This is a genomic window from Legionella qingyii (genome assembly GCF_003184185.1).
Genome location: NZ_QHJG01000014.1, coordinates 57166 through 114836, shown reverse-complemented (window position 1 = coordinate 114836; position 57671 = coordinate 57166). Strand labels below are relative to the sequence as shown.

The following is a 57671-nucleotide window of genomic DNA, read 5'->3' as shown; positions in this document are numbered from 1 at the left end:
TGGGCTTCTGAGGGGATTGAGGTGGAATCCAGGACTAAAGTATTCATCCAGGCCGAGACAAACCCTGTTCCGTTTCGCTTTACTCTGGCTACGATTATGACTATCTTAATCCAGATGATGCATGAGCGTGATGAAGCGATTTTTTTATTGTTATTCTTAGGTTAAGATGGAGTTCTATCTTGTTTGAATTCGCTATTAAAAAAGAGGATTTACTTTCTCCGCTACTTACAGTTGCAGGTGCTGTTGATAAAAAGCAAAGTTTAGCTATTTTGTCGAATTTTTATCTTAAATTATCAGATAATTCGTTAAATATTACGGCTACGGATTTGGAAATTGAGATTGCTGCTCAAGTACCCTGTAATTCTGGCGAACAGTCTGGAAGTATTACTGTCCCTGCAAAAAAATTTATTGATATTATTCGTTCTTTAGATGATGACCCCAATCCCAAAGTGATTGTTGATAATGCTCTATTAACTATTAAACAAGGACGTAGTTCGTTCAAATTGACAACGTTACCCGCTGATGGCTATCCCTTAAGCGAAGATGAATGCAACGAGGTTGAATTGACTATTCCTCGTTTGGTTTTATTAAAGCTGTTGCAGTCCACTCATTTTGCTATGGCACAACAAGATGTGCGAGTCTTTCTAAATGGATTGTTTCTTGATTTTGAACCGAACCTCATTTCTGCTGTTGCTACAGATGGACATCGAATGGCGATTTGTCGTCATCAATGTTCTAATACCAATGAGAAAAAACTGTTGATACCAAAAAAGGGAATTCAAGAGTTGTTACGTCTTCTAAATAGTATTGAAGATGAAGAGGTATTATTGGCTGCTGGAAAATCTCATTTTAAATTGGTATCCCGTCAATTTATGTTTTTATCAAAATTGATTGAAGCGCGTTTTCCTCCTTATACTAAAGCTATTCCTAAAAATCAGGACAAGCAGATCATTATTGATTGCGCTGTTTTTAAGCGCTCATTATCACGTATTGTCATTTTGGCTCATGAAAAGTCAAAGGCGGTTATGCTTCATTTACAACCTGGCATGTTAACTTTAATTGCCAACAATAATGAACAAGAAGAAGCCGTTGAATCTTTAATCGCTGAAACACAGGGCGATGAGTTAAAGATTGGCTTGAATGCTACCTATTTGCTCGATGTGCTTTCACATTTTGGTGAAGGACAAATTCGTTTGTCTCTATCGAATACGGATAGTAGTATTTTAATTGAGTCTATAGATGATGATAATTACCAATATATAATTATGCCTATGAAAATATGATCCTTTCTGAATTAAGAATTCATAACTTACGAAATATTTCATCGACACAACTTGGCTTAAGTCCCAGATTTAATTTTATATATGGTCCAAATGGCAGTGGCAAAACTTCTGTCCTTGAAGGACTTTATTTATTAAGCTGTGGACATTCTTTTCGTTCCCGTGAAATATCGCCAATTATTTCTTATGATTACCCATCTTTAACCGTATTTGCTCGAGCACAACAACAAGAAACGATTAGTATTCAAAAATCTTATTCTGAACCCACCCAGATTAAATTGAATAATCAATTTTGCTCCACAACCAGTCAATTGGCTTACGCGTTACCCTGTCAGATCTTTTATTCCGACCTTTTTCAAATTATCGATGCAGGTCCTTCTGTTCGTCGTAGTTTATTGGACTGGGGATTGTTTCACGTGAAACATAACTATCTTCCTTTATGGAAGGAATATAAAAGAGTACTAAAGCAGCGCAATGCGCTTTTAAAACAACATGCCCCTTTAAAGCATTTTGTTCCATGGGATAAACAGCTAAGTCAATTTGCCTACCAACTTCATGTGCTTCGTGAAGAGTATTTTGCGCAATGGGAACGTGCGTTTGTCGCTGCACTAAAAGAATTGAGTCATCTCGATTGTAAGCTTAGCTATTATAAAGGTTGGGACAAAAAAAACTCTGGAAAAGAACTGGAACAAATATTAGCTGAGAATTTTGCTTCTGATAATCAAAAGACTTATACACAATTTGGCGCTCATCAAGCTGATATTTTAATAGAAGTTAATCAAAATAAAGCGAAACAAGTTTTATCCCGTGGGCAACAAAAAATAATTTTAATTGCTTTGCGCTTAGCTCAAGCGAATCTTTTACAACAGGAATGCTTGCATTTAATTGACGATTTACCTGCTGAACTCGATGAAACACATCAAATGAAACTTATGGAGTATCTTGCTCAACGAGCGGGACAATACGTAATCACTTCTACAACTCATCCAGAAAAGCTCATTTCAGTAATATCGACCCAAGAACATTTAATTTATCAAATCAGTGAAGGCGTGTTACAGCAGAAATAATGTTTCACGTGAAACAAATCGTAGTCTCCAAACCTATTTACCATCAATGAAAATAAAAGAGGGAATAGTCTATATTCCATTATTGAGTGGCTTTAAGGAGGGCGTTATCGATTGTATGTAAAGTTCCTGGATGACATATAAACGTGGCGCAAAATATGCTATTATAGGGTATTTAGAACACCACCAATAGGGTAAGAGGACCACCTAATGAGCGTTGATGCCAGTTACGATTCAAATAATATTAAAGTCCTAAAGGGTTTAGATGCAGTAAGAAAAAGACCCGGGATGTATATCGGTGATACGGATGATGGTACAGGTCTGCACCACATGGTTTTTGAAGTTGTTGATAACTCTATAGATGAAGCACTGGCAGGATACTGCAAAGAGATTTTTGTTACTATTCATTCCGATGAGTCAATTTCTGTTAAAGATGATGGACGTGGTATCCCTGTTGATATTCATAAAGAAGAAGGGCGCTCTGCTGCAGAAGTGATCATGACAGTACTTCACGCAGGAGGTAAGTTTGATGATAACTCCTATAAAGTATCAGGTGGTTTGCATGGCGTTGGTGTTTCAGTAGTTAATGCCTTATCAGAAGAATTGCATTTGACAGTGCGTCGACATGGTAAAATTCACGAACAACATTACCGCAATGGCGTTCCAGAAGCGCCCATGGCAGAAACAGGCGATGCAACAACGACTGGAACTCAAATTTGGTTTAAACCGAGTGCTGAAACATTCTCTAATATTGAATTTCACTACGATATTTTAGCAAAAAGACTAAGAGAATTATCCTACTTAAATTCTGGCGTCTGCATCCATTTGTTTGATGAGCGCAGTCAAAGACAAGATACATTCCATTATGAGGGTGGGATAAAGGCGTTTGTCGAGCACCTTAATAAAAATAAAAACGTCATTATACCTACAGTGTTTTCTATGAGCGCTGAAAAAGATAATATTGTTGTTGAACTCTCTATGCAGTGGAATGATTCTTATCAAGAAACCCTTTATTGCTTTACAAACAATATTCCACAGCGTGATGGTGGTACTCACATGGCTGGATTCAGGGCTGCATTAACCAGAACTTTAAATAATTATATCGAAAGTGAAGGTTATGCCAAAAAGGCCAAAGTATCGCCAACAGGCGATGATGCTCGTGAGGGATTAACAGCGGTTCTTTCCGTTAAAGTTCCCGATCCCAAATTTTCGTCTCAAACAAAGGATAAGCTTGTATCTTCAGAAGTAAAATCAGTTGTTGAATCGAGTGTTGCCGAAAAATTCAATGATTTCCTCTTAGAAAATCCAGCCTGTGCAAAAGCAATTGTTGCCAAAATTATAGATGCTGCACGTGCAAGAGAAGCTGCGCGACGTGCTCGCGAAATGACTCGTCGCAAAGGTGCATTGGATATCGCTGGGTTGCCCGGAAAACTGGCTGATTGTCAAGAAAAAGACCCTGCCTTATCAGAGCTTTATCTGGTAGAGGGAGATTCTGCGGGCGGTTCGGCGAAACAAGGGCGGGATAGAAAGTTCCAAGCGATTTTACCGCTCAAAGGAAAGATATTAAATGTCGAAAAAGCACGTTTTGATAAGATGCTTTCATCGCAAGAAGTGGCTACACTGATCACAGCCTTGGGATGTGGTATAGGACCCGATGAATATGATCCCGATAAAGTCCGTTATCATCGTATTATTATCATGACCGACGCCGACGTCGATGGCTCGCACATCAGAACCTTATTACTAACCTTTTTCTATAGACAGACTCCAGAATTGCTAGAGCGTGGCTACATCTACATTGCTCAGCCCCCGCTATATAAAGTGAAGCGCGGAAAACAAGAGCAATATGTAAAAGATGATGAAGCATTATTTGAATATTTAACACAAAGTGCTTTAGATGGAGCAGCATTCTACCCAGCAAAAGACGCTCCTCCAATTGCTGCTACCGCATTAGAAGATTTGGTACAACAATATCGGCGGGCTGAAAAAATTATCAAACGTTATAAAAGAAGATATCCGACAGATATCCTAAAACGGGTAGCATATTTGCCCATGTTGCACAATGAAGATTTTAACCAGCAAGAAAAAATAGCAAATTGGTGTAAACAGTTGCATTTGAGTTTGCAACAACTAGGTAGTAAGACGGAGCAGTATCAGGTCGAGACACATGCTCTGGAAGATACAAACCAATTTATTCCACGAATCATAGTTACCCAGCATGGAATGGATAATTACATCCCTATGAATGTCGAATTTTTCAACTCTAAAGACTATAAAGAATTAGCTAATCTAGGTTCCAAATTAGCAAGTTTAGTAGAGGAAGGAGCGTATGTTAAACGGGGTGACAAGGAGTTGATGGTAGAAAGCTTTGAACAAGCCTTAAACTGGCTTATGGAAGAAGCCAAAAGAGGTCAGGCTATTCAACGCTATAAAGGTCTGGGAGAAATGAATCCAGATCAGCTGTGGGAGACAACTATGGATCCCGCTGTACGCCGTATGCTGCAAGTTAGCATTGAGGATGCAGTTGCTGCAGATGCGATTTTCACGACATTGATGGGAGACAATGTTGAACCCAGACGTGAGTTTATCGAAAGTAACGCATTAGAAGCTGAAAATATAGACGTATAAAGTGTTGCGTGTGAATATTCAATTAGAAAACTAATCAACATAGCCTGGGTGAAGGCGTGAGCTAGAACCCAGGAACTCTTTGCAAGTATGAAGTGTTCCCTTTGCAAGTAAGCCAATTATTCCGGTTGTTCCTAATTTAAAGTAATAGCATTGGTACGTATGATGGAGATAAAGGATTTAATTACATCGATATAAGGAAATACAATGAAATTGAAACTAAATGGCTTCCCATTTAAATGGCTTGTTACACCAATTGTACTCGGTTTATTGAGTGTGCAGGCTTATGCATTAGCAAAAGCACCAGGGGTAGCGCATCATCCAATCCATTATAAACCAAATACACCTCATTTTATCCCCACAGGATTAACACCAAGCCAGGTACGAGTAGCTTATGGATTTAATTCAGTCAACTCGCAAGGAAAGGGACAGGTTATTGCGATTGTAGATGCTTATGACGATCCAAAAATTGAAGCAGATCTAGGCGTGTTCTCGAAACATTTCGGATTACCTGCGTGTACAACAGCAAATGGCTGTTTTAAGAAGATCTATGCAAGCGGTAAAAAGCCAAAAACAGATGCTGGATGGGCCGGAGAAATTGCTTTGGATGTCGAGTGGGTACATGCTGTGGCGCCTGCAGCAAAAATAATTTTAGTAGAGGCTGCAGATGATAGCATAGATAATTTATTTAAAGCCGTGCAAGTTGCCGTAAAAAACGGAGCTACCGTTGTCTCCATGAGCTGGGGTGGAGATGAGTTTCCTGAAGAAACTTCCTATGATGCACTATTTAATAATCCAAAGGTCACTTTTGTAGCCTCATCCGGTGATAGCGGCAAGGGAACCCTCTATCCTGCATCATCACCTTATGTTTTGGCGGTCGGCGGAACTACGTTACTTGTTGATAACTATGGAAATTATCAAGGAGAGGAGGCATGGTCAGGAAGTGGTGGCGGAGTGAGCATTGTAGAACCATGGCCTGAGAATCAAAAAAAATTACCTATTCCAAAATCCAATAATAAGCGGGGGGGTCCAGATGTAGCTTATAATGCGGATCCAGAAACAGGATTTTCAGTTTATAACTCTGTTCCAAGTAGCGATGGTATAGGTTGGGCCGTTGTCGGTGGTACAAGCGCAGGTGCACCGCAGTGGGCAGGAATCGCGGCAATTACAAATTCACTCTATTCTAAAGTATATGGCACTCATTTTATTAGTGCTATCTATGCGGCCGCAAACCCCAGCACTGGAAAATACCATTACAATTTTAATGATATTACCACAGGAACTAATGGAACATGTGGATATTACTGTGCTGCACAAAAAGGATATGATTATGTGACTGGATTAGGTACTCCAGAACTTGGCAGTTTAATTCATGACTTAGTAAATTATAAATAGAGATTAGGTCGATTTTGCCGAGCACATTCTGACTCTTGATCCGGTCTTCTGATTAAGAGTCAGTCTCATTTGAAAAAATTCATTGAGTTAACATCGATTTTGTTGCAAAAAACATGCAACTCATTAACGTTAGCGTAAGAGCTCATAGATAAAAGAATAATGCATGTCTAACCGCATTATTATCCAAAAAATATATAAAAATCAGTAAAATACATAATTGTTTTGTTTGAGTAATCATAAGCACGCATGTATAATCTTTCGTCTTTGTGAATCTAAATTCAACATCTCTTTGGGGTGCATATGATTTTTATAATTATTGGAGGAGCGTCTGGCTCCGGGAAGACAGGACTCTCCTTGCATTTACTGGAAAAGCTAAAGCTCAATGGAGTAAGTGCACAAATACTTAATATGGATGATTATTATCGTGAGTGTCCTGAAGAAGTTAATCTTGAAGAATATCGTAGAGATACAAATTTTGATACACCGGAGATGCTTCATTTAGATTTATTAAAAGAACATATTGCTTTGCTTCACAATGGCAAGTCAGTGACCAAACCAATTTTTGATTTTAAGACAAACCGGCGTGTAGACGAAGAGCAGGTTCATCCATCCGATGTCATTATTATAGAAGGCATATTTGCGCAGTATTTTTATAAAAAATATTGGTCATTCAAGGTGACAGTGGTTACAGCGAATGTTGCAACCGACAGTTATGCAGACATTATTGAGCGTCGTATCAGTCGTGATATAGAGCATCGCGGACGAGTTCGTAAAGACTGTCTGCAGCAGGAACGAAAATATGTTGGTCCTGGCTTCCTAAAATACACCGCGAGCAGTTCTATGGGTGCAGATACCTATGTTACCAATGATCATCGTGATGGGTTAGATGGTCAAAATGTAATTTTGGATGCTGCAGCCGATGAAATTATTGCCACAATAAATAAAAAAATGGAAGAGCAACAGCTGGATGGAAAGCAGGAGACTGGCGAAGATATCGGAGCTAAAAATACTTCACCAAATGTTCGAGAATTGGTAGCTAAAAGTCATTTACTAGCGGGAACTTTATTTCAAACTCGTAAATTTGAAGGACATTTTAACGGCGTTTTCGGTGATTTTAAAGGAACGTTCGTTAAGGAGTTTACCGAAAAAGAGGAAGAAGAAATCATTGCTCAATATAAGTCATGAAGTTATAGAGCATGTGGGCGGCTTACTGTGAGGTGCACTTGAAGATCCCATAACCCTCAAGATAAAAACAGTCTCTCTTCTTATCAGAAATAGATGAAAGAGAGACATTTTCTTACGGAGAAATAAGATATATTAAACGTTTAGTGTGCTGCATCCTTGCAGCGGAGTACATCCCATGTACTGGTCCCTGTAGTTTGACTTCCTGTCAGACAATTCCGTGTCGTCCTTTATAGTTAGAGTATAGTCTTTTGGTTGCCGTTGTCATTGCGTGGATAGAGCAACAGAGCGTAAGAAATATCTCAAAGAGGAACACGTGTTATCTTGGGTTCCTGCTGGGTAATGCAATGAATTCCACCACCTCCTGCAAATACATCCAGTGCATCAATTTGGGTAATATGATAACCCGGATATAATTGAGTAAATAACTGGTAAGCTGCCTTATCCTGTTGTTCATAGCCAAAAGCAGGCATAACAATCCCTTTATTCGCTAAATAAAAGTTGATATAGGATAAGGTTAATCGCTCGCCATCAAGGTACGTTGCTGGTGGTTGCTCCACAGTATAAACTTCTAACTTTCGACCTTTTGCATCAGTTGTTGATTTAAGAATTTCCAGATTTTCGTGTAAAGCAGCATAGTTCGGATCTTCTTTATCATGGGTAATAAGACATAAGACTTTTCCAGGAGCGATAAAACAGGAAATCTCATCGACATGACCATCAGTTTCGTCACCTAATAATCCTTTGTTTAACCAGATAATTTTTTGAGAACCAAGAAAATCATACAGGTAAGTTTCAATCTCTTGTTGACTGAGCTGGGGATTTCGATTGGCATTGAGCAGGCATTCACGAGTAGTTAAAACAGTTCCTTCACCATCTACATGGAATGAACCGCCTTCCATAACCAGAGGTGCTGCAAAGGATAAAGCATGGGTTTGTTTAATGATTGCTGCGGCAATTTGGTTATCCAGCGCACAATCTTGATAGTTACCACCCCAAGCATTATGAATCCAATCGACACCGGCTAATTGATGGTTTTGGTTTAACAAAAAGGTCGGTCCGGTATCCCTTGTCCATGAGTCATTGATGGGAAGGGTAAATAAGGTAATTCCATCACCACATAAGCTTTGCGCCGAGTCTTCATCACCTGGATTGACTAACATAGTCACGGGTTCATATTGAGCGATGGCTTGCGCAACCCGGGCATAAGCTGCCCGGGCTTTTTGCAGACCTATTTTAGACCAGGTTTCAAGATGACAAGGCCATGCCATCCAGCAGCGCTCATGCGGATGCCACTCAGCGGGCATGAAAAATCCACTTTGTTTTGGTGTCATCTTATCTTCTCCGAATGTTTTCGTCTAAATAGGTTAATTGAGAAAAAATGCTTCTTAATTCATTTAAATATAAAAGCGTTGTTTCTTTAGGTAGCTCTGCTTGAATTAGCTGCTTTTCATAGGATTGAACGAGTTTTTTTGTATCAAAATGAGCAAGATTCAAGACATTGGTTACGGTGTCACCATAAACCAAATCATTGAGCTCAAACTGTCCATCATCAAAGAGTTTGACATCCAGTGAGTTAGTATCCCCAAATAAATTATGCAAATTACCCAATATTTCCTGGTATGCACCAACCAGGAAAAAACCCAGAGAGTAAGGATTGTTGCTATCATAGGGGGGTAACATTAATGTTGAGTTCACACAAGAACTGCCAAGATATTCTTTAATGGTGCCATCCGAGTCACAGGTTAAATCTTGTAACACACTGTGCATGACGGGTGGTTCTGTCAGTTGTGAAATGGGGGCAATTGGAAAGATTTGTCCGATAGCCCAAGCATCCGGAATCGATTGGAAAAACGATATATTGCAAAAAACCTTAACGGCCATGTCTTCATTGATTTTTGCCAATAAAGCTTCTTCTGTAGGATTCTCTACATTGAGCCGCGTTTTAAGTTCCAGGCATATATTAGTATAAAAAGCCTCTACTTTAGCTTTTTCTTGTAAGCTAATAACCCCATGCTTAAACAAGGAATGGGCTTCATTCAACGAATGTTCTGCATAGTTATAGATTTCAATGGGTGAGCTTGCAGTAATTGAATGATAGGTATCATAAATATCGCGAATCACATGCGAGTCTTCATTAGTAATTTCCGGAAGAGAGGGAGACTTACTCATTATTTCTATATCGCTAATATCAGAAATTAAAACGGCATGATGGGCTGTTAAGGCTCTACCTGATTCTGAAATAATGTTTGGTTCTGGAACATTTGCTTCCTGACATAAATATTGAATGGCGAGGAGAATATGGGTGGCATATTCGCGCAAGCTGTAGTTCATGGAACAACCCTGATTCGAATGGGTCCCTTCATAATCCACGCTAAGTCCACCACCCACATCAATAGTATCTATTGGTGCATTGAGTTGGCGTAACTCGACATAGTAACGCGAGACTTCTTGCATGCAGTGGCGAATGTCATGAATATTGGCTATTTGCGAACCCAAATGACAATGCATCAACTGCAGGCAATCAAGCATGTCATGAGCTTTTAATTGATTCACTAACTCGAGGACTTGCTTTGCAGTAAGGCCAAATTTGGATTTAACCCCGCCGGTATGTTCCCATTTTCCTGCGCTTTTAGTAATTAAACGAATGCGAACACCAAGTGATGGTTTTATTTTCAGGCGAGCAGATTCTTTTAAAATAATATCCAACTCAGAGATTTTTTCAATAACAATAAAGACTTTATGTCCCATTTGTTGGGCGATTAACGCGGTACGAATATAATAGCTGTCCTTATACCCGTTACAAACTATGGTGCTGTTTTGTTGATTGCCCAGCATGCCAATGACCGCCATGAGTTCGGGCTTTGAGCCTGCTTCCAGTCCTATAGAGTGGTTTGGTGATTTCAACAATTCGCGAACAACGCTTTGCTCTTGGTTTACTTTAATAGGATAAACCAGTTTGTAGTGCCCTGTATATTCGTTCTCTTCTATGGCCTGAGAAAATGCTTCATAAATGCGATGCACACGGTCATGTAAGATATCAGAGCAGCGAATTAGCAGCGGTAAATGCAATCCAGCCCTACTCGCAGCATTAACAATTGCCTGCAACTCGACACCAGGTTTTCCTGGTGCCTTACTCATTGCAATATTCCCTTCGGCATTAATACTGAAGTATCCCTCACCCCAGTTGTTGATGTTATATAAATTTTCTTCAGATGGTGCACTGATGTTCATAATATCGATATTCCAAAGGGATTAACGTGATGTTACAAGTTCATGGTAAGTTGAAGGTTCTCGCTGCTGTGCAAAAGGAAACAATCTTCCCCACAATGCACGTTGACTAAAGTCTAATTCTGCTACGAGTACTGCCGGTTTGTCGCGAGATGCTTGCGCCAAAATTTCACCCATAGGTGTACTAATGAAACTGCTACCATAAAATTCCAATCCATCTTCACAACCAATTCTATTGGCGGCAATGATAAAGGTATTACTCATGATTCCCTGTGCAACCATAACCTTTTGCCACATCGGTTGCGTATCTATTTCCGGAGCAGTAGGTTCACCACCTATCGCGGTTGGATAAACCAAAATTTCTGCACCCTTCAAACCATAAATTCGTGACAACTCTGGAAACCATTGATCATAACAGGTTGGTAATCCCCATTTATGTCCTGCGATTTGATGAACGGGGTAATTGGAGTCCCCTGGTTTAAAGTAGAAGTTTTCATGGTATTTTTCGCCGCTGGGGATATGTTGCTTTCTAGTTATTGCAATAAGCTCTCCCTTATTATTGTATGCCACAGCAGTGTTATAACCTGCTTTTTCAAATAGGGATGCTGTAATGCATAAATTATAAGCCTTTGCCATTTTACTGACGAACTGGGCAGTAGGGCCGGTATGAATATCCTCCATAAAAGGAGTAGGATCTACATCTGAACGCGTGCAGAAATAAGGGCTTAGGGTGAGTTCTTGCAAACAAACTACAGCAGCTCCTTGTTGTGCTGCGGAATGGATTCCGGAAGTCAGTTTGTCTTGATGTTCCTTAGGGTTTTCGTGCCATTTTTCTTGTACTAATGCGACAGTCAGTTTTTCTTGCGTCATTAACTTACCTCTCTTGAAATTAAGGATCAAAAAAAAGCGCCCTTACTTTGTAAGGGCAGATGTATTTAAAACCAAGTGTTAGTGGGAGAACCATCGTGTGCGTCTTCCTCTTCGTTAAAGTAAGAGAGTTCTTTTTCATCAGCATCACTACTTGATTCAAGTTCTTCCTTGTTTTGTATTGTTCTGCTCGACATGTTGAGCGAGCTCTTAAACAAGCTATTGGGATTGGTGGCTTGAGATTTATTTTTCTCATGCTCCGTGCTTTCTTTTGCACTCATGGAATCAGCAATGAGCTTGAACGGATTGGTTTCATCAAATGCTTCAGTGTGCAACAATTCCAAGTTACGCTTGATTGATGCTTGAGCCTGAGACTCGAGAGCACCTAATTTTTCTCCAATTGTTGCTTCATGCCCATTCAATAAAGTGCGAAACATATTAACGAACATTTTGCAGGTTTCTTTATTAAAATCGCGACTTGTAAAAAATTTCTCTGGATTGTTTCCTAATAACAATCGTTCAATATTTCGACGCAGCATGAATGCAATTTGAGTTTTTACTTCAAGAATATGTTTGGGGAACGCGATGCTTATGTTATGGGCGATTTGACTTCGTTCGTGTTCTGGGGCACATAAGGCGACTCGTTCCGCAATTGCTGATTCATTACTTTCCAATACTTGCTCGGCGAGGGTACTAAAACGATGAAAAGAAGCTGGATTAAATTCCTTTCCTGAAAATAACGTGTGTGGTGCTTTATTTCGAGGGTCAAGTAATGATGTGATACGCTGTCTGACTTGATAGGCTTCAGTAATTACGGAGTGAAATGTTTCTTCACTTGTAGCCAAGCTTTCCAACGATTTAATTTGATGGCCATATTGTTTGAACTTTGAGTCAGGGCAGGCTGCAATGATCTTGGTAGCAAGAGAGACTTGTTCTTTGGCGCTTAATGCATTGAGCTCCTTAGCATTCTTTGCCAATGCGTCACCATCGCTCAGATGCTCGTAGGGATTTTTGAGTGCTGTTAAGTCGATACGAGTAAATGCCATTTAATCCTCCTTAATGAAGATGAGAAAGTGTAATGAACAATTATACAAAGGAGTTTCTCCAGCAAAAATGATAAATGTTATCTCCTTTGTTCTCTTCCGGCATGAGTAACCGAAATTCCTTGTTGAGTAGAATTCAGAGTTAAATTTGCAAACTATAGTAACGGATTAAAATCGAGCTGTCATGAAATTAATCTAAAGTTTTATCAAAAAATGTCGAATAAGTGATCAGATGCATGTTTTGCCTTTAATAAATACAATAACAACAAGGAGTGGGCAATGTCTAAAACTCATTTACTACAAGACCCCTTTTTAAATGAATTACGTAAAGAAAAGGTGCCTGTATCTATCTTTCTGGTAAACGGAATCAAATTACACGGTATCGTGGATTCTTTTGATCAATATGTAGTCATGCTGAAAAACTCGATCACCCAAATGGTTTACAAGCATGCAATTTCTACAGTAGTTCCTTCACGCGCAATAAAAATGCCTGCTGATGAGGAAAACTCTGGAAGCGAAGGAGCGGAGGAAGGCTAGGAACTTTAGTATGCCATATCCTTTACTGCCATTAAGCAAGGTCCATATGTGCGAAAAGTTGTCATCCCCGCGAAGGCGGGGATCCATGCTTAAAAGAAGCGCACTGCTATTTGTAGAAATAGATTACCGCCTTCGCGGGAATGACAAAGGTTTTTAATTTAACGGTAGCTGCAGTAAGCCTTGAGAGTTGATTCGCCAAGCTAATCTCCAAGTTTACTTCATTTCATTAGTAATGACCTATGGCGTATTTTAAACATAGCTTATTACAGAATAATCCAGCTCTTCTTGTTTTTCCGGGACTTGGCTGTGTACATTCTCAACAGCAGTTCTAAATGCAGTCAGTTTTGCATTTAGTGATTTCCCATGATCTTCGCCTTCTTTGCTTCTTGGCGAGAAATTTTTAAGGCCTATGTCGATCTTCTCAAGCAATTGCGAATGTGTGCTATTCACTTCCTCGACGTTATCAATTGGCGCCTTTTGATAGGCTTGCAATGCTGCTTGCAGCTCCTCGAGGTATTCTTCTCTTTTTTGTGACTCTGTTTTATAACCAAAGCACCCTAATACTAAAGCTGCAGCAGAGCTGAAAAAATCTCTGAAGGCGAAGGTGCTCTTTCGTTCTTTTAGATAATTGTCAAAAATAGATTCTTCCCCAAAGTATCTTGTTTTCAAATCAGCTCGAGCTTGTCCAAATTGTTCTGTGCTCGTAGTTGCCTTCTCAATCGCCTTATTAATTGCTTGCTTAGTTCCTATCTCATCATAAGCCATTTTAAAAGTATTGAGTTTAGCCTTTAATTCTGCTAGGCGTTCTATTTTTGCCTGGATCTCAGGCTCTCTAGTCTCACGCTCACTGATATAGTTCAGAAGGGTCACGAGTTCGCTTTCCTCAAATTCTTTAATGTCGGAGAAAAGCTTTTGTCTTGCTTGCGCTGCATTTGGAGACAATTTTGTTTCCCTTTCTTTAAATCCTTCATATCCAGCAATAACATGATCTAAGTGCTCTAAAATACTGTCCTTATCTTTTTGGTCCTCTTCGGCTTCTAAATCTGCAAAAAGGGTCGGAAGAGAGTGTCCTCCGTTTAACGTTATCAACGTATAAATCTCTTCTCCAGTAAGCTTTAATGGATCCGTATTTCGTTGTTTTTTAATCATTTCGAGATTTTCTTGAAATAGGTCCGGATCATTGATCTTTACTGGCTCAGATTTTCCATATGATATGTAATAAAGTTGACTAGCCTCTTTGCTATAGATATAGCATTTTTTATATGTTCCAAGTTTATCGTTATCAAACTCCTCCTTAGTAGGTAAGTCATCCAGCAAATGGAGGTCACACCCTTCTTTAGGAGAAGGCTTATAGAGCATTTTAAAATAACCAATTTTGTAATGCATTTGGAGCACTGGTTCACGTTCTTTTTTCACAGCAGGATTGTTATTTATACGAATTCTAGTTAAAGAAATTCCCAAGTCACTTTGTTCAAAGAGCTCAATCTCTTTTAGTAATTTTCTTCGAGCTAACACCATGTTTGGTTCACATGCATCGACCCTCCTATCCAATTCAGCATAGACGAAATTAATTTTTGGTAAGTGCTCCAAATCCTCAATACTATTTTTTACTTGGATAAGTCCTTCAAGCATTTTCTTTGTTGCATCAACTTTCTTCTTCACAAGCTCATTGGAGTTCTCCATAATGACCGTCAATTGCGGTTCAATTTCGTTTTCGAAATGTTTAATTTGCTCGTACAGCTCACCTCTTTCGTCTGGGCTCATTTGTTCTAACAAACTAGCCTTTTGTAATAACTCGGTGCTTTTTATTTGAGTGACGGCAAGTTCTTTGAGTTGTAACAGTGCGTTTTGTTTCTCAGCAATTTTAATGCTCAGCGTAGCATAGGTATTCTCGATTCCTTTATCCTCCAAAGAGGCGGTAAGCTGTTTTTTAAGATCTTGGAACTCAGAAGCCAATTCAGGACTAGGAGGTACCTGTTTCCATTTTTTTTCTAATGAGTTGATAGTTTCTTGTACTTGCTTAATCAATTCTGCAACTGATTTTTCCCAATATGTTTTCCTCTCAGTTAAAGGACGACAAATCGTATTTAGTTGTTCCTCAAGATCAGCTGATTGGGCCAATAATTCTTCATTAGCAAGATTGGCAAGATTTTGAAATAATTGATCGAAATTAGCTACGCTTTCCCCAATATCAGCAAGTGCATATTCAAGTTTGAGCATATCTGATGCCAAGATTGCTTGCTGATTACTAAATTCATCATGTTGCATAGTCAAGTCGGCTTGTTTAACTTTTTGTTCTAATTCTGATTTTCCTTGGTTCAAAATATCTAATAGTTCATTTGTTTCTTTTTGCTCTTTGTGTAATTGTTCTTGTTGGGTTTTTAGTAAATCTAATCGTAGTTCGCCTTCTTTTTTTTGATGAGTGGCCTTTTGATAGGACTTTTGTAGACTCCAAAGGTTTTCTTCGGCAATCGATTCACTCTCCGGTTGTTCATCCTGACCTTCAAGTTTAATCTTTAATTCCTTATCGATAAGTTCAATTTTGGCTTCGATGTCCTTAGAAACCTTTTGGAAATCTGATTCATGTTGCCTTGATCCTAAAAGATAACTCGCCCAATCAATTCCATAAGTTATATTTGCACCATAGTACGCGTTACCGTTTTGCGCTCTTTGATACAAGTTGTCATAAAATTCATTTGAGCCACACTCCAAATATTTTATTAACTCCGCTTGTGGGATTTTATCCGCGGGGATGTAGAAGCCCTGGTGCTTACTCAAATCTTCCTTAAATTGTGTTAATTTTTCCTTGGTTTCTAATAAAAATAGCTCACGATGCTTTCTCTTAATTTGGAGCTTTTTGATAGAATCTCTTTGCTGTTTGATTGCTTCTTCAGTTGTGCTAATCTTACTTGCTACTTCTGTTAGTTGAGACTTATGAGCTTGCTTAGAAGATAAAGCTCTTTCATATCTAATTTGGGTTCTATGGTAGTCATAATTAACGTAACTTGAATATTTTTTAGAGTCTTCTTTTTTTTGAAATGTTTCTTGAATACGGCTAGAGGCTTGCTTGGTGGCCCCGTCTCGGTTGAATTTTATTAATTCACGATTAATGCGGCTTTTCTCCAATGTTGCTGTTTGTATTAATTTATTAACGGCGTTGATTTGACTTTCCATTTCTGTGAGCAGCTGTTTTTGCTTCTCACTACGAGCTTTTTTAAAGATATCTTGATAGGGAAATTCTTCAGGCCATGCTGGCAAAGCATCATTTAAATCTGTAGATGCCAACTTTTCCTTTCCTTTAACCAGTTTATCGTGGTAGTCATTAAGTTCCTTTAAAGCCTTATCATAAGCGTCTCTATTAGCCGTTAATTTCACGCTATTGTCTGCATCTGTCGATAAAACAACGTTCAAGCTTATCTCAGGAAACTCACCGGTGACACAAGGAGGTTTGGGGATAGGAAGTCGAGATAATGCTGTATCCTTATCAATATAATCTCTTAATGAAGTAACATCTGCAATATGTAAATCAATAAATCCTTGGTCCTTAATTAGGCTTGAAATCATTATCTCAGTTACCGAGAAGGCTTTGTCTACAATAGATTGACCTTGCTCATAAGTGTCTTCCAGAGCCGTCGCAATTCGCTCTTCGCGCAGTTCATCTGCTACAAATTCTTCAGCGACCAATCGGGTCCACTCTTTTATTATCAATTGTGATTTTAGAACAGAGTTGGATATCTCAGTATTCAATGCCCGAATAAATGGTGATGATATAATTTCTTTAGGCAGGTTTCTTTCATCATTTTCTTTTTTCCATCTCTCATTAAACTCAGCAAATTTTTGCATTTCTATTTTTATTTCTTCATATTTTTGCTTCAAATCTATGAGGTGTGTTTGCACATTCTCGAGATGAGTTTGCAATGCTGTCGTTTCAGTAGGTGGCTCCTGCTTTAAAATCGAATTAACATTAAAAAAAAGCCTTTCTGCGTCGTTTATTTTTTTCTTTAAAGGTTCGAACTGGTTAAACCATTGCATCCTTCTCTCTGTTTTAAATTCTAAATATTCCTTACTTTTTTCAAGGTTAGAATGGATCTCATAAATATATATTCGCCAATCCAAAGTCCATTTCAAACTTTTCAAAAGGTTTTCTGCTGGTTTTCGAACTTTCCCCACACCTCGTAGAGATTCCGGAAGCTCTGCAAGTGCCTGCTCACTCAGTGCTGTTTCTAAAAATGTCTGTAGCGCCTTTCCTACTTGATAGGTTCGATCATCAAAAATTTTGGGAACCCAGGTTGAATCTAGAGAATTAAAGGATTGGGTGATGACATTTCTATTTGTAACTAAAGTAGCAGATATCTCAATGTAACCAGCATTAGGTTTAGGAATAGAATTAGCAATATTAAAAACTGCCTGCAATACTTGACGTGAATACTTGTCCTGTTGCTCTTTGGTCGCAAGCGCTATTTGTTTCTTAACTTCTTGCCGTGTTTTCTTATCTTTTTCTTTTATAGTGACAGTTTGAGGTAGCTCGAAAGAGTCTGGCAAAAGGTTTGGGTTGATAAACAATAGATCTGAAAGCTCTTTGTTTAATTTCTCAGTGTTGGTGGGTAATGCTGTATCTCCATTGATTTTTATCAATTCGTTCTGAAGCGTTTCTACCGCCGCAAATATTGTCTCAAACATTCGGATTACCCCTGGTTAGTCTCTGCTTACTTCCTACTCATTCAATCCAACCTTCTTACGATTATTATAATTGTTGTAGATTAATTTAATATTAACATCGCAGATTGTTTTGATCAAATTTGTTATAATCTGATAATTTGTTGTCTAACTAATAACTAAAAGATATGTAGGGAGACTATTTGGAGGCCTCTAGTTCTCAAAGTGTTTGCCAACATGGTGTTTTTTTTCTTCTTTTGACATAATACTTATCCTATTTTTTCGGAGAAAAACCTAGTGTTTGAACGTCCTCAAGGTGGCGAGCGAGCGGTATTGGTGCAACTGGCATTACCGGGTGTTGATGCAGATAAGGCATTGCAGGAATTTGAAGAGTTGGCTCTTTCGGCAAAAGCGGAAATTTTAGATTGTGTTTTAGGGACTCGCGCAACGCCTGATGCCAAGTATTATATTGGTAAAGGTAAAGCAGAAGAGATTGCCCAGCTGGTTAAAGCGCTTGATGCAGAGTTGGTTTTGGTCAACCATGAATTATCCCCATCACAAGAGCGAAATCTCGAACGTTTATGTGAATGTCGGGTAGTCGATAGAAGCGGTTTGATTCTTGATATTTTTGCCCAGCGTGCACGCACGTTTGAAGGGAAACTGCAAGTCGAACTGGCACAATTACAACACTTATCAACTCGCCTGATACGCGGTTGGACCCATTTGGAGCGGCAAAAAGGGGGTATTGGTTTGCGAGGTCCAGGTGAAACCCAATTAGAAACAGACCGTCGCTTATTGCGAGAACGCATTAAATACATTAACAAACGTTTGGAAAAAGTACGCAGCAGCCGCGATCAAAACCGTCAGGCTCGACGCAAGGCTTCTTTGCTTACCGTGTCTTTGGTAGGTTATACCAACGCCGGGAAATCCACTTTATTCAATACATTGACCGGGGAAAGCATTTACGTGGCCGATCAGTTGTTTGCTACATTGGATCCCACCATGCGCCAGCTTAATTTACCCGGTTCTTCCTCAGTAATTTTAACCGATACAGTAGGATTCATTCGTGATTTACCGCATCAATTGGTTGAAGCCTTTCGCGCGACCCTAGAAGAGACTCAACAGGCGGATCTATTGTTGCACGTCATCGATATTTCTGATCCGCATTGGCGAGACAATGTGTTTTCAGTACAACAAGTTTTGGATGAGTTGGGAGTGCATGATATCCCCATCATTCAGGTATTCAATAAAATTGATTTAAAAGAAGGCTGGGCGCCTAAAATTGATTACCAGGAAGGAAAATGTAAGGTATGGATTTCTGCCGCAGCGAATTTGGGATTGGACTTGCTCAAAGAGGCAATAAGTACTCAATTGCATGGGGCGGTTCTTGTGGAACAGGTCGTACTCAAACCAACTCAGGCAAAATTACGTGCACAACTGTATGAGTTGGGTGCTATTTTAAGTGAATCACATAATGAAGATGGCGATTGGCTATTGAAGATCCGCCTCACCCAAGCCCAAAAACAACGTTTGTTTGCAATGAGTAGCCCACCATCATTGTAAATTGCTAATAGCCTGGGTGTACCGTTCTCTCAGGTCTATACATACCGCGCAACCCAGGGTTTAGAGACACATGTCAGAAGGTAAGACTATTGTCGAACAAGAACATTTTGGATCGCGCCTATTAAAAAAACTCAAGTTTATTCATGCAATGAATGCACCGCTATAGAGAATCATCTTTGGTATTCTCTTCGAGTGAACCAATCAGGATTTAAATTCAAATCCATCCAGGTAATTACATTGTTGCTTGTACGTGTCTGGAAAACACTGAGTCATTGATCGTGCTGATGGAAAAATTACTCAACAACGCTCATTGCCAGTGAGTTGGATATGTGCCCTCTTTTTTATGCACTCCATAGACATCTATAAAGTCGTGAAGATAAAAAAACACTCATTTAGCATGAAAATTGTTCAATTAGGACTTATACTAACAATAGTGTTTTTTGGTTGTAACGGTTTTAATCAGAGCGTAGTAATGGAAAAATCAGATGTAGAGTTGTATAAAAAATTCACAATAACCAGAAAAATTAATAGCATATGTATACTAGTAACACCGTTTATTGCAACACTTTACTGCAAAGCTAACAACTTAAGCAAGCTTGTTCTAACTATTTTCAGGGGTATAGCTTTTGAAATCCCTCCATTTTTTTGGATGACTGCATATCATCGACCCTATAAATTCTCCGTTCTCGCCCATGGTGAAGGTTGGCATAATCGCCATCATGCATTTCCCTTCCCGGCGAGACATAGGCCTTTAAAATGGCAAATTGATTATTTATTACAGTTTTATTTATCTCTTTTCGGATTGGTCAACGAAGTTAGTTTGCCAACAAAAGAACAAATTAAAAAAGAATAATAATGAAGTGATATAAGTTAAATCAATTGGAGAATCGACGGTGAATGATTATCTACAATTAAAAGTTTATAATATCGCAGATCTTATTAGCATCAATACACAAAAAAATCCCCATGCATTAGCTTACCGATTCATCGAATCTGATCGTTCGATACAGTCTCTGACCTTTGCAGAGTTAGAAGCTGAAGTGAATCGATTTGCTGTTTATGTTAGCCAATATGTTAATCCTGGCGATAGAGTCATTTTAGCGGCGAGACCTGGATTGGAATACATTATTAGCTTTTATTCCTGTCTAAAATCAGGCGCGATTGTTGTTCCGGTTTTCCCTCCTGTGAACAGTGCAATGACGGAACGGTTTATTCATATTGTACAAGATTCTACACCAACCCTTGTGGTGAGTGATATGAAGACTCATACACTATTAAAAAAAGGGTTGTTAGTTAACAAATTTTTACCTAAAAAATTAAAAAGATATTCGGGCATTAATGACAGTACCGATCAATTACTCACGCTAATCAATCGACAGCGAATTAAATTAATTGCCAGCGAAGAAAGAAAAAAAATTAATATCGAACAAGCGATACAACCTCTTACAAAAACAGAAAATATAGCATTTTTGCAATATACCTCGGGATCTACAGGTGATCCAAAAGGGGTAATGCTCAGCCATGCCAATTTGTTAGATAACTTTGAAGTGATTCGTAATGCTTTAGATCATCGCGAGGGAAGCCAAATGTTTTCTTGGTTGCCTCCCTACCACGATATGGGATTAATTGCAGGTATTCTTGAGCCTTTATATGCGAATATACCCTCAACATTGATGTCGACCATGGACTTTATTTCACGACCATTAAATTGGTTAAGGTATATGTCAGAGTATGGATGTACTACAACAGGAGCTCCAAATTTTGCTTTTGAACTTTGCATTAAAGCCGCTAGAGATTTAGATCAATCCAAAATTAATTTAAGCCGCATAGAAGTGATAGCTAATGGGGCAGAGCCAATAAATCCTCATACGTTAGAACAATTTTATAAAACATATAAGGCATGTGGTTTACGTGCAGGAACCATTTTTCCATGTTATGGGTTAGCAGAAGCAACAGTTATGGTTTCAGCAAAGCCGATTCTACAAACAGAAAAAATTATATCGCTTGATACAAAATCACTGGCGAAAAACTCAGTGGTTTTGACTGACGCTCCAGACAGTACACGTCTTGTTAGTTCAGGTGTTCCTCAAATGAATGTTGTCATAGTCAATGAACGTACACAAAGTATCTGTCAATCTAATGAAGTCGGTGAAATATGGGTAAGTGGAAATTCTGTTGCAGGGGGATACTATAACAATAGTGAAGCAACCGATACTATTTTTAATAATTCCATTAATGAAGAGAAGTCCGCTACAAAATTTCTAAAAACCGGAGATTTAGGGTTTATTTATGAGAATGAATTGTTTGTGTGTGGACGATTTAAAGATTTAATCATATTAAATGGAGAAAATTATTATCCTCAAGATTTTGAATATACAGTAATTCAAACTCGCAATACTACAAATATAGTTAACTGTGTGTCGTTTTCAGTAAATATCGATAATAAAGAAAAGTTATGTATTCTATGTGAGCTGGATAAGAACATGACAAATCAAGTTAGCTCTTTTGAGTGCATTTGCAAAGATGTGGTATTGGCTGTGACTGCAAAACATGAAATTACACCCCATTCTGTTTATTTATTACCGCCAAGAACTATTGAAAAGACTACTAGCGGAAAAGTAAGACGAAAGCAAATGAAGAATAAGCTGATGAACAATGAATTAAATTACTTATATGCTTGGAAAATAGGAGAAACCGAAGATATTAATCAAAATATTAACTTAACGAGAACAGAAAAAGAGGTGTGCGACTTATTTACTGATGTACTAAATATTCAAGTTGGAATTGATAATCAAATTGTACGAACTGGTATTGATTCAATAGATGGAATACAAGTAGTAAATCGAATAAAGGATAAATGGGGCATTGACATTGATTTACATCGTTTCTTCACTAACATAACGCTTAGAGAGTTAGCCAGTTATATTGATAACCATAAAAATAAATGTGAAGTGAATCAAATGGAATGCAATCTGAACTCAGAGAGTTCGGATGATAAATTTCCATTAACCGCCGCACAGTCAAGCATGTATTTTATGAGTAAACTCCATTCGCAATCTCCCATATATCATCTATACATGATATTTGATATTAAAGGGGAATTGCATGTTGAAACGTTAATATATGCTATTAATGAAGTTGTTAAAAGACATGCAGTTTTTAGAACCTTCTTTGAATCATGTGATGGTATTCTCATGCAACGCATTAAAAAAAGCGAGAGCATTAAAATACCCATTTATAATTTATCTGAAAATGATCAAACAGAAAGCAATGATGTATTAAAAGAATCAATACAGCAAGAGACTGAAAAGCTCTTTAACCTGGAGACGGGCCCATTAATAAGGGGTTGTCTCTATATTTTGAACGATAACACCTATAAATTATTAATTTGTGTTCATCATATTTTGGTAGACGGGTGGTCACTTTCATTATTTTCTGAAGAGTTAACTACCTTTTACAATGCAGGCATGAACAATGCAAAATTTGTTCTCCCTAAATTACCGATACAATATTATGAGTATTCCCAACAACAAAACGTTAACTATAATCGTAGCTATTCGAAGCTAATTGAGTATTGGAAGAATGAGTTAAATAATGCTCCCTCTGAATTACTTTTACCCAAAGATAGGTCTAGAGACTCATTAAGGGGGCACTCTGTTGATAAGGTTAAATATCTAATTCCTCGAGAAGTAGCAAATCAATTAAAACAGATGAACCATCGCCAACATACCACTTTATTTATGTTTTTATTGACTGCTTTTCAAGTATTGCTCTCGCGCTACTCTGGTCAAAGCGACTTCGTAATTGGTATCCCAACAACACACAGGCGTCAATCTGGATTGGAAAAAACAATCGGATATTTTATCAATACGCTCCCAATTAGGGCTACCTTAGATGAAGGAGAAACATTCAACAGCTTATTAAGGAAAGTAAAAACAAAAGTACTTGATGCACTAAAAAATCAGGATATTTCTTTTGATAAAATTGTTAATGCGCTGAATAGACAGCGCAATGCAAATGGAACTTCGTTATTCCAAGTCATGTTTGTTTTACAAAAACATACTAAGCCACAAATGAATATGGAACATCTCGATGTAACCGTATCTTATCATAATGTGGCCTCCGAGTATGATTTGACTTTAGTATGTGAGCCAGTTGAGGATGGCATTGACTGTTCATTTGAATACGCTACATCTCTATTTGATAGAGATACTATTGAGAGAATGACAGAGCATTGGGGTATTTTATTACAAGAAATTACGAATAAATCAGAGGAAGAAGTAGACAAATTGTCGTTAATGACGCCTAAAGAATTGCAAAAAATTGTAGTTGAATGGAATAGAACGGAGTCCAATTATCCAAAGCTTAAAACGTTACAAGAATTATTTGCTGAAATGGTCGATGCATACCCTAATAATACTGCATTAATGTTTAATAATGAAAAGTTAAGTTATAAAGAACTTGATGTAAAAACAAATCAATTAGCCTCCTATCTTCGAAATAACGGCATTACAAGTGAGTCTTTTGTCGCTATAAGTTTAGATAGAGGAATCAATCTCATCGTCGCTATTCTGGCTATAGTTAAATCTGGAGCCGCTTTTGTACCTTTAGATATAAATTATCCAGATGAACGATTAAATTATATGCTAAACGATACTAAACCCTCATTAATCATTACCCAAGAGCAATACTGCACGCGATTTGATAATTTTTTAGGGCGTGTCGTTTTCATTGAAGAGTTGGGCGATAAATTGTCAGACATAAGAAACTATGAACATGATATTGTTTGGAGTAAACCTAATAGTGCGGCTTACGTCATGTATACATCAGGCTCAACAGGTATACCTAAAGGGGTTGTCGTTGAGCACTACAATATCGTTAGATTAGTTAAAAATACAAATTACATCACGATTACTTCAAAAGATGTAGTTGCGCAATCATCAAATATATCTTTTGATGCATCTACATTGGAGATATGGGGGGCATTACTGAATGGGGCCTGTTTATGCATTCTTGGTTTTGATGAGGTACTTTCTCCGAGCAAACTGAAAATGGCAATTCAAAACAATAAGATATCAATTTTATGGTTAACAACCAGTCTATTTCACCAAATTGCTCATTATTCTGAACCTGTTTTTTCTAGTTTAAAATATCTTTTAGTAGGAGGAGAAGCGTTAAATCCTGCAATAGCAAGTAAAGTAATGAATAATAAAATAGGTAAACCAGGATATCTGATAAATGGTTATGGTCCAACAGAGAATACGACATTTACAACAACCTTTACCCTTAAGAAAGAAATGGATTTTAACAAAACCATACCAATAGGTAGTCCGATCAGTAATACTTCAGTCTATATTTTGGATAAAAACTTGGCTCCTGTGCCGATAGGAATAATTGGTGAATTATATGCTGGTGGGGATGGCGTGTCTCGCGGTTATCTAAATCAATCAGAAAGAACAAAAGAACGATTTATTCCTGATCCCTTTTCAAATAAACCAGATAGCAAGATGTATAAAACAGGGGATTTATGCCGTTGGTTAAAAGACGGTACCATTGAATATATAGGAAGGATTGATAACCAAATTAAAATACGAGGATTTAGGGTTGAGCTGGGCGAAATAGAAAATTTATTAAATAGACAGCCGCAAGTACAGGAATCTGCTGTAGTAGCCTGTGAAGAAGGAGGCGAAAAAAGACTTGTCGCTTATGTTGTTTTAAATACTAGTGAAATTAAAGACAACAGAGATGTATTAGTGGCACAATTAAAAATGCAACTTCCTGAATATATGATTCCTAGTGCATTTATGTTTATGGATAAACTTCCAATAAACGAAAATGGCAAATTAGATCGTAAAGCATTACCCAGTCCGCAACATGTTGCTTCATGTTCTGAGTATGTTGCTCCACGCAATGAATGTGAATCGATACTTAAGCAAATTTGGGAGGATGTATTACAAGTTTGTCATATTAGTGTAACTGCAAATTTTTTCGACTTGGGAGGGCACTCATTAAAGGCTATTGAATTAATGCATGCCATTAAACAACAGACTGGCGTCGAACTCAATGTTTCTACCCTATTCAATGCACCAACGATTGAGAGTATGGCTCAACTACTAAGTAAAATGCAATCGACTACATCTCCCTTGGTAGAATTAAAAGAAGGTGGAAATTTACCCGTCTTTTTTGTCCATCCGGTAAATGGCAATCTTTTAGGATATACAACATTAATCAAAAAACTGGACAAAAATCAGTCTGCATATGGTCTGCAGCAAACCCCGTTACAGCAATCTAAATCCATTAAAGAGATGGCTGCTCATTATATAAATGCCATGAAGCAGGTTCAGCCTAAAGGGCCATATCGACTTGTTGGTTGGTCTTTAGGTGGTGTTATTGCTCATGAAATATCCTATCAATTGGAACTTCAAGGAGAACGGTTGATTAAACTATTAATGATTGATAGTTATCCTTTGAATCATTTGTCGGAAGCAGTGTGCGAAAATGAAGCGCTTGTCTGGTATGATTTGTATCATGAGTTAAATCATCGTTATAACTTGCAATTAAATAAATCGTTCAATGAACTCAAAGGGATGACACAACAAGAATGCCAAGATTACCTGACTTTACATGCCAAGAGATATAATTCAACAATAAATTTTGAGCCTCTTTTTGAGCAGATAAAAGCCAATTTGCAAGCTGGGAAAGACCATCAGCCTGGAGCAATCACGGCGGATGTTTTCCATATTCAAGCGAGCGAAACAGCTCTGTCTCCAGAGACTTGGAAACCCTATTTGGCGAGTATGGTTATTTATAAATTCGCTGCAAATCACTATAGTTTATTAACTGAACCGGTCATTGATGATCTAGTATCTTTACTAAATTCGAAGGTATTAACATGATAAAAGATGGCTTTGAAACTCCTTTTTCATTAAAGCCTTATTTCTTTTTCTTATCTTCATTTTTTAGTTTTTTTAAATTGGAACCAACTTATTTATAAGTATTAAAAGCAAAAGGACTAAAAGAATTGTAGGAGGAATTATGGATACTTTTGATTATAATGAAGCATTTAGTCGAAATATTGGTTGGGTTTCTGAAATGGAACAACAAGTATTACGTACTAAAAAAATTGCTATCGCCGGAATGGGTGGCGTTGGTGGAATTAATTTCTTAACTTCAGTGCGTCTTGGAATTGGGAGTTTTCATATAACTGATTTTGATGAATTCGAGCTTGCTAATTTTAATCGGCAAATCGGCGCGACCGTTTCATCAATTCACCATATGAAGGCCGATGTATTAATTGCTATGGCCAAGGACATTAATCCGAATCTAAATATTCAAAGTTTCCCTAATGGTGTGAATCCTGATAATGTAAACCAATTTCTTGATGGGGTAGATTTATTCTTCGATTGCATTGATTTGTTTTGTATTGAGGCAAGAAGACTAGTTTATTCTGAATGTTGGAAAAGAAAAATTCCAGTAATTTTCTCAGTTCCTCTTGGGATGGGATTTGGTCAGGTAATTTTTTTGCCAGGGAAAATGAGTATGGAGCAGTATTTTAATTTTGACAAGGATAATTCAGAGTTAAATTCAATCAAACTATTGTTGGGTGTTTCACCCAAAGGCGCTCATACTTCTTACTTAATGGATAAGTCAAGGGTTAATTTAGAAAAGAAAAAAGGTCCTTCGACCATTATGGGTTGTCAGTTTTGCGCAGGGGCAGCAGTAACCGAGGCATTAAAAATTTTATTAAATAGGGGGACTGTTTATGCCGCTCCCTATAGTCATCAATATGACGGTTATCGAAATAAATATTTCAGAGTATATATGCCATATGGTAATCGTAATCCAATTCAAAAATTACGCATATTTTTAGCAAAAAAAATGTTTATTAATAAAGGAAATCAAGAATATCCTTATCCAAATTTAAATTTTAATAACCCTATTGAAAACATCCTTAATTTGGCCCGATGGTCACCTAGTGCCCATAACAGTCAAAAGTGGGAATTTTCTGAGATTAATGATAAAAGTTGTAAGTTAAGCATTTTATCTACGGACATTTCTGGCCCTTCTAACCAGACAATAAAAATTAATTTCCTTCATGCGGGGCTTATGCTTGAAACACTAAGGCTTGCATCATCTTACTTTAAGCACGATTTTTCATGGACATTTGTTCCTAATGAAGTTGAAGGAGATAATACGTTACATTTCAATTTAAATTTCAAAGAGAATTTATCTATAACTCCAGATCCCTTATCTCAATTTATAAAGATACGGTTTACTGATCGACGTCCTTACCAACTAAAAAAAATAAATCCTAAAGTGTTAGAAGCACTTAAACAAAGTATTTCAATCAATCATGGCATTGTTTTTAAGGAAACTTTTAAAGATAAATGGAGGTTCTCTCTTCTTGATGCGAGAGCTCAAAAAACAATGATGTTACACCCAAAATTGATTCATTTCTTTTCAGAAAAGTCTCTTTCAAAGAATGATTTTCCCAGTCAGGGAATACCTTTGGGATCTTTTAATATATCCTTTATTTCCAGGTTGTTATCTCGGTATATACAAAAAAAACCAAAGCTATTTCACACTTTCATGGTTTCTTTCAAAGGCTATTTGTTGCCGCTATTAAAAGTGTCTATTATTTCCAATATGTTTTCAGGAGCGCAGTTTAGTATTGTTCGATTAAATAATGCCCATTCGGAACAGTCAGGAGTAGGCGATATCAACTCCATGTATTTAAATTTCATCGAGGATGGTCAAATGGTACAACGCTTTTGGCTAACATGCGCTCAACATGGAATTTCAATATGCCCAAGCTATTTTGCAATATTATTATCCAGGAGTGACACCCAAGAATATTACGCCAAGGATTTTGAAAAGCACACAAGGTTATTAAAGAAAATAGGTATCAGTTTTAACAATATACATGGGAGCTTGGCTGACAATATTATATTTTCAGGAAGAATAGGGTACCCTAAAAATTACGAAGTTAAATCGCGTTCTCTTCGCTTATTGTTAACTCATTTGATCAAAAAGACGTAACAAACTGTGCATGTTCTTAAATCATGAACTGAAGGTAGTAATAGGTTTGGTGGGGTGTCAAAAATCAAGGATATCTGCCTTGAATAATAGGCTATTAAGATTGCTTAAAACAGGCATAACTTAACCCTTTCTGCTCCTATTACCAACGACACGAGCCAAAGCCCAGGCAATGATGCTTTATGCTTTTTTTATCGCAGTGTCTAGAGTTTTAATGTCTTGCCCACCATAGAGGGTATTAACGAGATCTCCTTGTGGATTGATGATGAAGGTAACAGGCACACCAATAATATCACCTAATCCTAATGCGAGTGCTGGGTCAGTAGCTAATGATGGATACAAGATATTGAATTTTCGAATGAGTTTGTTTTGCTTATGAACTGGCAGCCCATCATAATTTACTGCGAATAATACGACAGGGTCGTTTTCGTGTTTTCGATAAAAATGATTTAACTCAGGAATTTCATCGATACAGGTTTTACACCAGCCCGCCCAGTAATTAATAAGCACCCATTTCCCTTTCAGAGATGAAAAAGAGATCGTATTGCCTTGAGTGTCTTTAAGTAGAACATCCGCCTGACAAGTGGCTGCGCTGGTCATTAACATCAATGCTGCAAATAAGGATTTTATTTTTGAGTTCATAGTTATCTCATACACTATTCAGAAGCTGCTTTATTTTATTGTAAGTGTGAGTCGGAAAAAATATCTTTTTGTACTATACCAAAAAATACTCCTGAAATCGCATGGTTCTAATGAGTTGTGCCTGCATAGTAGACCCTTAATCAGTGATTTAGGTATGATGACGGTATTTTAAAATATAACCGGGATCTCCATGGCTAAACTCTATTTTTATTTTGCAGCAATGAATGCTGGGAAAAGTACCGTTCTCTTGCAATCAAGTTATAACTATCGTGAACGTGGTATGAATACTTTATTATTTACGCCAGCGATTGATAATCGTTATCAGCATGGTATGGTCTATTCTCGCATTGGATTATCCGAACAGGCTTTGATTTTTAATCCAGAAGATGACCTGTATCAGCTCCTTTTGGCACAAGAAAAAAAATACGCGTGTATTTTGGTTGACGAAGCTCAATTTTTAACGCGAGCACAAGTGCATCAATTAACGGAAATTACTGATCAATTGGGTATTCCTGTTCTGGCATATGGGTTGCGTACGGATTTTCGCGGCGAATTATTTGAAGGCAGTCAATATCTTTTAGCTTGGGCCGATGAGTTGGTTGAACTCAAAACCATTTGTCACTGCGGACGTAAAGCGACCATGATTTTACGGTTAAATGCTCAAGGTGATGTAATTACTGAGGGTGAGCAAGTTGTTATTGGCGGTAATGATATGTATTCCTCAACGTGTCGTCTGCATTTTAAACTAAAAGAACCAGGAATCACACGAGTATTAAAAGAAGAAATGACCGAGTATTGATAAAATTTTCTTAGCCCCTCACCTTGCTGGGGGCTAAGAAAAGACCTTTTGCCTTATGACTTACAGTTTATGCTGCAAACTCTCGGCGCTTGTAGAGACCAGTTCTTTTGCCGGATTTGCTTCGATCAGATGCAGCGCATATTCAACGAGTTCTTCCGAGCCTATAGGAATCTCTGCGGGAACATCCTGCAATATCATGGTCTTATCAGAAGCTGAATATTTTCCCAACGTTTCTAGATACTTAAGTGAGCTCATCATAATAGAGGCATCGGCCAATGTTAAAACTCTATAGCCATCTTTAGCTACGCCTAATTTTTGTGCTCGTTCATTCATTTTATCAACGTACTTCAGAAACATTGAACTCTCTGCGGAAGTCGTTGATGCAATTTCAATGGACATTATTCGTTTACGAAAGAAGGGGTTTATAATCGTTGTTGTATCTACGGTTTCTGCTTTCGTAAAACCACTTAAAATACGCCCAGCGCCTTGTACTAGCACTATACTATGCAGATCGATATCAAATTGCGGGCGCCAATCATCTTCTTTTGTTGCGCCCAAGACTACGGTTGTTTCATTATTTCCCTGAGCAAGATCAAAAATATTTTCACCTCTGGTGTATTCTCCAGGTGCCTGTTGGGCATTGAGAATACTTTGATAATATTGAAACTGTTCCACATCGATATGCCGTGCTGTTTGTGGTCGAATATATACTGCAGGTAAACACATCGATGCAATGGCTCCTTTTGCACTAATAAGCTGAAATCCTACCATGTATTCTTTAACGGTGTATGGATCTGGTGATGTTGAAAGCAACACACAGCTCTGGGGCTTATGTATAAATTCAGCTATGTTTAAAGAAAAAGGTCTTTTAGTATATTTCCCGGCACCAAATCTTCCATAGGTCGCAATGCTTTCCACTTCAGCAAAGCCTGCCATCCCACGGTGAATTATATCCAGTCCACTTGGCAAACTGCCTAGCATTTGATGATAATCTACGGTTGCTTTTTTAGTAAGCTCATGATGGGTACTTTCGGTTGGTATATCTCGAAGGGGGCTAAAAATCTTCCCCATGCGAGCAGATTTTGCCAAATGGTTTAAAACCACACGACGGCATGGACTAACAGGGGTAACTCGAGCGACTCTGCCTAACATAACTTGGGCCTCCGGGTTGTTTTTGGCCAAGCGTAATTATTTTTAATTGCGCTGTTTATTTTATAAGCATAGTACAGGGTATTTTTTGTTCAAAAACGGGGCATAATGACTTGAGATGCTACGAAGGATAAAATTAAGGATGTTGTGCGAGAAGTAATTTTTGAGAAGAACTAATTTACCAAGATCGAATCATGGATTTTGATCTATGCTATATTAGCAGAAGGAAATTAAAGTTTTTCGTTAGCTAACATGGAGCGTATTCATGAGCGAAATTAAAGTAGAGCGATTAATCAAAGGTATCCTGGTACGAGAAGGTGCTGGTGTAAAATTACATCGCTATATTGGTATCGAGAGAAGCAATGATTTTGAGCCTCTTCTTTTACTTGATTATTTCAATAGCGCGGATCCTTTGGATTATATGGCTGGCTTTCCTTCCCATCCACATCGTGGTTTTGAGACAATTACTTATTTACTCGATGGCAGTATTACTCATGAAGACAATAAAGGACATAAAGGAGTTATCGCTGCAGGCGATGTTCAATGGATGACTGCCGGAAGAGGAATTATCCACTCAGAAATGCCCTCAGCTAATTGTAAATTACATGGCTTGCAGTTGTGGCTAAATTTGCCTGCTGCAGAGAAAATGGGCGCCCCCTTTTACCAAGAAATGCAAAGTGCCCAATTGCCAGTGGAAACAAATGACTCTGGTGCTCGAATTAAAGTCATTGCCGGTAAGACCGATAATGGAACCAATTCGCCAATTACAGGTATTGCTACCCAACCTTTTTTATTTGATATTATTTTGCCACCTGGTGCCAGTATGCAGCAACATATTCCCAATGACTACCAAACGATTCTTCTGGTGATTTCTGGAACCGTTCGTATCGGTGAGCAATTAGTACAACATGATACTGTGGCAAAACTTGGCGACGGAGATATTTTGCTTTTGAAAGGAGAGACAGCAAGCCAATGTATTCTGATTGCTGCGGCGAGACTCCATGAGCCTATAACTCGACATGGGCCATTTGTAATGAATACTCAGGAAGAAATAATACAAGCTTTGGATGATTTTCGTAGCGGTAGATTCTAAAGCGTTCGCGTGATGCTCGATCCTATGCAATGAAGTTCACTAAATTTGGTCTAAAACTGGATTAATGGATGTGAAATAAATAAGTGAATAGGAGTAAAGCCAGGCGACTTTTATTTGTTCCCCATTTATTGGTGTGACCATCCCTAACCCTTCTCCCACTTTGGGGAGAAGGGTTAGGGATGAGGGTCACATGAGCCATGCAGCTAACAACGATTCCATTGTTTTTCTTGCCGCTTTTAATGCGTCGGAATCATGGGAGGAAGGGCTATGCAAGTCATCGCAATGGGCGGCTCCTTGAATCAATTGATATGCCAATTTGGGATTAATTGCATTTCCATTTTTTTCGGCTAAAGAGAGAGTAGACCAGGGATCGTTTTCTCCATTAGTAAAATAAATGTTGGAGGTTAGGATATCCATTAAAGGAGTGTATAAAGTGTTATTGAGCTCTATGGTGTTGGCAGGATGGGTTAAGCCAAACAAGCGTTGGCATACATGGTGATGGTAATCCAGATTAATTAATGAAGATCGAGTAGAAAGCGTTGGGTTAGGATGGGCATTTTGCCAATAACCATATTCTTTGCATGATTGATAGTACCACTGACGCATGCCTAAGCCATCTTTATAATCACTGGGGTTTTCACTCATGGCGCCCTGCGCGGTCATCTCTACCGCACTGACATGCATGTCCTTGTATAATTCTTTGGCAAATTCGGCGTAACCTTGAAGTGGAGTTGGACTTGCAGATAAGCTATTGCAAAAATCATCACGCATTCCATATTGTACTGCTGCAGCCCCGGTATCCGCGATCAAGTATAAAAAATCAACAGGATCATCGATTGCAGATGCATCGAACAAAGCTTTCATTTGGGGCCACTTTGTCGCATCGTTTATGCTGGCTTCTACTTCACCGACTGCTTCTCGCATTTGGTTGGCACATTGCGAACCGGCGACTTGAGTCACATGGGCATCGTATTCAATAAAGTCTTCCTTAGCCATTACTGGTGCAGATGAAGCTAAGGCACCAACAACTAAATAAGGGAATTTTAAGCGATAATAAGCTGATAATGAACCAGGATAAGAGCCTCCAAAAGCGACCCATTTGCCAGTCCAGTTTTTCTCATTAGTTATGTGGCGTTGAAAATAAGCCAAATCATCCAAAGTGGCTTCTGTAGTTAAAAAGCGTAAGTTTTCGGTGGACAATGAATTGAAAGGTAAGCTCTCACCATAGTATCGATGTTCTAGAGCAATGAGTTTGGCATGAAACTTTTGTGCATAAGTTCTAATGGCACCATTTAGTGCACGCTTAGTACAAGCCGCTTCACCGCAAATATAAAAGAACACTGGGGAATCATCTGTTGGGCCATAAGTTTCATCAATATAGTAACGCTGAGAAAAGGTTCCTATTGCTGGATCATTATGATCGATAAGTTGCTTGAAATAGGCGAGTTGAATCTTTTTTTCAGCAACTAAAGGAATTTTTTCTGCTTGTTTTTGTTGCACGTAGCGTTCCACAATTCCTGCCTGGGCTGAAGAGACAGTAGCGCAGAGACCAAGAAAAAGTATGGTACATTTTTTAGTAAACATCATATGCATTATCCTTAGCGTGATATAAATTCCATTCATTAAAGTGAGGTTAAGGTGGCTTTTTAACTGCCGTAGATGATTTAAATACCCACCTTATACAGAGCCTGTCGTTTTTGCAAGAGTAATAGAGCTGATTTCTACCTTAAAAAGGAAGAGTTATTTTGCTGAAATTTAATATTAAATAATATTTGAACAACCCACTTGGATGTTGTCTATTTTTATGCCATCATGATGCCATTGTGAATTTTTTGAGTGATTTTTATGTTAAAAAAAATTCTGGGCTTTACTCTTGTTTTTATCACTTATGATGCTTTTGCAGTAACCGAGTTGGATTTGTATCAGGCTCCATTAAGTAGTTTGAACCAATTTTCAATTAAGCAACAATCAAAAGTAAGTGCACGCACAGCAGCCCCAACTGCAGAAAAAAATACATTGCAACAAGTAAGTCAAACTCAGGAGTACTCAAAAACAATCACGCGGTATCAACAAATATATCGAGGAATCCCGGTTGTTGGTGCACAAGTTATGATTACTAAAGAGGATGCACAAGTAAACGGACATTTACTTAACGACATTCAACTGAATACACAACCAACTCTGACTTCGAAACAAGCTATTGATTTGGCTAAGAAATCCTGGTTCAGCTTTAATTCTCAGGCACCTATTTATGAAGAGTTGAGTGAGTTGCAAATTAGAGCAAGTCAAAGTAATGAATTGAAACTGGTTTATCAGGTTTCATTTAAAACAACTCAAGCTGATAACAAACCTGCGTGGCCATTTTTTATTATAGATGCACAAAGTGGTGATATCACCAAGCAGTGGAATAACATAAAAAATTTTATGGATATTGGCCCAGGCGGCAATGAAAAAGTTCATGAGTATTGGTATGGACGAGATGGATTGCCTTACTTGGATGTAACCCAAAATGGCAGCCAATGTGTTATGAATACTGCTAAGGTAAAATTGGTGAATCTGGCGTCTGCTTGGGACTGGAATGATCTTTTGAGTACTCCATTTCAATATCCTTGTAATAAGAATACAGAAGAAAATATCAATGGAGCATTTTCGCCAACCAACGATGCGTATTATTTTGGCCAGACTATAGTAGATATGTATAAAGAGTGGTATGGCGTTAATGCACTGCAACATACTAATGGAGCACCAATGCAGCTCGTCATGCGTGTCCATTTTGGACAACATTATGACAATGCGTTTTGGGATGGGCAATTCATGTCTTTTGGCGATGGCGAAGACTTTTATCCCCTAGTATCTCTGGATGTTGCAGGTCATGAGGTAACGCATGGTTTTACTGAGCAACATTCAGGTCTTGAGTACCACGATCAGTCAGGGGCTCTTAATGAATCGTTGTCTGATATGGCGGGACAAGCATCGCGAGCTTATCTCTTGGACAAGTTTCCTCAGCTTTATAATAAACTTTATCTAGAGCCAAATACCGTAACCTGGGGTATTGGCGAGACTATTGTTCGTGACTCATTTGGTAAAGCTTTGCGCTTTATGGATTTTCCTTCGTCTGATGGCAGTTCCGCAGATTGTTTGGATAAAAATTTAGCTCAAAGTCAGGGGGCCTATTGCGCAATCAGTTATCCTGAATTAGTTGCTTATGCAAAATCACATATATCTAATCCACAAGAAAGACAAAGCTTTATTGTGCATACGGCAAGTGGGGTGTTTAATAAGGCATTTTATTTATTGGCTAAGAACATAGGTATTAAACAGGCTTATCAGACGATGATCATTGCCAACAGTAAATACTGGACTCCTACGACGAACTTTATTCAAGGTGCGTGTGGTGTGCTGTATGCAGCAAAAGATTTGCACATTGATTCACAAATGGTTAAATCAGTGTTTGGTCAAGTAGGTGTGAGTACCGCCAGTTGTATGGCCAATTAAATTTCTATCTTTTTTCTTGCCCGGGACGAGAATTCGCTTGTTCTGGGTGGGCGAAGTGCTTCACTTGAGTTCATGCAGATTAGGGGCCGATCAACTGCACAAAAAAAATCGAGCAAATGCGCTCCATTTGTGGCCTTGCGTAATTCACAAAGCATTTTTTTTGCTCTACATGTTGTTTCCCGATCAACATAATTAGTATATAATTATCAAGTTTTTAACTTTAATTTAAATATTTTAATGGTCATCCTTTTTATTACTTTAAGCATCTTGATATTAAGCCTGCTTTGTGTCGCAGTGATGGTTTTTAAGCTCTCTCGACAGCCTGCCGAACCTTTATCTCTGATGCAATATTTGAAATTAAGCATAAGCGGCGTAATTGCTTTTATTGCCGATACTTTAGGTGTTGGTAGTTTTGCTGTTAATGTAGCTTTGGCAAAATTCACGGGTACTTTTCGTGACGATGAAATGCCTGCTGTAAATAATGGCGCACAAGTTATTCCTGGAACGATTGAATCTTTATTTTTTATGAGTTTGATTGATGTTGATTTGACTACTCTGCTCACTTTAGTCATGGGTACTTGTGTTGGTGGTTTACTTGGTGGTTTTGTTGTCAGTCATTTAAGTAAGCAAGCGATTCGTTTGTCGATGGTTTGTTGTTTTGCTTTAATTATCCTACTGTTAGTTTCTCATCAATTCCGTCTATTGCCTGTTGGTGGTGAATTAACCGAATTACATTCATGGAAATTGGTTATAGGCTTTTTAGCAATGGTAGTGTGCGGTGCTTTAACTTCAGTGGGAATCGGTTTATTTGTTATGGTTCAAGGCGTCCTATTTTTAATGAATATTTCGCCTGTAGTCGCGTTCCCAATTATGACTACCGCCGGAGCTATGCAGCAACCATTAACTACTTTGGTATTCTTAAAACACGATAAAATCCCTTTAAAGAAAACCATGATCCTAAGTCTTTCCGGTTGCCTAGGCGTCCTTATTACTATCCCCGTTTTTATGCAATTAACTATTACCTGGTTGCATTTACTTCTATTATTCATTCTGATTTATAATTTTTTTGCTGTAGGGCGTTCGTATTTACGCTCTAGACCCAGCAAAAATTATGCACAAACCCCAACGCCTGCTTCCCTTGTAACAGCAGAATAATAGCTTATCTTCACGCGCTCATTTTGTGAGCGTGTGAAGTATAGTATGATTAGCTAATTTTAAAATAAACAGTATACGCTATGGATGAACCAGTCAGTAAATCGCAGAAAAAACGAGATGCCGATTTTTTGCAGAAAATGGGTGTAAAATTAATCGACTTGAGTTTGTCCAAACTTGAGTTGCTTCCACTTCCCGAAAATTTGTACAAAGCCATTATCGATGCAAAATCAATTAGAAGTCATGGTGCCAAAAGAAGACAGGCTCAATTAATTGGAAAATTAATGCGCGCGGCTGAGCACGAAGAAATTTTGGCAGCTTATGAGCGTTTGCTTGAAGAAGACAGTGCTGTAACTGCTTCATTTCATGAGGTTGAACATTGGCGTGATCGCTTGATCAATGAAGGTAAAGAAGCATTAACTGCGTTTATTGAAGCCTATCATCCCGAAGATGTTCAGCATTTAAGGCAATTAATTAAAAAAGCAGTTGATGATCAACAGAAAGAAAAAAATACAGGCGCTGCCAAAGCACTATTCCGCTATTTGAGGTCGACCATAGAATGAAATATTCTTTATTCATAAGCTGTCCGCGTGGACTTGAGTATTTATTAGAAGAAGAATTAAAGTCCTTGGGTTTATTGGTTACGCGCGTTAGCCCACAAGGAGTTTACGGAGAGGCCAATTTATTGACGGTATACAAATTATGCCTCTGGTCAAGAATAGCTAATCGCGTGCAATTAATTCTTTTTAGTGGGTATGCAGGTAATGAGCAGGCACTGCATCAACTGTGTACACAATTTCATTGGCAAACAGTTTTTTCTCATGATAAAACAATCGCAATAGAATTCCATGGCGCATCTGAGCACATTCGCAATACAATGTTTGGCGCACAAGTAGTTAAAGATGGAATCGTAGATCATTTCCGTAGGTTAGATCGTTCACGTCCTACAGTAGATAAAGAAAAACCGCAAATTCTTATTCATGCCTATTTAAAAAATGATGTGGTTACCGTGAGCTTTGATCTCACTGGATATAGTTTGCATCAAAGGGGGTATCGTCAAAAGGCAGGCGCGGCACCTATAAAAGAAAATGTCGCCGCCGCGTTACTTATGCGAGCTAAATGGCCAGAATTAGCAGCTAAGGGTTATGCTTTGCATGATCCTTTTTGTGGCGCCGGTACTCTGGTTATTGAAGCAGCAATGATGGCAGCGCATATTGCTCCAGGATTATTGCGTCAAGATCAGTCCTTACAATATTGGGCACAACATCAATCTTCATTATGGGAAAAATTGCGAGTAGACGCTTTGCAACACGTTAAGTCGCTACCACTAACATTATTAGGGACTGATGCAGATCACAAAATAATTGCTATAGCACGTGCAAATGCTGAACGCGCGGGTGTCGCTCCATTGGTTCATTTTAAACCCCAAGCATTGAATGAGGTTAACGCTCCCGCAACCAGAGGATTAGTCATATGCAATCCCCCTTATGGTGAACGCCTTAGTGATGCGACGCATTTAGTTCCGCTCTACCAGCAGCTAGGTAAGATTTTGCATGCGCATTATCAAGGTTGGCAGGCAGCCGTTTTGACCTCTAACCCTGTTTTAGGTAAAGCCCTGGGATTGCGCGCTAGCAAACAATACACCATCTATAACGGCGCACTGGAGTGTAAGCTTTATTGCCTGGACATTCATGCGACTAATGAGCTTAAAGGACTCATGAGCAATACCCTATCTGAAAGCGCACAGATGTTTTTTAATCGACTGGAAAAGAATTATCGTCATTTACAAAAATGGGCCAAGAATAACCATATCTCTTGTTATCGAGTATATGATGCGGATTTGCCTGAATTTGCATATGCCATTGATATTTATAACGATTATGCGGTCCTCCAGGAATATGCTGCTCCCGCGAGTATTCCTACCCATAAAGCAGAAAAACGAAGTTTAGAGGTGATGCAGGTTACCCCCAAAGTATTGGGTTTGGAACCCGATAAATTAGTAGTAAAGCAACGCAAACAACAAAAAGGCAGCGAGCAATACCAAAAACTGGGGCAAAGTCGAAAAACCATGGTCGTTACAGAAGGTCCAGCTAAGTTTAAAGTGAATTTATATGATTATCTGGACACAGGTTTATTTCTGGATCATCGCTTAATGCGTTTAAGTTTTGGTAAATTAAAGCCAGGAACACGGTTTCTCAACTGTTTTTGTTATACGGCCAGTGCCAGCGTTCATGCGGCTTTAGCTGGAGCTCTGACCACCAATGTTGATTTGTCCAATACTTATTTGCAATGGGCTGAAGAAAATTTCAAATTAAATCATCTTGATTTATCGAAGCACCAGTTTGTGCAATATGATTGCCGTGAATGGATGAGAGTTGCTCGCGATCGATTTGATGTTATTTTTTTAGATCCGCCCAGTTTTTCCAACTCCAAGCGCATGACGGATACTTTGGATATTCAGCGGGATCATGTTTCTTTGGTCAATTCTGCTATGCGTTTGCTCAATCCCAATGGCGTTTTATATTTTTCTACCAATTTACGTCAATTTAAATTGGATACTCAAATTAAAGAAAAATATTCAGTACACGACATTAGCGCGCAGACTATAGATCAAGATTTTAAACGAAATCAAAAAATTCATCATTGCTTTAAAATAATGATGCCTCAATTTGCCAGTACTTAAGCATGGGGTTCGTCTATAGGGAGTAAGAATGAGAACTTCAACGAAAAGGAAAAAAAGATTCTTAACCCCGGCTAATGTGTACCAACATATGGCCCGTAATGCAATTTTCGGGCTTTTAATGACGGCAATGGCCCTTTTTATAGGGATGTTGGGGTATCATCACTTGGAACACATGTCCTGGGTTGATTCATTCATGAATGCGTCCATGATTCTTTCTGGAATGGGGCCTGCGTCCAATTTGGTAACAATCCCTGGAAAAGTCTTTGCAGGATGCTATGCATTGTTTAGTGGTTTGGCATTTATTGCAATTATGGTGATCATACTTTCACCCCTGATTCATCAGTTTTTTCGTAAAATTCACTTGGAAAGCAAAACGATCTATTCTGATGGGCAGGAGTAAAATTAGGGTAAGGATTCACGCAGGTTTAGCAAACGAATTAAAGCGTATTTTTTTCTGTACCATATATTTGATCTTTTAAAGACTGCATGAATCCAGCCATAAAAAAGAGCTCTGCAACCAGGAATAACGGTGCGATAAGCGCTTGGCTTAAATTAACCATAAAAGCTGGTTTTTTGCCTTCGAGATAATGGCCATACAATTGTAATCCCCAGCCTACAATAAAAAAGAAGACAAACGACCAGATGCTTAGTGTTGTTGGACCATCTTGGCTAAACCAATTTGCAATCAATAACAGGATAAGCATTATTGGAGTAAGTGCCAAAGCTAATTGCCAATGCAGACGAAAGTAATAAATTAGGGCAATTAATGTAGCTAAACAGGCCAGATTTGTTGCAAAAACACCAGGAACGATAATTTTTACAAAACCTAACAGAATCATTACCGATAAAATAATAATCGGTACACCCGCCATATGCGTATAACGTGTTTGGATGTTTTGATGATACTCGGCATAAAACTGTGCTTGTTCAATAAAAGGTTTCATTTTAAAATTATTCTAATTAAGTTCTATAAAACATAGCACATTCTTTTAAAAAATGCAGTTTTGCTTCACCCAAGTATATTTTTACCTACTTATCAAATGTGTATGCTCCTACAAGATAAAGAACATTTCCATTGGTTGAGGAGCCAGGAATATAGGCTGCTTTTAAGGAAAGTTTTTTATAAAATAAGCCTGCCCATGGGACCGCTCCCGGGAACGGAATATTGTGCATGATATCAGGGCGTGATGTAACCAATACAGAAACACCCAATCCAGCCTTAAAATTTTGCGTTAATTTTGCAACTTTCAAATAGGCATATCCCACCGTCGGTTCAAGGTTACGATGGGAGTCGAGGAAGGCAATAGCATAAAGACCGTGCCAATTTCCTTTTTCATCAAAAAAACCTTTGCCAAATCCGCCCCCCCAAGCGAGTTCATTGTATTTTTTTTCTCGGAGTAGTTCAGCAGGATAAGTAAAGCGGTTATGCCATGCATAACCAGAGAAATAAAGTTCTTTGTTGCCTTCAGTCCATGTTTGATGTAAGCGATAACAAAGAGGTTTAAATATAGGAAGCCAATATTTACATCCTTTGGGCTCTTCGGTTTTAAATGCAGTGAGATCCTTTTTCTTTTCCTCATTCTGAGTTGCTGCATTGGCACTGGATGCTTTAGTTTCATTGGAAGAGGGGGTAGATGAAATTGTAGAGGATCTGTTACTGTAAGTATTCAAAGAAAACAATATTAATAGACCAATAATGATCATTCGTAAGGTTGTTTTTTTCATTTAACTTTTAACCTATGCGGGATCCAAACTACAAATATAATTTTATGATCTAACCTTCATATTATTAATTTGGCAGCTTTCTTGCTTATAAATAAATAGAATTTTGAAGTAATAAATCGTGAGCATACCATGGACTTGTTTCGTAAAAAAGAGATCAATGCATCATTTGAGGGAGAATCCCATCTTGTTAAATGTCTTACTGCCTTTGATCTGACCTTTTTGGGCATTGGCGCCATTATAGGTGCAGGTATTTTTATTTTGACAGGGGTTGTCGCTGCATTAGATGCGGGCCCTGCAGTGATTTTTTCTTATGTATTGGCTGGAGTAGCTTGCGTCTTCGCTGCTTTATCTTATGCTGAACTGGCTGCATCTATTGGTGGATGTGGCAGTGCTTATGGTTATGCTTATGCAGGTTTTGGAGAGTTAATTGCATGGATTGTTGGTTGGGATTTGCTATTGGAATATGCCATTTCTGTTTCTGCAGTTTCTGTGGGATGGAGCGGCTATGCCAATGATTTTCTCATGATTTTAAAAATCAATCTCCCCAAAGTTCTCTTGCATGGCCCAACGGAGGGTGGAGTTTTTAATTTATTAGCATGTGTCATTATGACAATTTTAACCGCATTATTAATTTGGGGGGTCAAATCAAGTTCCCGAGTCAATAATATTATGGTGATGATCAAGCTTATTGTTATTTTTCTTTTTATTGTGATTGCTTCAAGGGAGGTTTATCCGCCCAATTGGTCACCCTTTTTACCTTTTGGATGGGACGGAGTAATTAAGGGGGCATCATTAATATTTTTTGCTTATATTGGCTTTGACGCAGTTTCTACAGCGGCTGAAGAGGCGATCAATCCACAACGGGACTTACCTATAGGAATAATCGGCTCATTATTTATTTGTACGGTTTTATATATTATTGTTTCAGGGTTATTAACGGGTATCGCACACTACAGCACACTCAATGTTGCATCTCCGATCAGCCATGCTTTATTGGTTTTAGGTTATAAAACCGTGGCCAGTTTTATCAGCGTTGGTGCAATAGCCGGATTGACTACCGTAATGTTAGTTTTATTCTATGGCTTAACACGTGTTATGTTAGCTATGTCACGCGATGGCTTATTACCGAAGATTTTTTCGCAAACCAATCAATATACTCATACCCCCATACGCGTTATTTTGCTATGCGGTGTTTTAATGGCATCACTTGCTGCCTTTGCACCAATCCATGTTTTGGCCGAACTAGTGAACGTCGGTACTCTATTTGCATTTTTTATTGTTTGTGCAGGGGTACTTTATTTACATTATAAACATCCAACAATGCATCGGCCGTTCAGAACCCCTGGAATGCCTTTTGTCCCTATTTTAGGGATGCTCAGTTGTTTTTATTTAATTATTCATTTACCTCTGGTGACCCTTTTTCGCTTTGTGATTTGGATGGCTATTGGATTGGTGATTTATTTTGCCTATGGTTATTCCAATAGTGCTTTGGCAAAAGACTAGATATGGCTTAATACCAATGCAGCTGAAATTATTGCAGCTGCAGGCATTGTAATGAGCCAGGAAAAGAAAATTCTTTTAATAACGCGCCAATGCGTTCCTGCAACTCCATTAATTAAGCCAACTCCGGTAATTGCTCCGGTGACTGTATATGTGGTTGAGACTGGGATGCCACATTGAGTTGCAATAAAAAGAGAAACGGCGGCTCCAGTTTCTGCGGCAGATCCCTTCATGGGGTCAAGTTTTGTGATTTTAGTTCCCATCGTACGCACAATCCGCCATCCTCCGGCCAAGGTTCCGAGGCTAATTGCCGCCTGACATGAAATAATCACCCAACATGGGACATAAAAAGGACCTTCAATCCATGCGGATGAAAACAGTATTATGGAAATGATACCCATCGTTTTTTGTCCATCATTGCTGCCATGGGTCAAGCTTAGAAGAGCAGAGGAGCATAATTGGAATCCTTTGAATAATTTGAATTTAGGGTCATTTCTACTGTGTAAAAATTTATAAAAAAAATAAGTAATAAGCAGGGCAATGAGTAATCCAAGTGCTGGTGAAATAAAAATCCCGCCAATAACTTTAGCAAAGCCTGACATTTTAAGGGATGAAAAACCACCTTTGGCAATAGCGGCACCTGCTAATCCACCAATAAGCGCATGTGATGAGCTTGATGGCAGTCCATAATACCAAGTAACAAGATTCCAGAATATGGCGCCTATCAAGGTGGCTAAAATAAAATGGTCATCAACAAAATCAGACTCAATCAGGCCGCTACCAATAGTTTTTGCTACCGTGAGATTAAATACTAAAAACGAAATGAAATTAAAAAAAGCAGCCCACATTACGGCTTGCTTCGGGGTTAAAACTTTAGTGGTAACAATAGTAGCTATAGAGTTTGCTGCGTCATGAAACCCATTGATAAAGTCAAAGATATAGGCAACTAAAATAACAAAAAGTGTAAATAAAATTGCTGAGTCCATAGCAATAGCTCCTTGCGCCATAGCTTTATAGCTTAAGCGAAACGTCGCGAACGCAGGATAGTGAAGCCTGGATGCAATCTTAGGCTACGACGTTCAATCCTCAATTTCGTATTTGCTCTGTTTCACCAGACTACTATACATAGTAACTACTTTTAGTCATTAATTTAGATACAACACGCATCAATTGTTTGACAATGTAAGGAAGCTCTATAGCTCCAGCGTTCAACGCTGTCGTTGCGTGGTGCTCTTCATCTTCTTTCATTTTAACGAGAATTGCCTGAGATTTTTTATCTTTTGCAGGCAATTGTTGTAAATGACGCTGCAAATGCGCAGAGACTTGGCGCTCCGTTTCTGCAACAAAACCTAAACTTACTTTATCACCAACGAAACCTGCAAATGCTCCTAATATAATGGAACCGCCATACCAGAAAGGATTTAATAGGCTTGGTTTTGAACCCAGTTCAGTCAATCGCGCTTCACACCAAGCGAGATGATCAATTTCTTCTGCTGCAGCATCACTCATTTGTTTTTTTATATGGGGCAATTGCGCTGTTAGCGCTTGACCTTGATAAAGTGCCTGGGCACAGACCTCTCCGGCATGATTGACGCGCATGAGGCCCGCGACATGATTTTTTTCTTTTATAGAAAGCTCGATGTCAGTAAGTGATTGTGCAGGCGATGGCCGGGTACTCATCCGTTGTGCTGGGGGAAATAAAGTACGTAGCGCATTATCGACTTCGGCGATGAGTGTATCTAGCGTGCTCATAGGAAATGGGTATCTAGTAATTAAAATTTGAATTCTATATTATCTTGAATACCATTAGGATTGAAGTTATTTTTAGGGCCGATGGCTTTTTGTGTTTCTGCCTTTTGTCTCTGATGTTCTTGAGAAGAATTGTCTTCTTCATCTAAATATACCCATTCATTAGAAGAATCTTCTTGTTTCTTTATAGATGTCGTTTCATGAACGGGTTTTGCTTGGGCTGATAGATGCTTGCTCACATTACTTCCTTCCTGGGATACTTCAATATTGACTACACGTTGCGTTATAACTTGACTCTTTTGAGGATAAATAGTGTTCCTGCCTAGCTGATGCAGAGCACCTAAAAAGGATGCCCCGGTAATCAATGAAAGCATGGCCCCTGTAGCTGCAGGAATTGAGACGCTGATTAAAGAAAACAGTTGGACAAAAGGATAGGCTAACGTACTTAGCACGGCAAGTGCTCCAGGGCCTATAGAGGGCATTAGAGCTGCCACAATCGGTGGTGCAAAAAACGCCAGAGCTGCAATTGCCGCACCAATAAAGCATATAGAAGCTAAAGCACTGAGATATCCTAAAGCAGGATGAACTTTTTGCGCCTCCTTAAAGCTAACTATGGGGGAAGTAATGGTGCGAATCAGATAATTCGCTCCTTTAAACAATCCTTGCAGTCCCATTGTTGTAAGGAGTAAAACACTACGTAGGCTTTGGGTTAGCCAATTTGTCGGCGCCCAGGAGAGGATCCTGTTTTTTAAAAAGGAGCATGTTTCACTAAGAAAATTAAGTGGAAACTCAATGGCAAGAGACAGTAAGTTTGTTAATGGGGCGGTAATAAATTTTAAGGTAAGAAAATAGGCTATTTTTGAGCCTTTAGGATCGGATGGCCAACCGAGAAAGTAATGGCCAAAATGATACTGATTTCTAAACTGTGGGTCAGTTAGAGTCAAAAAAGTATCTTGCCAGGCCTTTTTCAAAAAGGAAAAAAAGGAAACTTGTACCAAATCGGGGGCATTCTCTTCAAGTATCTTTGCCGAGCTCGTTATAGGATTAATGGAAGCGTTCAAAAGCTCACTCGGATTTGGATTATCACCATGCTCGAGAATAGGCGCAAAAATTTTGATGAGCTGAGCCGTATGATAACCGCAAGTAACGCCATCAAAAAAGGATTGGGTTCCGAAAGCATGATATGTTGCAGAATTTATGCGTTCGGACCCTAAATGATTTAAATCAACATGTTGCTCTGGGCTTGCGAATGGATTTAAGGAATGGAAGGCAGCGCTTAGCATTCCGATAATAGTATTTTTTGAGGGGGCGGTCGAAAAAAAGCGTTCCGGATTGCTGTATTTGGAGTCATAAACTTGGGGTTGCTTCCCTGGAGGCAGATGCATGGTGACTATGTGGTCTTCGGTAGCCCCTTGTCCGATAACTCCAAGCAGAACATGCATTTGAGATAAATCTTCGCGAGCTGCGAGATCGTCAAAGAATTTTTTAAGCGATGCAACTTTTATGGGCGTATGCATAATAATTACATTACCACTTCGCTCTAGCTCGTACCTTATAGCTGGGGTAGTAATTTCTTCAATCGATATTTTTTCTTTCCGAAATAAATTCGGAAAGGTCAGTGGATGAATTGATAAATAACCTGGCATACTTACTCTTAATTAGTTTCGGTCTATTAATAGTCTGAGTATATGCTGACCAACCTTAGGGCAACATTAAACAGTCGGTTCAATTATAACTCAAATTCATTGTTGAAGCCAATCTTGGAGCACGGCAACAGTTTCCTGATGGACTTTGAGCAGTTGTTGATAAAGCGCGTGAGGATATAATTCGGGATTTTGTTGAAAATGTTGCTCAAGGACTTCGCATGTATGGCGCATGCGAAGGGTGCCACAATAAAGCGCGCTGCTTTTCATTTTATGGGTTAACTTATTAATTTCAATCAGATCTTGCTTTTCCCAAGCCTGGGCTGTTTTTATTAAATCCTTGGTGTTTTCTTCAATAAGAAGGTGCACTATCTTTTTGAGGGCTCCTTCTGAACCTAGATTATTTATACCTTCAGCACGATCAAACAAGGGATATTCATTAAACTGCAGCATAGATTCAGGCTGTGCGCCTAAATTAGGAGATGGAAGTTTGGAATTGCTATAGCGAATCAATAGCTCCTGCAACAAATGGGTGCGCAGAGGTTTTGTTATCACTTGATTCATCCCGGATTGTAAGCATTCTTTTTCAACATCAGCTACTGCATGGGCTGTCAAACCAATGATCGGAGTGGGTGATTGGTTATGGCTATGTTCATACTGACGAAATTTTTTTGCTAATTGTATTCCAGTAGTATCAGGTAGACCAATATCACTTAATATCCAATCAAAAGTATGGGATTGAAACAGCTCCAAGGCTTTGCTACCTGTTGAGGCCGATAAAAATCGGATGCCAACTTGTTGTAAAAGGTTTTCTATCATTGTTAGAGCAATCGCATTATCTTCAATAAGCAGCACAAGGGGAGCATTATTTAATTCTTCAGAGCTTGTTTTGTTTACCGGGAGCTTAAGAGGTGCCGGCTCTTGAAGATTGACTGGTTTTTCTGCCTTCTGCACAGGAATTGTTAGTGTGAATGTGGTTCCGGCATGGATTGCTGAGTCAACACGTATCTTGCCTTTTAAAAGCTGGGTGTAACGTTTCACTATATGTAATCCCACCCCATGACCTGAGTAAATACCTTGTGATGAAGGTGTTGCCCGATAAAAGCGTTTGAAGATTTTGTCTTTATCTTTAGGTCTAATTCCCGGGCCAGTATCTTTAACAAAAAATTCAACTAATGTTTTGCCATGATGTGATTTGGGCCTGACTCCAATTTCAATAAAACCCTTTTCCGTGAATTTAACCGCATTGCCTAAAAGATTTAATAAAATTCGATGCAGTTTTACAGTATCTGTAGCGATCCATTCGGGAGTATCGCAGTCGATGCTAATTAATAAATCCAATTTTTTCAACGTAATGGTCGGACGTTCCAGATCGGCAATGCTGTATATTAAATCATGAACATTACATACGGATTCATTGATTACGTTCTCTTGCTGACTGCCTGCAGCAATTATATCGAGCACCCCATTAAGTAATGCTAAGAGCTGTTCTCCGCTTATGTTTATCATGTGTGCATGTTCTTTGTCTCGGGAATTGTGGGCTTCTTGTTCAAGAATGCTGGAGATCCCGATAATCCCACTTAAAGGAGTGCGAATATCATGACTCATATTGCGGATGAATTCGTCTTTGGCATAGTTCGCAGCCTCTGCTTTTTCTTTCGCTCTTTTGAGCTCGGATTCGATTTTTTTTAGATGAGTAATATCAATGGTATTGCCAAGAATGCCAATAATGTTCCCTGATTTATCCAACATAGGTCTTTTAGTCGAAAGTAAAATCACCTCTTCACCTGATGGTAAAAGCGTTCTCTCTTCCCGTGACAATTCAACATTTTTCTCAATCACTTCAAGGTCATTTGTTCGATAAATATCGGCTGTTTGCTTGCCGAATATCTCATAATCTGTTTTGCCAATAACTTCATTTTCATCGCATTTATTGATGAATTTCATATGATAAAGACTTTGGACACATCGTTGATTCATCCCAGACCATACACCGTTTAAATCTTTCCAGTAGACATCTCCAGGCACGGCATCAAGCAGATTTTTTAATTGGGCATATTGTGTTTCCAGATGATCGATTTTATTTTGTAACGTGTCTAAATCAGCAATTAAGTTAGCCGTTTTGGGAGTTTCTTTTTTCGCCATTTTATTCCGTGATCAATTAAAATTTTAATTCAGCATATTTTTTGAGTGCCCAAATCTAAAAACATGAATTTTCTGTATTTTAGAGCGTGGTCATTCGTCTCCATTGACACAAAAACCAAAAGAAGTGTCCATATATTTTTAAGCATAGCATAGATAAATGCTCTCTAACTTCCGATTAATTTAGGATTTTTATTGAATTGATTGTTCTTAAAATTGATATCATGTTTTATTTTGCATTCTGTTATAATAAGCAAAATTGATTATCCGGTAATATCATGCTCACTCCCGATGGACATTGTGCGAATAAAATTGAAAAAGTAATGCTGCTGGCATTATGGGCAAATACTTTAAGAGACGAAATTCAAGCACAAGGTTTATCCGCAACAAAAAAATTAATTTTTGCGGGGCTTGGGAAGCCGACCTATCCTATTAATTCACATACGATTGCATCTTATCTTTCATATTGGCAAAAGTTAGACCATTTAACCAATAAATGGAAAGCAGACCCTCACCAGGTTGAAGAGGATATTGCCATTGACTATGGAGATCCTCGTGGTGATTACGCGCCACGAGAATTAATGGCCGACATCATGTCATGCTGGTATGGGACAGAAATTAAAGCGCAAAACATATTATTTACTGTAGGCGGTATTGGTGCCTTACGAGTATTATTTGAAACCTTTAATACTCATTATGAAGATGTGCCGGGATATCGAATTATTACCCCTTTTCCTTATTACAGCGCCTATTCCAATAATCCATTGCATTGTTTGCATCCTATTCATGTGATGGATGAGCCTGGATATAAACTAACAGCACGTGCAACAGAACAAAGCATTAAAGAGGCTTATTCCCTTGCTGAAATGGACCACGGTTGGCCAAAGGCCATATTAATTTGTAATCCATCAAATCCCTTGGGAAACATCATTGACGAAGATGAGTTAAGAAAAATTGCAGATGTTTTGCGTCAGTATCCTGATTTGTACATCATTTTTGATGAAGCTTATACCGAGATGAGCTTTTCAGATATGCCTTCTTTCTTAAAAATTGCTCCCGACCTTAAAGAACGAGTGATCGTTTTGCGTTCAGCAACAAAGGCTTTGTCAGCAGCTGGCGAGCGCATGGCAGTGCTTTTGGTGTTTGAATCAAGTTTGATGAATGAAATGCTCAATAAAAATATAAGCTACTTCATTCATGCACCGCGTTCAGCACAAGCAGCTTATGCTCAAACCATGGCGAATTTTGGGACTGAGGAAAAAAATAATATAGCAGCATTCTATAAGAAAAAGGTCGATTATGTGGTTGCGCGATTAAAAGCCATGGGAGCGGCAATGCCAGACCCTTTATACCAGGTAGAGGCCACTTTTTATGTTCTTGCTGACTTTAGTGATATGTTTGGTTTGCCTTTGCCCAAAGATGCGGTTCGCGTTTTACAGAAGTCGGGTTTAGTGAAGACGGATGAGGAGCTGTCTTATTATTTATTGTTTGAAGACAATCTAATGATTACACCTTTGTCTTATTTTGGATTGTCAAAACATGATGGTTTTATGCGCATCACATGTAGTGGCCGCGAAAATGAACTGCAAGATCTAATGGATAGACTGGAGAGAAGGTTATTTGAATCAAGAAAAAATAAAAAAAATGTTTTTTTAGAGCGAATCAATCGCATGCTCCCTGAATTAGCGAAAATTGATGCCCATATGTTTGACCTTATTTGCCAAAAACTGCAAGCAGGAAACGCGGAAGAAGATACTTGTTTGAATTTAAAGTCAAAGAATCAAGTTATAAGAAAAATCTATGATACGATTATTGATTTTTTTGAAATGATGAAGCAAGAAGCTTAGCCCGTATACTAAAAGCGCTCACTTCGTCGCATACAGGCTAAAATAAAAAGCTCGTGAAGGTTAATTAGTTTTGAGTAAATTGATTGATCGTCAAAGTTAATCGCTTAACCAATTCATCGATTTCGTCTTCATTGATAATCAATGGAGGTAAAAGTCGTACCACTGTATCTGCGGTAATATTAAAGAGTATGCCATTGGCTAACCCAAGTAAACGCATGTCATTGGCGGGGCGGTCCAACTCAATGCCTATCATATACCCTTTACCACGAATCGACTTAACACAGGGATGCTCACCCAGATTTTTAATTAATTTTTCCATTAACAGCGGACTATTTTTTGTTACTTTTTCACAAATTTTGTCACGCTCCAAGACTTCCAATACCGTTAAAGCGGTGGCACAAGCAAGTGGATTACCTCCAAAAGTCGAACCATGATTTCCTGGTTTAAATAAATCTTTTGCTTTTTTACTCATCAGGCAGGCGCCTATGGGAACACCATTACCCAAACCTTTGGCAGTAGTAAGAATATCAGGTTGAATATCATAGTGCATGCAGGTAAAAAGTTTTCCGGTGCGGCCATTCCCAGTTTGGATTTCATCCAGAATAAGCATCCAATCATGTTGTTCGCAAAGCTTGGCTAAGGAGCGAAGATAACTTTCTTCTGCTGCATGAATTCCACCTTCTCCCTGAATTGGTTCGAGCATAACAGCAACAACATCCTCTCTATTTGCTGCAATAGTATGAATGGCATCCAAATCATTAAAAGGAGCACGAATGAAACCAGGTACTAAGGGTTCAAATCCTGCTTGTACTTTTCGACTTCCTGATGCGGTTAAAGTAGCCATTGTACGACCGTGGAACGCTCGTTCCATAACAATAATTGAAGGGGTTTCTATTCCCTTTTTATGGCCATAAAGACGGGTCAATTTAATTGCCGCTTCATTGGCTTCAGCACCTGAATTAGCGAAAAAAACTTGCTCCATACCGGCCATAGTTGTAAGTTTTTCGGCAAGTAATTCTTGTTGTTTGATGTGAAAGGTATTCGAGGTATGGAGCAGCTTAGCTGCTTGTTGCTGTATGGTTTTGGTGACATCAGGATGAGAATGTCCTAATCCACAAACTGCTATCCCACTTAAAGCGTCAAGATAGGCCTTGCCTTGTTCGTCATACAACCAAATTCCTTCTCCATGGGTGAAAGTTATTGGCATAGGATTGTAACTGGTAATTAAAGCCATAATGTTTTCCTTAAAAATGAAGGATCTCCACTCAAAAATTATCTCTCCCTTCAGGGAGAGATAGGGTGCGGCCACATTATAGACATAACTTTCTTCCCTATGCTACATGAGGAAAGGTATCCATGGTAAAAAGAATGTTTTTATTTCAAATTACTGACTACAAAATCCCAATTAACCAAAGACCAGAATGCAGAGACATAGTCAGGACGTGCATTGCGGTAATCAATATAATATGCATGTTCCCATACATCGCACGTCAATAGCGCGGTTAAACCCTCGGTCATGGGCGTTCCTGCATTACTGGTGCTGATTATTTTTAAAGCGCCAGTACTATCTTGAACAAGCCATGCCCAGCCTGAACCAAAAGTAGATATTGCAGTTTTTGTAAACTCTTCTTTAAATGCACTGAATGAGCCAAAATGTTTGTTAATTGCTTCCGCTAACTTGCCTTGGGGCTCGCCACCACCATTAGGACTGAGGCAATGCCAGTAAAAGGTATGATTCCAAACTTGTGCCGCATTGTTAAATATGCCGCCATTTGACTTTTTGATGATCTCTTCCAGATCCATGGTTTCAAATTCAGTTCCTGGAATTAATTTATTTAAATTGGTGACGTAAGCTTGATGATGCTTGCCGTAATGATACTCTAATGTTTCACTGGAAATGTGAGGTTCTAACGCATTCTTGGCGTAAGGTAACTCAGGCAATGTAAATGTCATCCTAATCTCCTATTATTTTATTCGGTGCGCGTAAGTGTAGCAGGAAGGGCATGATATTCAATGAAGATTAATTATAATAAGAAAAAAAGCGGTTTTTAGCCTGGAATAATGAAAGTGCTTAAAAACAGAATCTACACGTGGTTTGCTGGTTATTATTAGGTCAAATGGAGCATTAGTTGGCTTTTAAACCAAGATCTGTTAATCTATTGTGCTAAAAATTTATTGGTTGCGGCTTTTATAGGTTTTCGCGATAATGAGCAATAATTAACTTATTATAAGGTGTTTGAGTGGATACTTTAGAAAAAATTAAAAAGCAAATAGCAGAAAATGCCATTCTGCTTTATATGAAAGGCACGCCGAAGATGCCACAATGTGGATTTTCTGCTCGTGCGGTACAATGCATCGAATCGTGTGGTGTCGATTTTGCCTATGTAGATGTTCTTGCTAATCCTGATATTCGCCAAACATTGCCACAGTACGCTGATTGGCCCACTTTTCCACAACTTTATGTGAAGGGAGAGTTAATCGGTGGTTCTGATATCATTGCTGAATTATTTCAACAAGGTGAATTAGAAACAATGCTGCGTGATGCAATTGCTGCATAATATAACGAGTTAATACCATAATAATAACGATAATGATGGAGATCATAGAATGAGCGTATTAGTGGGACGAAAAGCTCCTGATTTTACCGTAGCAGCTGTAATGCCTAACGGTGAGATTATGGATAAATTTAATTTACACGAGCATTTAAAAGGTAAGTATGGGCTCGTGTTCTTTTATCCTCTGGATTTTACTTTTGTATGTCCTTCTGAGTTAATTGCTTTAGACCATCGTATTGATGAGTTCAAAAGCCGTAATGTTGAAGTGGTTACTGTTTCAATTGATTCACACTTCACTCACAATGCATACAGAAATACCCCAATTAATAAGGGTGGTATTGGTCCAGTTCGATATGTTATGGCTGCTGATATGACTCATAGCATTTGCCAATCATATGGAGTTGAACATCCTGGTGCGGGTGTTGCATTCCGAGGTGCATTTATTATTGATACCAATGGCGTAGTTCGTTCACAAATCGTTAATGATTTGCCTATAGGTCGCAATATGGACGAAATTTTAAGAATCATTGATGCCGTTCAGCACTTTGAAGAAAATGGTGAAGTATGTCCTGCAGGCTGGCAAAAAGGTAAAGCAGGTATGAAAGCATCAACAGAAGGTGTTGCTGCTTATTTATCAGAGCATTCTGAATCATTGTAAAAATTGATCCCCGGGGACGCAAAGCGTCTTCCGGGAGATGAAGTGTTGAGATGAGTTATCAACACATCCTAGTATTGTTAAATTAGGTTATATTTCGCAAAATCTCCATTAAGTTTTTTGTTGTACTTTTTTCCAGATGTTGACCATATGACAAAATAAATCGGCGGTTTTTTCTGCATCATAAATCGCTGAATGTGCTTCCTGAGCATCAAAAGGAATTCCTGCTGCTTGAGCTGCTTTGGCTAATACGGTTTGCCCATATATGAGCCCGCCTAATGTAGCTGTATCGAAGCAAGTAAAGGCATGAAATGGTGATTTAACTCCTGTTCTTTTGATGGCTTCTTTTATAAACAATAAATCAAACCATGCATTATGGCCAACCAAGACAGCGCGCTGACATTGAGTTTCTTTAAGCGCAGTAAAAATGGGTTTAAATAGATTTTCCAAAGCGATTTTTTCATCCAGCGCAAAACGCAGAGGTTGGTAAGGATCTATTTGATTGAACTCCAGGGATTTTTGATCCAATTCAGCGCCAGGGAAAGGCAAAATATGTTCAAAATGACTTTTGCCACGATAAAAATTACCTTGTTCATCCATAAAAATTAATACGATGCACATTTCTAACAATGCGTTTTTGTATGGATCTATACCGGCTGTTTCTACATCAACGACGACAGGTAAGAAACCACGAAATCGTTCTTTTAAATTCATATAAAATACACTATCGCGTGGGCTCATGAATGCTCCATTGGATGGTTTCACCTGCAGCGATCGGAACAACTTGGTTTGAGCCTAAAGGCAGATAATCGGGTATAGTTTGTGGGGATTTAATGAGTTCAATGTGTTGTTGATTGATGGGTAGCTGATAGAACTCAGCACCAAAACGACTGAGAAAATGATTAAGTTGTTTTAACTGGTTCATTTCATCAAATACTTGTGTATATAGAGCGAGAGCAAAGGGAGCAGAATAAATTCCTGCACAACCACAGGCACTTTCTTTGGCACTTACGATATGAGGGGCGCTATCAGTTCCAGCAAAAAACTTCGGATTACCGCTACAGGCAGCATCCTGTAACGCCTTTTGATCTTTTTCATGCTTTAAAATAGGTAAACAATAATAATGGGGTCTCAGTCCGCCGGCCAGCAGTTTATTGCGGTTATATAATAAATGATGTGGAGTAATCGTTGCCGCAACTGTTGCTGGAGCATCTGTTACATATTCGACAGCAGCTTGTGTTGATATGTGTTCAAGGACTACTCTTAGTTTGGGAAAATTTCGGACGATTGGCTTTAAATACTCATCAATAAATAAGGACTCACGTTCAAAAATATCACTATGAGTAACTTCCCCATGAATTTGCAACGCCAGATTATTATTTTGTAACACTTCAAAAAGAGGATAAAGAGCTGTTAACGATTTTGCACCTGCTTCTGAATTGGTCGTTGCGCCTGCCGGGTAAAGTTTTGCACCGAGAACATAAGGAGTTTTTGCGGCTTGATGTAATTCTTCGGCACACACGGAATCATTAAGATAAAAAGTCATATAAGGCTCAAAAGTAGATCCTTTGGGTAGTGCTGTCAGAATTCTATTTCTGTATTCACCAAGGGATGACAATGTTGTTAAAGCCGGTTTAAGATTTGGCATTATTAATGCGCGAGCAAAATGCTTTGCACTATCTGCCACTGTGTGTTGCAACATCTCATTATCTCTAAGATGAACATGCCAATCGTCAGGGCGATTAATTATTAGCGTTTGCATAGTAAAGATTCCTGCGTTCTTGCCGATAATTAAGGATAACATGAAACAAGTAGCGAGAATGAGTAAAAGATGGCATTTGTGGATCACAAAGGACAATTTATGGCATGTATTGCGTTGAGCACGGTGCTTACAATAAATACTGCACATACAATGACGCAAGTTCATTTTGCAAATCCTTTAGGTGCAAAGGGATGGCGAGTCAGCCGTAATCCGATTCGCTGTGGATTGGCACTTACTATCCCTAATTATGGCATCGCATATTTTGAACAATATGCGGCACAACCTCCCCATTTTGTTTTACGGACGTGGGATGAAGTCCAGCAGTATTTACATGCTAAAATCATCATAAAATCGCCCAATTGGAAGCCAGATCGACCTTCTGTTTTTGCAGGAGAGCTAATGGTTAAGCCGGGTGAGTTTGGTATCTATCTAAGGCGCGATGCAAGTTTAAAGTTACTCACGTTCCTATCACAAGGCTACGAACCAAATTTCAGCTATCGATCTGAAACAGGGTTTAATACAACGGTTGCTTTATCACCCGTTGGATTTCAAAAGCCTTATTCCCGCTATCAAGAATGTATTGGAAATTTGTTACCGTTCGATTATCAGCAGATACGAGAAAGTGTCTTCCATTATAAAGAAGATAATAGCGAGTTGAGTGATGCAGATAAGGAACAATTACGTCGTATTGCACACTATGTAGAGGCAGATGCTCAAATAAATGAAATAAGAATCATTGGCTATGCTGATGCGAGTGGGCGAAAGGGTTATAACAACGCAGTATCTGAAAATAGGGCGCGAATGGTGCAAAAATATTTACTAAAACTTGGTGTACCTAAAAAAATGCTGCATGTGACTTGGGTGGGTGAACTGTACCCGGTAGCCAGAAATGATACCGATGCAGGTCGTGCAGCGAACCGAAGAGTGGTGATTACGCTAATAAAAAAATAGAGTTCGCTTGATTGTAATTAAGTCAAATAAATAAATTAAATTGCAAGATCATTAAATTTTAAAAAAGGTTGCAAGTTTTTATGGATGCTCTATATTAGTCATCCTCGGTACTCTGTTCTTGCATTTTTTAAGAAAGCGCAGAGGCCACATTTTTTTTAATAGGTAAAACCAAAGAACAGCCATGCTGCTCAAAAAAAACATCCAATGCGTAAAAAAAGCATATATACTTGAAAAATATTAATTTTTTTTAGTAAATCTTCTTGACTTATTCTACTCCACTGCTAATACTCACACTGTTGCATGCATCGACCTGAAGCGACGAAGGCATGCTAATGACAACTCCTAGTAGAGAGTTATCAATGAAATAGGAAACAATAATAATTTATGCGGAGACATAAGCATGTTAAGTTTAAAGAAAACTACTTTAGCAATTTTAGCTTTAGGCAGCAGTACATTATTTGCAGGTACCATGGGTCCAGTTTGTACCCCAGGTAACGTTACTGTTCCTTGCCCAAGTACTGGATGGAACATTGGCGGTCAAGCATTAGTTTTACAAACAATGACTGATAACAATGTTTCTTTGGATCTCAACATTGCTCCATCAGGCGTTTCTTTGAATACAGAACTAGACGCGCAATGGAACTGGGGCTTCCAAATTGAAGGTTCTTACCATTTCAATACTGGAAACGACATCACTTTAACTTGGTATCACTTAGATACTGGTTGGAACAACCATGAATTTACTCCTGCTATTGCCCCAGATGTATTAATTGGTTTTGGCCATAAAAACAGATGGGATGCAGTTAACGGTGAATTCGGTCAGTTCGTTGATTTCAGCGCGAACAAAAAAATCCGTTTCCATGGCGGTTTCCAATTTGCTAGCATTAAGAGAAGCATGCATGCATTTGGAACAGACTTCGATAATGGTGTTCCAGACTATACGCTTACATTTGAAGGAAACACTCAGTACAACGGTTTCGGACCACGTACTGGTATCGACATGAACTATGTATTCGGTAATGGTTTTGGTATTTATGCTAAAGCAGCTGGTGCATTGTTAGTTGGTTCACAAAAACATAGCTACAATGTTGATTTCATTGACCCAGATGGCTCTAATCCTGTTCTTCCTAATGTGTTCACCGTTGATATTAGCGGAACCAGAACAGCGATCGTTCCTGAATTAGAAGCTAAATTGGGTGCTAGCTATGATTATGCAATGGCACAAGGTGATTTGGTACTGGATGCTGGATACATGTGGTTTAACTACATTCATGCGTTAAATACAACCGTATTACCAGTTACAGCAACTGATTTCGCTGCTGCTGGCCCTTACTTTGGCTTGAAATATATAGGAAACATTTAATTCGCTATCATTTTAATAAATTTAATCGGTACTGTTGACTTTATGAAACTCCGGTTAGATAATTGAGCAAGGTACGCTCTCGGTATAGAGCGAATATGCGTACCGTTGCTAACAATTTAAATTGGTAACGAACGGAAATAATAATAAAAAGTGGAGATAAGCATGTTAAATTTGAAAAAAACAGCGTTAGCTGTTCTTGCTTTAGGTAGCAGTGCAGTATTCGCTGGTACCATGGGCCCAGTTTGCACCCCAGGTAACGTTACTGTTCCTTGCCCAAGTACTGGATG

Annotated in this window: 43 protein-coding genes (1 of these 43 running past the window's edge); 25 read left to right on the top strand and 18 right to left on the bottom strand. The window is 38.6% G+C overall.

All coding sequences use genetic code 11. The annotated features are described in order from the left end of the window. Positions 1–21 precede the first annotated feature (21 nt). From DGG96_RS20840 to DGG96_RS10000, 6 genes are all read left to right on the top strand, one after another. The gene (locus DGG96_RS20840) at positions 22–165 is read left to right on the top strand and encodes a hypothetical protein (protein WP_158618871.1); all 144 of its coding nucleotides are present in this window, start codon (positions 22–24) and stop codon (positions 163–165) included. A gap of 14 nt (positions 166–179) precedes the next feature. Beyond that, positions 180–1283, top strand: a complete 1104-nt coding sequence (gene dnaN, locus DGG96_RS10020; RefSeq protein ID WP_110142535.1) for a DNA polymerase III subunit beta — start codon at positions 180–182, stop codon at positions 1281–1283. After that, positions 1280–2347, top strand: a complete 1068-nt coding sequence (recF, locus tag DGG96_RS10015) for a DNA replication/repair protein RecF (RefSeq protein WP_110142534.1) — start codon at positions 1280–1282, stop codon at positions 2345–2347. Before dnaN ends, recF begins: the two co-directional genes overlap by 4 nt. 207 nt (positions 2348–2554) lie before the next feature. Next, the gene (gene gyrB / locus DGG96_RS10010; RefSeq protein WP_110142533.1) at positions 2555–4972 is read left to right on the top strand and encodes a DNA topoisomerase (ATP-hydrolyzing) subunit B; all 2418 of its coding nucleotides are present in this window, start codon (positions 2555–2557) and stop codon (positions 4970–4972) included. Between the two features lie 204 nt (positions 4973–5176). Next, complete coding sequence (locus DGG96_RS10005) at positions 5177–6364, top strand: S53 family peptidase (RefSeq protein ID WP_110142532.1); 1188 nt, start codon at positions 5177–5179, stop codon at positions 6362–6364. 300 nt (positions 6365–6664) lie between these two features. Then, the gene (locus DGG96_RS10000; RefSeq protein ID WP_110142531.1) at positions 6665–7549 is read left to right on the top strand and encodes a uridine kinase family protein; all 885 of its coding nucleotides are present in this window, start codon (positions 6665–6667) and stop codon (positions 7547–7549) included. 299 nt (positions 7550–7848) lie between these two features. On the opposite strand, the gene DGG96_RS09995 is transcribed toward DGG96_RS10000, so the two are convergent. From DGG96_RS09995 to DGG96_RS09980, 4 genes are all read right to left on the bottom strand, one after another. Further along, a complete protein-coding gene (locus tag DGG96_RS09995) occupies positions 7849–8880 on the bottom strand; it encodes an agmatine deiminase family protein (RefSeq protein WP_110142530.1) in 1032 nt (343 codons plus the stop codon). A gap of 1 nt (position 8881) precedes the next feature. Then, positions 8882–10780, bottom strand: a complete 1899-nt coding sequence (gene speA, locus DGG96_RS09990) for a biosynthetic arginine decarboxylase (RefSeq protein WP_110142529.1) — start codon at positions 10778–10780, stop codon at positions 8882–8884. Between the two features lie 21 nt (positions 10781–10801). Further along, positions 10802–11647 carry a carbon-nitrogen hydrolase gene (locus DGG96_RS09985; protein ID WP_110142528.1) on the bottom strand — a complete coding sequence of 282 codons (846 nt, stop codon included), beginning with the start codon at positions 11645–11647 and terminating at the stop codon, positions 10802–10804. A 65-nt stretch (positions 11648–11712) separates the two neighbouring features. After that, on the bottom strand, positions 11713–12690 hold the full coding sequence (locus DGG96_RS09980; protein WP_110142527.1) for a lpg0008 family Dot/Icm T4SS effector: 978 nt from the start codon (positions 12688–12690) through the stop codon (positions 11713–11715). A gap of 276 nt (positions 12691–12966) precedes the next feature. Here DGG96_RS09980 and hfq point away from each other — a divergent pair, with 276 nt between their 5' ends. Then, positions 12967–13224 (top strand): RNA chaperone Hfq, encoded by a 258-nt coding sequence (gene hfq / locus DGG96_RS09975; RefSeq protein ID WP_110142526.1) that lies wholly within the window; start codon positions 12967–12969, stop codon positions 13222–13224. A 249-nt stretch (positions 13225–13473) separates the two neighbouring features. Here hfq and DGG96_RS09970 read toward each other — a convergent pair whose 3' ends face one another. Continuing rightward, positions 13474–17904 (bottom strand): coiled-coil domain-containing protein, encoded by a 4431-nt coding sequence (locus DGG96_RS09970; RefSeq protein WP_110142525.1) that lies wholly within the window; start codon positions 17902–17904, stop codon positions 13474–13476. Positions 17905–18177: 273 nt separating this feature from the next. On the opposite strand from DGG96_RS09970, the gene hflX reads away from it, so the two are divergent. The 4 genes from hflX to DGG96_RS09950 all read left to right on the top strand — a co-directional run bounded on the left by hflX (position 18178) and on the right by DGG96_RS09950 (position 28482). Then, a complete protein-coding gene (gene hflX, locus DGG96_RS09965; protein ID WP_110142524.1) occupies positions 18178–19443 on the top strand; it encodes a ribosome rescue GTPase HflX in 1266 nt (421 codons plus the stop codon). A gap of 472 nt (positions 19444–19915) precedes the next feature. After that, positions 19916–20296 (top strand): hypothetical protein, encoded by a 381-nt coding sequence (locus DGG96_RS09960; protein ID WP_126955479.1) that lies wholly within the window; start codon positions 19916–19918, stop codon positions 20294–20296. Between the two features lie 40 nt (positions 20297–20336). Then, positions 20337–26339, top strand: coding sequence for a non-ribosomal peptide synthetase (locus tag DGG96_RS09955; RefSeq protein ID WP_110142522.1), 6003 nt, complete (start codon positions 20337–20339; stop codon positions 26337–26339). A gap of 139 nt (positions 26340–26478) precedes the next feature. Then, on the top strand, positions 26479–28482 hold the full coding sequence (locus tag DGG96_RS09950) for a ThiF family adenylyltransferase (protein ID WP_199739213.1): 2004 nt from the start codon (positions 26479–26481) through the stop codon (positions 28480–28482). Positions 28483–28659: 177 nt separating this feature from the next. Here the strand turns inward: DGG96_RS09950 and DGG96_RS09945 are convergent, their stop codons facing one another. Continuing rightward, positions 28660–29121, bottom strand: coding sequence for a TlpA disulfide reductase family protein (locus DGG96_RS09945; RefSeq protein WP_110142520.1), 462 nt, complete (start codon positions 29119–29121; stop codon positions 28660–28662). Positions 29122–29311: 190 nt separating this feature from the next. Between DGG96_RS09945 and DGG96_RS09940 the strand changes: the two genes are divergently transcribed. Beyond that, positions 29312–29920, top strand: a complete 609-nt coding sequence (locus DGG96_RS09940) for a thymidine kinase (RefSeq protein WP_110142519.1) — start codon at positions 29312–29314, stop codon at positions 29918–29920. Between the two features lie 60 nt (positions 29921–29980). Here the strand turns inward: DGG96_RS09940 and DGG96_RS09935 are convergent, their stop codons facing one another. Beyond that, positions 29981–31072, bottom strand: coding sequence for a hypothetical protein (locus DGG96_RS09935; RefSeq protein WP_110142518.1), 1092 nt, complete (start codon positions 31070–31072; stop codon positions 29981–29983). Positions 31073–31334: 262 nt separating this feature from the next. Between DGG96_RS09935 and DGG96_RS09930 the strand changes: the two genes are divergently transcribed. Beyond that, a complete protein-coding gene (locus DGG96_RS09930) occupies positions 31335–32162 on the top strand; it encodes a pirin family protein (RefSeq protein ID WP_110142517.1) in 828 nt (275 codons plus the stop codon). A 186-nt stretch (positions 32163–32348) separates the two neighbouring features. On the opposite strand, the gene DGG96_RS09925 is transcribed toward DGG96_RS09930, so the two are convergent. Continuing rightward, on the bottom strand, positions 32349–33749 hold the full coding sequence (locus DGG96_RS09925) for a S28 family serine protease (RefSeq protein WP_110142516.1): 1401 nt from the start codon (positions 33747–33749) through the stop codon (positions 32349–32351). 258 nt (positions 33750–34007) lie between these two features. On the opposite strand from DGG96_RS09925, the gene DGG96_RS09920 reads away from it, so the two are divergent. From DGG96_RS09920 to DGG96_RS09900, 5 genes are all read left to right on the top strand, one after another. Next, the gene (locus tag DGG96_RS09920; RefSeq protein WP_110142515.1) at positions 34008–35657 is read left to right on the top strand and encodes a M4 family metallopeptidase; all 1650 of its coding nucleotides are present in this window, start codon (positions 34008–34010) and stop codon (positions 35655–35657) included. A 237-nt stretch (positions 35658–35894) separates the two neighbouring features. Next, positions 35895–36812 (top strand): sulfite exporter TauE/SafE family protein, encoded by a 918-nt coding sequence (locus tag DGG96_RS09915; RefSeq protein WP_110142514.1) that lies wholly within the window; start codon positions 35895–35897, stop codon positions 36810–36812. Positions 36813–36892: 80 nt separating this feature from the next. Then, complete coding sequence (gene yjgA, locus DGG96_RS09910; RefSeq protein ID WP_110142513.1) at positions 36893–37372, top strand: ribosome biogenesis factor YjgA; 480 nt, start codon at positions 36893–36895, stop codon at positions 37370–37372. Next, on the top strand, positions 37369–39492 hold the full coding sequence (rlmKL, locus tag DGG96_RS09905) for a bifunctional 23S rRNA (guanine(2069)-N(7))-methyltransferase RlmK/23S rRNA (guanine(2445)-N(2))-methyltransferase RlmL (RefSeq protein WP_110142512.1): 2124 nt from the start codon (positions 37369–37371) through the stop codon (positions 39490–39492). Before yjgA ends, rlmKL begins: the two co-directional genes overlap by 4 nt. A 28-nt stretch (positions 39493–39520) precedes the next feature. After that, positions 39521–39892, top strand: a complete 372-nt coding sequence (locus DGG96_RS09900; RefSeq protein ID WP_110142511.1) for a hypothetical protein — start codon at positions 39521–39523, stop codon at positions 39890–39892. Positions 39893–39929: 37 nt separating this feature from the next. On the opposite strand, the gene DGG96_RS09895 is transcribed toward DGG96_RS09900, so the two are convergent. Next, positions 39930–40436 (bottom strand): Mpo1 family 2-hydroxy fatty acid dioxygenase, encoded by a 507-nt coding sequence (locus DGG96_RS09895; RefSeq protein WP_110142510.1) that lies wholly within the window; start codon positions 40434–40436, stop codon positions 39930–39932. An 85-nt stretch (positions 40437–40521) separates the two neighbouring features. Then, positions 40522–41217 carry a lipid IV(A) palmitoyltransferase PagP gene (gene pagP, locus DGG96_RS09890; RefSeq protein WP_110142509.1) on the bottom strand — a complete coding sequence of 232 codons (696 nt, stop codon included), beginning with the start codon at positions 41215–41217 and terminating at the stop codon, positions 40522–40524. A 129-nt stretch (positions 41218–41346) separates the two neighbouring features. On the opposite strand from pagP, the gene DGG96_RS09885 reads away from it, so the two are divergent. After that, positions 41347–42720, top strand: coding sequence for an amino acid permease (locus DGG96_RS09885; protein WP_110142508.1), 1374 nt, complete (start codon positions 41347–41349; stop codon positions 42718–42720). Here the strand turns inward: DGG96_RS09885 and DGG96_RS09880 are convergent. The 4 genes from DGG96_RS09880 to DGG96_RS09865 form a co-directional block, all read right to left on the bottom strand. Further along, positions 42717–43703: an inorganic phosphate transporter gene (locus DGG96_RS09880; protein ID WP_110142507.1), complete on the bottom strand. Its 987-nt coding sequence runs from the start codon at positions 43701–43703 to the stop codon at positions 42717–42719. The two genes, DGG96_RS09885 and DGG96_RS09880, sit on opposite strands and share 4 nt — an antisense overlap. A 133-nt stretch (positions 43704–43836) precedes the next feature. Then, entirely contained in the window at positions 43837–44469 is a 633-nt protein-coding gene (gene coq7, locus DGG96_RS09875; RefSeq protein WP_110142506.1) for a 2-polyprenyl-3-methyl-6-methoxy-1,4-benzoquinone monooxygenase, read from the bottom strand. Between the two features lie 20 nt (positions 44470–44489). Continuing rightward, positions 44490–46112 carry a hypothetical protein gene (locus DGG96_RS09870; RefSeq protein ID WP_110142505.1) on the bottom strand — a complete coding sequence of 541 codons (1623 nt, stop codon included), beginning with the start codon at positions 46110–46112 and terminating at the stop codon, positions 44490–44492. A 96-nt stretch (positions 46113–46208) separates the two neighbouring features. After that, positions 46209–48254 (bottom strand): ATP-binding protein, encoded by a 2046-nt coding sequence (locus DGG96_RS09865; protein ID WP_110142504.1) that lies wholly within the window; start codon positions 48252–48254, stop codon positions 46209–46211. Positions 48255–48529: 275 nt separating this feature from the next. Here DGG96_RS09865 and DGG96_RS09860 point away from each other — a divergent pair, with 275 nt between their 5' ends. Continuing rightward, positions 48530–50098, top strand: coding sequence for a pyridoxal phosphate-dependent aminotransferase (locus tag DGG96_RS09860; protein WP_110142503.1), 1569 nt, complete (start codon positions 48530–48532; stop codon positions 50096–50098). Between the two features lie 64 nt (positions 50099–50162). Here DGG96_RS09860 and DGG96_RS09855 read toward each other — a convergent pair whose 3' ends face one another. Together DGG96_RS09855 and sodB are read right to left on the bottom strand one after the other, a co-directional pair. Then, positions 50163–51332, bottom strand: coding sequence for an aspartate aminotransferase family protein (locus tag DGG96_RS09855; protein ID WP_110142502.1), 1170 nt, complete (start codon positions 51330–51332; stop codon positions 50163–50165). A 140-nt stretch (positions 51333–51472) separates the two neighbouring features. Further along, positions 51473–52051, bottom strand: a complete 579-nt coding sequence (gene sodB, locus DGG96_RS09850) for a superoxide dismutase [Fe] (protein WP_110142501.1) — start codon at positions 52049–52051, stop codon at positions 51473–51475. A 287-nt stretch (positions 52052–52338) separates the two neighbouring features. Here sodB and grxD point away from each other — a divergent pair, with 287 nt between their 5' ends. Together grxD and DGG96_RS09840 are read left to right on the top strand one after the other, a co-directional pair. Beyond that, on the top strand, positions 52339–52656 hold the full coding sequence (gene grxD, locus DGG96_RS09845; protein WP_058469255.1) for a Grx4 family monothiol glutaredoxin: 318 nt from the start codon (positions 52339–52341) through the stop codon (positions 52654–52656). 49 nt (positions 52657–52705) lie between these two features. Then, on the top strand, positions 52706–53311 hold the full coding sequence (locus tag DGG96_RS09840) for a peroxiredoxin (RefSeq protein WP_110142500.1): 606 nt from the start codon (positions 52706–52708) through the stop codon (positions 53309–53311). 108 nt (positions 53312–53419) lie between these two features. On the opposite strand, the gene rnt is transcribed toward DGG96_RS09840, so the two are convergent. After that, positions 53420–54049 carry a ribonuclease T gene (gene rnt / locus DGG96_RS09835; protein ID WP_110142499.1) on the bottom strand — a complete coding sequence of 210 codons (630 nt, stop codon included), beginning with the start codon at positions 54047–54049 and terminating at the stop codon, positions 53420–53422. Then, positions 54033–55070 carry a dihydroorotase gene (pyrC, locus tag DGG96_RS09830; RefSeq protein WP_165831600.1) on the bottom strand — a complete coding sequence of 346 codons (1038 nt, stop codon included), beginning with the start codon at positions 55068–55070 and terminating at the stop codon, positions 54033–54035. Before pyrC ends, rnt begins: the two co-directional genes overlap by 17 nt. Positions 55071–55139: 69 nt before the next feature. Between pyrC and DGG96_RS09825 the strand changes: the two genes are divergently transcribed. The 3 genes from DGG96_RS09825 to DGG96_RS09815 all read left to right on the top strand — a co-directional run. Beyond that, on the top strand, positions 55140–56021 hold the full coding sequence (locus DGG96_RS09825) for an OmpA family protein (RefSeq protein WP_110142497.1): 882 nt from the start codon (positions 55140–55142) through the stop codon (positions 56019–56021). 400 nt (positions 56022–56421) lie between these two features. After that, a complete protein-coding gene (locus DGG96_RS09820; protein WP_110142496.1) occupies positions 56422–57384 on the top strand; it encodes an Lpg1974 family pore-forming outer membrane protein in 963 nt (320 codons plus the stop codon). A gap of 162 nt (positions 57385–57546) precedes the next feature. Beyond that, positions 57547–57671: the 5' portion of an Lpg1974 family pore-forming outer membrane protein gene (locus DGG96_RS09815; RefSeq protein ID WP_110142495.1), read on the top strand. Its footprint extends 838 nt past the window's final position; 125 of the gene's 963 nt are visible here — the first part of the coding sequence; it begins with the start codon at positions 57547–57549; its stop codon lies off the right edge, out of view.

What these genes read in the sequence shown, in the direction of transcription:
- coq7 (WP_110142506.1), bottom strand. Translation starts at nt 44,469, where the DNA reads ATGAGCACGCTAGATACACTCATCGCCGAAGTCGATAATGCGCTACGT.
- hfq (WP_110142526.1), top strand. Translation starts at nt 12,967, where the DNA reads ATGTCTAAAACTCATTTACTACAAGACCCCTTTTTAAATGAATTACGT.
- DGG96_RS09870 (WP_110142505.1), bottom strand. Translation starts at nt 46,112, where the DNA reads ATGCCAGGTTATTTATCAATTCATCCACTGACCTTTCCGAATTTATTT.
- DGG96_RS09940 (WP_110142519.1), top strand. Translation starts at nt 29,312, where the DNA reads ATGGCTAAACTCTATTTTTATTTTGCAGCAATGAATGCTGGGAAAAGT.
- DGG96_RS09885 (WP_110142508.1), top strand. Translation starts at nt 41,347, where the DNA reads ATGGACTTGTTTCGTAAAAAAGAGATCAATGCATCATTTGAGGGAGAA.
- DGG96_RS09865 (WP_110142504.1), bottom strand. Translation starts at nt 48,254, where the DNA reads ATGGCGAAAAAAGAAACTCCCAAAACGGCTAACTTAATTGCTGATTTA.
- DGG96_RS09840 (WP_110142500.1), top strand. Translation starts at nt 52,706, where the DNA reads ATGAGCGTATTAGTGGGACGAAAAGCTCCTGATTTTACCGTAGCAGCT.
- sodB (WP_110142501.1), bottom strand. Translation starts at nt 52,051, where the DNA reads ATGACATTTACATTGCCTGAGTTACCTTACGCCAAGAATGCGTTAGAA.
- DGG96_RS09920 (WP_110142515.1), top strand. Translation starts at nt 34,008, where the DNA reads ATGTTAAAAAAAATTCTGGGCTTTACTCTTGTTTTTATCACTTATGAT.
- rnt (WP_110142499.1), bottom strand. Translation starts at nt 54,049, where the DNA reads ATGAGCCCACGCGATAGTGTATTTTATATGAATTTAAAAGAACGATTT.
- DGG96_RS09980 (WP_110142527.1), bottom strand. Translation starts at nt 12,690, where the DNA reads ATGGCATTTACTCGTATCGACTTAACAGCACTCAAAAATCCCTACGAG.
- DGG96_RS10005 (WP_110142532.1), top strand. Translation starts at nt 5,177, where the DNA reads ATGAAATTGAAACTAAATGGCTTCCCATTTAAATGGCTTGTTACACCA.
- DGG96_RS09935 (WP_110142518.1), bottom strand. Translation starts at nt 31,072, where the DNA reads ATGTTAGGCAGAGTCGCTCGAGTTACCCCTGTTAGTCCATGCCGTCGT.
- DGG96_RS09970 (WP_110142525.1), bottom strand. Translation starts at nt 17,904, where the DNA reads ATGTTTGAGACAATATTTGCGGCGGTAGAAACGCTTCAGAACGAATTG.
- DGG96_RS09960 (WP_126955479.1), top strand. Translation starts at nt 19,916, where the DNA reads ATGGAAAAATCAGATGTAGAGTTGTATAAAAAATTCACAATAACCAGA.
- DGG96_RS10000 (WP_110142531.1), top strand. Translation starts at nt 6,665, where the DNA reads ATGATTTTTATAATTATTGGAGGAGCGTCTGGCTCCGGGAAGACAGGA.
- gyrB (WP_110142533.1), top strand. Translation starts at nt 2,555, where the DNA reads ATGAGCGTTGATGCCAGTTACGATTCAAATAATATTAAAGTCCTAAAG.
- DGG96_RS09860 (WP_110142503.1), top strand. Translation starts at nt 48,530, where the DNA reads ATGCTCACTCCCGATGGACATTGTGCGAATAAAATTGAAAAAGTAATG.
- DGG96_RS09925 (WP_110142516.1), bottom strand. Translation starts at nt 33,749, where the DNA reads ATGATGTTTACTAAAAAATGTACCATACTTTTTCTTGGTCTCTGCGCT.
- DGG96_RS09895 (WP_110142510.1), bottom strand. Translation starts at nt 40,436, where the DNA reads ATGAAACCTTTTATTGAACAAGCACAGTTTTATGCCGAGTATCATCAA.
- DGG96_RS09825 (WP_110142497.1), top strand. Translation starts at nt 55,140, where the DNA reads ATGGCATTTGTGGATCACAAAGGACAATTTATGGCATGTATTGCGTTG.
- DGG96_RS09950 (WP_199739213.1), top strand. Translation starts at nt 26,479, where the DNA reads ATGGATACTTTTGATTATAATGAAGCATTTAGTCGAAATATTGGTTGG.
- DGG96_RS09820 (WP_110142496.1), top strand. Translation starts at nt 56,422, where the DNA reads ATGTTAAGTTTAAAGAAAACTACTTTAGCAATTTTAGCTTTAGGCAGC.
- yjgA (WP_110142513.1), top strand. Translation starts at nt 36,893, where the DNA reads ATGGATGAACCAGTCAGTAAATCGCAGAAAAAACGAGATGCCGATTTT.
- DGG96_RS09915 (WP_110142514.1), top strand. Translation starts at nt 35,895, where the DNA reads ATGGTCATCCTTTTTATTACTTTAAGCATCTTGATATTAAGCCTGCTT.
- DGG96_RS09930 (WP_110142517.1), top strand. Translation starts at nt 31,335, where the DNA reads ATGAGCGAAATTAAAGTAGAGCGATTAATCAAAGGTATCCTGGTACGA.
- pyrC (WP_165831600.1), bottom strand. Translation starts at nt 55,070, where the DNA reads ATGCAAACGCTAATAATTAATCGCCCTGACGATTGGCATGTTCATCTT.
- speA (WP_110142529.1), bottom strand. Translation starts at nt 10,780, where the DNA reads ATGAACATCAGTGCACCATCTGAAGAAAATTTATATAACATCAACAAC.
- DGG96_RS09900 (WP_110142511.1), top strand. Translation starts at nt 39,521, where the DNA reads ATGAGAACTTCAACGAAAAGGAAAAAAAGATTCTTAACCCCGGCTAAT.
- recF (WP_110142534.1), top strand. Translation starts at nt 1,280, where the DNA reads ATGATCCTTTCTGAATTAAGAATTCATAACTTACGAAATATTTCATCG.
- DGG96_RS09995 (WP_110142530.1), bottom strand. Translation starts at nt 8,880, where the DNA reads ATGACACCAAAACAAAGTGGATTTTTCATGCCCGCTGAGTGGCATCCG.
- rlmKL (WP_110142512.1), top strand. Translation starts at nt 37,369, where the DNA reads ATGAAATATTCTTTATTCATAAGCTGTCCGCGTGGACTTGAGTATTTA.
- DGG96_RS09945 (WP_110142520.1), bottom strand. Translation starts at nt 29,121, where the DNA reads ATGAACTCAAAAATAAAATCCTTATTTGCAGCATTGATGTTAATGACC.
- DGG96_RS09880 (WP_110142507.1), bottom strand. Translation starts at nt 43,703, where the DNA reads ATGGACTCAGCAATTTTATTTACACTTTTTGTTATTTTAGTTGCCTAT.
- DGG96_RS09985 (WP_110142528.1), bottom strand. Translation starts at nt 11,647, where the DNA reads ATGACGCAAGAAAAACTGACTGTCGCATTAGTACAAGAAAAATGGCAC.
- pagP (WP_110142509.1), bottom strand. Translation starts at nt 41,217, where the DNA reads ATGAAAAAAACAACCTTACGAATGATCATTATTGGTCTATTAATATTG.
- DGG96_RS09855 (WP_110142502.1), bottom strand. Translation starts at nt 51,332, where the DNA reads ATGGCTTTAATTACCAGTTACAATCCTATGCCAATAACTTTCACCCAT.